Below are 47,857 nucleotides of genomic sequence, written 5' to 3'. Positions count from 1 at the left end.
TTCAATATATGAAATACCATTTTTCTTTAAATCATTATTAGGATTAAGATCAGGATTTTGTGCTGGAGAAAAAGATTGATAATTTGCAGTTATTGTTGCTCTTGTAAAAGCAATTGTACCAGTTACATCATTTTGTAATGTTTCACCTGATCCTACTATTTCAATATCAGAAACAATTGTATTTGGGTCATCAGGATGAGGTTTTCCTCTTAAAAATAAAGGTTGATCAGGATCATCAATAATATTTTCTGCTAATTCAGATGAAATAAATTGTTTTCTTAAATCCCATGGACCTTTAAATATTCTGGTATAAGTTTTTCCTCCTCCAGTAAGATTAATATTTTCTCTACCAGATTCTTTATATTCAACATATTCAAAAGGCAAATCAATAGCCATTATTTAACTGCTCCATATTTACTAACAAATTCTTTTACTAGACTCTGAATATTACCTACAGAATCTTTATTTTCTTTAGCTAAATCAATAGCTTTATCGAATTTGTCTAACACTTCTTTATTTTGGCGTTCCTGGGGAGAAGTAATTTGGTTCTTCCAAAAGTCTTGTAATGAACTAAAAGTATTTCCGCCTTTTTCTTTTTTATGTCCTTGCTCTTTTATAATATCCCAAAAATTATCAAAAAGTTTTTCGCGAGTTTTTTCTGCTTCTTTAGCTGCTTTTTCTTTAGCTTTAGTATCAGCTTTTAAAGCTTCTTCACTAAAGTTAGATTTAGATAAATCCATAGCTCCTTGTGCATTTAAAAATGCAGAAGGAGCACCTCCAAATGCTCCAGCAGTAAATAATAATCCAAATAAACTTCCTGGAGGAACTGATTTAGTTAAAGGTGATTTATTTGCTTCTTCATCTTGAGCTTTCATTAAACGTAAAATATGTTCATTTAATCTTTCACGTTCTTGCTCTAAAGCAGTTAGTCTGCCCATTGAAGTAATTAAACCATAAATACCTAAACCTTCACCTGGAACAGCACTATTCCATAATACTTTTCCAAAACCAGCTAATCCTCCATCTTTTCTTAAATCCATATTTGCTTGCACAAGAGCATCATATTCTTTTTTAACAGCATCACGTCTTGCTTTTACTTCTTCAATATTAGTAGGATCAAAATCTCTTTGACCACTTGTATTATTAATATAATCAATTAATTCTTTCATGCTATTAAGTGAGATTTCAATCTCATCTAAAGCACTTTTTACCATAGAATTATTACCAATAACAAAACCTAATTGATCCCAACTATCACTAATTCCTTCCATTTTCGATGAAATATTATCTAAGCTCATTAAATAATCATTATAAATTTGAATATTTTCATTAGCACCTTTTGCTGCGGCAGCTTGAGCTTCAGTTAATAAGGAAGTGTTTTTTGATAAACCTAAAATAACAGGTAAAACTCTTTTTCCAGATAATTCAATGCCACTTAATACTTCAGCTGCTGATTTAAATTGTTTATTACCTATAATACGTAAAAATTCTTTAAAAGCAGCATTAACATCTGTATACATTAAATCTCTAAGATTTTTTAATTCGTCTTCAGAGGCAGTTAGAGCAGCTAAAACTTCATCAGTTTGTGTAAATAGTTTAAGAAATAATTGTTGAACTGCTGTACTTGCTGATTCAGAGCGTTGACCAATAGCTTTAATTGTACCAGCAATTCCAACTAACTCAGTAACAGAAAAACCAGCTAATTGACCTACAGGTCCAATTCTGGAGAGAACGTCTGTAATTTCTCTTTCTGAAGTAGCCATACTTTCAGCTACTTCAACAATGGAATTAGCTAGATGTTCAATTCCTTGAGCACGATCAGGTAAATCAAATAACTGAGTTATACGTCCAAGAATTAATGCAGCATCTTCTGCTGCAACACCAGATGTTTTAGAAAATAAAGCTAATGTTTCAGTCATACCTATTAAATTATCACGAATACCTAAACGTGATAATTCTTGGGCAGACTTTTGAAGTTCACCAATATTAATTCCTTTAAGGTTTTCATCTAAATTAAATAAATCTGCTCTAAAAGTAGTATTACGTAAATTAGAAGCAATTCTTTCAATTTTAGTAAAACCATCTTCTATATCTTTTGCACGACTAATCATTCGATCTAAAGCAGCTACAGCCGCAGTAACTGCTGTTCGTAATAAATAAAACTTAGCAGCTGTTTGTACAACATTAGCTCTAGCCCCAGACATTTGACGATTAAATGTTGTAGCATTAAGAATAACATTGACAATCAGTGACGCAAGAGTTGCACTTAAAACCATAATTAAATACCTTCGTTACGCCACTGTTCTACTAATTTATTTACTTGATCTAAAGACAATTCTTTTTTAGTTACATCAGGTAAAGTGCAAAATAGAATTAAAAACTGATAAACTGAAAGTTTAGAAAATTCACTAGGAGAAATATTTAAATCACATACAAATACTTGTAAGATTTTTCCCCAGTCTATAGGTTCTCCTATTTTTATCGTGGTAGAGTTAGACTGGGGAACGATTCCCCCGGCAAAGTTTCTTCTGCTTTCTTTAATTGTTCTTGAATTTCATCCATATAACACATAAGTTTGTCTTGAACTTCCTTTAACATATAAGGAGTCATTAAAGAATTAACTTCTTCTAATGTTATATTAGGATGTTTATGACGTAAACTTAAAAACATTTCATAGTTCATGCCATGCATTGTAGCCGAGAAAGCTTGAACTTCTGGATGTTCAAAAACAGGTCGAATAGAATCTACTAATTTCTTTTCTCCAGTTTTTTTATTTACTTCATATACAGGTAAACGCATATTATAACATTCATTATATGCAGTTTCAAGTAATTTAGCTCTGAGTTCTGGAGGGAAGTTTTTAGTTACAGTTTCGGCTTCAAATACTTTGTAATATTGAAAATACAAAACAAATGAGCCCAAGTCATTTAAGGTGAGCGGACTAAAAGTATATCCGCCCACCTCTACTTCAGTATTTACTAAATTAACAAATGCCATTTAGCACCTTATGCAGAATAGTCAGAAGCACTTAAAAAGGCATAAGCACCTTTATTCTTAAAATTAAAAGAAAAAGATACTTTACCCTTTGAAGGAACAGTAATACGAATATCATTCACATTAATTAATGGAAAATGACAACGTACACCTGTAAATGTACCATCAGTTTCAACAAATAAACGTGCATCTGTTAATTCTGCTCCAGCTCTAATAGTAGGGGCACTTGCTACTGGATTTACAGTTGCATCCCAGTCTGCTGAAATAGAACCTTCAACACGTTTATTACCATATTCTTGTTCATTATAACCATCTGAACAGGAATTAGTTGTATCTTCTTCATCTGCCATTTCAGTCGCGTTCCATTCAGTAACGCATAATTCAGTTGAACCAATACGTACTTTACCAGTTTTACCATTAGCACCAGCAACAACTTTTCGTCCCATTGTTTATTTCTCCTATTATTAAAAAACAAAAGTTAAAGTTAAATTTAGTCGTTGATACCAGCAACTAAAATATCAAAATTAAATGATGTTCCAGATGCTGTTGTAAATGCTAAAGAAGAAGGAACAGTTGATAAACCACTTGGACAACAGATCATTCGCCATTCTTGTGGATTCATATTTACACCAGAAGCGAATAATGAAGTACAAATTAAAACCTGACTAGAACCAACAGCTGCTTGATTTTTAATAAAGATTAATTTTTTAGATGGAAGGCTAATACTATCGCCAAATTCATCTGTTAATGAAGTTAAATCTAATGTAACACCTGCTCCACTACTAATTGCATGACGTTTAGAATAAAGTAAATTTACAATATTAATTGCGTCACCAAGACCATCAATTAATGTTTCATTAAATTCTTGATTATTAACAGCAACAGTTGCTCCTGCAATTGTACTATTACCTGTCTTTTTATAAGTACCAGCAATTGACCCTGAAATTTTTAAATTAAGTTCTTTGGCCATTATTTAACTCCTAATTTCCAATTAAAATAATATCTAAAACAGTATTACCACTTGCAGTGAAAACTAAACTAGGAGTTGTAATTAATTGTTTTATTGTTGAACTCCCAGAAACAATAAAATATTCTAAATCACCTAAAGTAATTTCAACTCCATTATAATCAAATGTTATTGTTCTAATATCAGCAGGAGCAGGTTTATGTAAATACAAAAACTTAACCCCAGAACTAAATAACGTATTACCAAATACATCATTTAAAGCTGTCAAATCTAGCGTTGTAGGACTTGTTGTTAAACTTAAACGATTTGTATAAGCTTTGTAAGCTGTATCTTCATCTAAATTTAAATGAGCTAAATGACGTTTTAATAATAATTTTTCAATTGAACCATCTGCTTTTTGAGTATCAGAATATTCAATTGAAATTTCAGAATTAATTTTTGTTATTAATTTAGTCATTGTGTTGGTAATTAAAAATTAAATTAGTTTGCCATAATTGAGGACGTACTTCTGTAAATACAATATTTTGTAGCATAAACTCTTCAACATTATATTCAGAACATTGAATTTTACCAGAATGATATAAATCAATTAATTTATTTATAATTTTATCAGCTTCTGGTAAACTTTCATTAAAAAGGACTAACTCATAATCCCCCTGGTAAATTGCTTCACAAGATCTATCCTCCATATTAACTTCATCTATAGAGGTTAAAACTATATAAGGATAGTTCTCATTCTCCAGCATATAATCACTAAAGACAATTTTATATGGCAAATTACTCTGTTTATATAGATCAAACAAAGCTTCATTGACTGTTAATCCTGTGCCAATTAATGCATCAAATTGAAGGTTTTTTGTAAACAAAGTGAAAACATTTGCTAAGACATCAATTATAAAAAGTTGTGGACGAATTTCTTGAATTCTAACTCTAGGTATGTGAATATTACTTACTTCAGTATCACTATAACCTCTTAATAAGTTAATCAAAATACCCTGGAGATTTTTTCCTTGTTTTCTGTTTTCTGAATAAATTCTGAAATGGAATGAATACTGGAGGAGAAGTTCTGAAGTAGAATATTGAGTGTCAACTGTGGCCGATACAGGATTAACAGCAATATAAGGCATTGCTCTATTTTCGAGCATAAAGCCCATATTTAAAGCTTCAGTACCTATTTCATTTTTAATTAAATTAAATATTGTTTTAAACATGCTGTCTAAATACTTGCTTTAGGTACAATTCAAAATGCTTTAAATTATTGCGTCTATCACCAACTGCTTCTCTAGAACCTAAAAACTCAAATACTCTTATTTCATCTCGTTTATGTATTTCAAAATCTACTTCACCATTTGGTAAAAATGTTATAAGTTTAGTAGGATTGTGATGAGTTAGAATCCTCATATTAGTTTTAAATACTATATCATCATAGTTATGAAAAATAGTATAATAAGACTCTAATTCAATCTTTCCAAAAGCTTTTGTTGTATCGTCTTTACCTTTAGCTGAAGTAGTAACAGTCGCTTGAATATGGCCGAAAATATTTTTATAAATAGTTTTCCAACCTTCATCACGAAGTAAACTACCATCATCATCTCTTACAGCATAGTCATTTATTTGAATTGACCATCTGTTTAATCTAAGTAGTTTACGTAAGGACATTAAACTCGCCTTATTTTATAGTACTGTAAATAACCTTCATATTGTGAAATATTTTTATCAACTTTAGTTTTATCATCTTTAAGTTTATAAAAATATTGACCTAATTTTTCACTAACAACATTTCCACTTTCACCAATACCATCAAATGCTCTAATTACAAAATCAGCTAAAACAAGTAGTATAGGAGCAGGTATTGGGTTAAATGCTCCATTATAAATTACTTTAATATTTTGGCTTCCACGTGGAAAATGTGTAAAAGGACGTAATGAATTAGTTTTATCTAAATTTAAATTAACACGACCAATTCCAGGTTTAATAGTTAATTCATCAGTAGGAAAAACATAATCTACCAAATTTGAATTAATAGTAACAGAAGTAATACTATTAATAGGTGGATTTTTTACATAAATTTCATTATGACCATTTCCATCTAAATATTCAGTAAAATCAGCCGCAGTAAAAACTCGATTGCAATAGGCTTCAATTAATTGACTGCCTACTTCAATTAAAGAATTTACTTTAGCTTGATCCATTGCTGATAAATTATCATAATCTAAATCAGCTAATAGAGGTTCATTACTGGGGGAAGAAATTAATCCCATTTTATTATCCTAAATTAACTACATCAATAACTTTTATCGAACCAATAATTGAATGATCAACATCAGTGCCGGATACAATTCTTATATCAAAAATTATATCATCTGATTTTTTAAACAATTTTGCTTCGGCCGTAGTTAATGTTAAAGGTAAAGTGTACTTTGTTCCAGAAACCACTACTTGTGTGATTGTTTTTTGTAAAATTATTTGTTTAGTTTGTTTATTTGCTGCGGTAAAAGTTACTACTGCTCCAGTTAAATCTACACCATAATCAACAGTCCAAGATTTAGCGGGATTAAAGTTTTCTCCATAAGTATCACCAGTCGTTAAAGTAATAATACTTCCAGTTGGATTTTCATCTAAATCTGATTGAATTACTGGTTTAGAATTAACTGCGGCATAAATTGAAGATAATTGACTTGCTTGTGAAACTGTTAATGAACCTCCAGCTGAAGCAATTACAACTAAACTATGATCATCAGTGTCAAAACCTGTCCCTTTAATTTCAACTAAACTATTTACAATACTAGTAACTTCAGTGTCAATATAGCCTGCAATAGTATTTAATGTAGCAGGAATAGTTGTATCTGTATCAACTAATATAGCATCAACAATAGAATCAATTGTAGTTAAAGCAGCTAAAATAGCTGTTTGATTAGCTAATGTAGCATCACCTCCACCACCTCCGCCAGAAGGAGCTAATTCTAAAGCATTAGTTGTAAATCGATAAACCGCTCCATCTAATTCTAAAGCTGTATCAAGTTTATTTATTATAGTTAAAATTGAATTAATTTCAGTATCTATATAACCTCCTAAAAGATTAATACCTGAAGCTAATTCAGCATTTGTAGGTGGATCATATGCATTTAAAGCATCAGTACATTCACTTTGTACTTCTGCATCCCAAGCACTATTCCATGGAATAGCTGTTAAACCTGCTCCAGCTGTTCCAATAACAGCAGTATCAGCAAGAATAGCAGCTAATTGAGAACTATTAGCATCTATTTCTGTTCTAACATTAGCCGCTGTATGACTTGAACGACTGGAGATAGTTGCATTTAAATAAGTTCCAATTATATAACCAGCTTGCCCTGATGTATAACTTCCTGGTAAAGATGTTACCCAAGGATCACCTGAACCACCTGCTGCATTTAATGATGCACCAGTTGTTCCTGCTGTTAAATGACCTGAAATAAGTTCATCCCAAACAGCATCAGCAACTGCTGAAACAGAAACATCATTTAAATCATCTAAAGTTGTTTTTGTTCCAGAAATACTATAACCAGTTTTACCTATATTCCAATTACCTTTATTATTTAAAGCACTTGCAGCAATACCGGCCGCAGTAATCCAATTAGCAGGAATACTTGGTAAATTTGTTAAATTAGTTACTGTTGTAATTGTTCCACCAGTTATATTTGTTGGACTAGCAATTGTTGTGGGGAATGTTGCAGCTAAGAAACCAGTAGGTTGTGTATATGTCGCCATTCGAGTAGTAATAGCAGCATCTAAACGTCCTAATAATGTGTCTAAATCTAATCCACCCGCATCACTAATAGCTAATCCACCAGCAGCATCAGCAGCAGCATTAGGTAATGAAGTTAAACCTAGTCTTACTGTATCATGAGGATTAAAACTAATTGTATAAACACCTATTCCTGCTGTAATTGCAGATGTATTTACAAAAGTAAATTTAATATAATTAGCATTTGTTTCTGCCTGAGTAGGAGCATAATTCCATTCACCATTACCTTTATTTGTAACAGTCCCTCCTCCAGAAGTTTGTGTTCCATTATCCTTAGTAACATATACTGTTGTAGTTCCAGTTGTTACATCAGAACCATCTGTTTTATTAATTAATTGGGCAGAAATATTTTGTCCAGCTACATTTTTAAGCATAATTTAAAACCTGATTACTATTTTTTGCCCAAGCAGGATTAAAAGAACTAGGTCCAGAATTAGCTGTCCATGTCCAACCGCCATAAAAATTTGATTGATCAGGATCAGAAGCATCAATCATTGAAAACCAATAATCCATAAAATCATCTTTATTAGTTAAATCTGTTTTATATAAAGCATTGGCCACTCTTCCACCCCAATAATTTGTTGAACCACCTGCTGCAATAAAAATTCCTGTTGTTCCTCCATCACCATCAGAAGAACTTACAGCATTATTTGCTCCTAAATAACTTCTTGTAAAAATTTGTCCTGCAGTTGCATCAAAACCTGATCCACCAGCCCCCCAATTATTTAATGGTGTAGATGTACCTGTACTTGTACTTACAGGTGACCCAGCTCCATCACGATAAACAGCTATTTGTTCTGAAGTACTAGAAATTAAAAAGATTCCTGCTCCAATATTTCCTGCTGCACTTGATCTTGCAAATATAACAGATGTACCAGCCCCTTTTGTATCATAAAAATGAGCTAAAAATAAACAATCACCTGATTGTGCTCCAGATGAACGCGAAGCTTTTTGATTTGTTCCATTATAATTTGTTGCTTTAGAACCATTAATTGGTCCATCACTATCACCAGTAGTTGCACCAGTCATAGTTAAATTTAAAGCATTTACTGTTCGATCATTCCCACCCCCATTAGGATAAAAACATTTAATACCTGATTCATAAGTATTATATTGACCATAAGTGTCTCCTGCTGCTGGTAAAGTAGCAGAAGCATCTCCAGCCCAAATATAAAAATCATCAGGACTGGTTGTTTGAGTACCTGTATATTGAATTGCTAATATACCCGTTTGAGAAGCATAATCCCATTCAATTAAATCAAAAGGTAATTGGGTACTTCCATCTGATTTTGTAACACGAATATCTCCACCATCAGATTTTACATTGCTCCACCAACTAGCAGGCATTTCACTTAAACTAATAAGATAAGTAAAATTACTTAAACTAGAACTGGGAGGAAGTAAACTGTTTGGTGAAGCGTATCCGGCCCAATCAGCAGGAAAAGCCATAATTAAAATTCCGTTAATGAGCTTAAAGCAGTAACTGCTTGATCTAAATCAGCTTTTAAAGCTTGGTATTCTGTTATTAATTTAGTTAATTCAGCTTTACTTAAAGCTTCAAAAGCATTTGTTGTTCCAAAAGTTTGAATAGTAGCAACAACATCACTATATTTTGTTGCTAAATTAGCTAAAGCAGCTGAAACATTACCAATGGTTATTTTACAACGTCCTGCTTCAAAACGAATTTGACGAATTTCTGTTGCAATATCATCTAAACCTGCTTTTACTTGACTTGTTGTAGCCATATTTTATCCTTTAATCATCCACAAAAGTGCCACCAGAAGTTTTAACAAACTCTTTTGGAAAACCATTTCCACCATTGCCATAATTTAGATTTCTTACTCTTGCTCCAGGTTTGCCAATTATAGTTCCTCCAAACCAATCACCACTTGCTGTGCCAGGATTAGCAGGAGCTTTTACATCATGTGCCCAAGTAGTTGTTCCAATTGGAGCAAATCTTTGAGTATTAGCATCTGTATCATCTAATAGATTTTGTTCTACTGGAGAAAATTGTAATAAAGCAGTTAATGGGTCACCCATTCTTACAGCAGCCATTAATCTTTGTGAAGGATTTGGTCCAACAATTAAACCAGCTGAACCTGTTTCTCTTAGTTGAGTAAAATTACCAAACTGAACGTGACCAATTTCTCGAATATGTCGGAATAAAGTACCTACTTCAGTAAATTTATAACCAATAGTTACATTATCCAAAATAACTTTTTGATTTTTAGTTGAAGACGATCCATTATTAAAAATACAGTTATTTCCAGATGCTTGAGAACCTGTACCAGTAACATGTAAAAATGAAGTATTTCTAATTATTGTATTTTTGATCATATTTAAATTCCACATAGCATGATCTAATTTGGAATTTTTACCAAAAATACAATTATCAATAATTAAATTTTCACAATAAGTTGCATCATCTGGAGAAGCAGGGTGTGGTGTTGCATCAGCTTGAATATTTTGTAATTTAACATGACCACATAGACCAATATTAAATAATGTTTCATATTGACCATGTGTATAAGGATCAAATCCAGCTTGCAATCTAGGTTGTACGTGTGATTCAGTCAAATCAGAAACTAAAACATTCTCAACTAAATCAAATTTAATTAAGCTATCCCCAGTAGCATTAACATGATTGTTATAACAATTCATTTCAATCTGAGAAATTGAAAGACTACGGCAAGAATTACCCGGTCCAGGATCAAATACACACTGTTTTTCATATGATTGATCACTAAACCATCTTCCACCAGCAATTTTAACTTCATCATAATTTTGACCATCCATATCCCAAAAGCGAGCTTTAGCACCTGACTTATGAGTTGTAACATATGAATTACAAGCATAAGCTTCAAATGAACGACTTCTAATTCGATAATTAGCCCAACCAGGATCATCAGCAGTACAACCAATTAAAATAATATGACCATCTGCTAAATCAAAGTAAAAATTACAAGCAGTATTTCCTACAGGAGCATTATAAGCAAAACAACCAAATGCTTTAAATAAACCAGAACCAGTTACTTGAATACCTTCGCCACGTTCACCATCTAAACTAATATTATCACCATTACCATTTACATTTAAATCATAAACGAAGATTTTATTACTGGAGGAAACTCCTGTATTAAAAGTAAAAACACGGTCAGTAGGTACAGTGTTTCTTATAATTGTTGCCCCATTAGCAACTAATGTAAATCTATTAGCAGCCCAAGAAATCGTTTTACCTACTTCATAATGAAATGGATTTAAAATTACAGTATCACCATTTTGTGAAGCAGCCGCAGCAGCATCTAAAGCTAAACCTCTATCTTTAGCTGTATTACCTGCTGGAGAGAACTTTCTTTTAGTCCCATCTGCTTTAATAAATAAGATTGATCCATCGGAAAATGGATTAAATGTTTCTGGTAAAATAGTTTCTATCCCAGCCGCAGTAGCCGTATTTGATGGATTTAATGAGCCCATATCAACCAATACATCTAAATTATCATCAACTAAAACTAAATGATAACGTTGTTCTAAATCATTAAATCGTACACGTGTTTGAGGCATATAATTAAACCTTTTTAATTTTTAAAGCTTTAGCTGCTTTTTCACGTTGAATATTATTTGCTTCATCCCAAAAAGGTTTGATTTCTTGAAATGAAATCATATTAGCTTGATTTATATGATTTTCATGAAATTTAATAACAAGTTCTTTTAGAATTTCTTTATAAGCTGTATAATACTCATTAATAGTTAAACGTGGAAGATTATGTCTTTGTTCAAAAAGAGCTTGTTTTTCATTTTCACGATCAACAACTAACTTTAATGCAGCTAAGTCTTTTTCACTAAAATCACCTGTTATACTTAAATCAAAAATCATCCCCATCTTAAATCCTTTTAAGGCTAAGCTTTAATTAATTAAATAATTCGCTAAAGCTTAGCCTTCTTCCTAATTAAAAACTAGGAAGAAGGCATCACTGGGGGGCACCTACACTCAGCCATTAAACCTTATTAAGAGGTCCACCTTGATAACGTAAATCTGTTACAATTGCTGTAACAGCATATTCGTCACCAGTTGTTGCAGAACTAGCTTCAACACGCACATGTGTAAATTGATTCTGCGAATCTAAATCAGCAGAATCAATTTCAATTACATAAACATGCGTTGATAAAGCTAATACATGACTATTAGCAACAACTGTTTCACGTGTTTCAACACCAGTTGCTTTAACAATTTTAGCAATGGCAGTGAAATCAAGTGCTTTAACACCAGTTCCAGAAGCATCTTTAGCTTGTTTCAAAGTAATAGTTGCTCCAGCACTAGCAGCATCACCTTGAATAATAAACAACAATCGTTGTGCATTTGTTAAACCAACATATGCAGAATTGTTTGTAGCTCCTCCCAAGCTCAATACTTGAGTTGCGAGAATAACTCGCATATCATTCAACTTTTTAAAATTAGACATTAAAATTTTCTCCTAAACTTTTATTTTTTGAAAAATGAAACTAACTAACTAATTAAGCACGAGTATCCAAAGTAATATAAGGACTTCGTTTAGTAGTTCCATTTAAATCTTCAACTTGCTTAGCATAAACAGGTTGTGCATCAGCTCGGAAACTAAAACGGAATGCAGTTTCTTCATAAAGGAAACGAACATGAATAGAACTTGCTCGTTTCATTCCTCCAGATTGCTTACTTAAAGTAATAATCTGAGTCATATCAGCAAAACAGATATCTGTTTGCGTTCCTAAATCAGCACAAAATTCACACGGAATTACAGGGCGTCCATATAAAGAACCATAAGGAGAACCAGAAACACCTCCAGCAGGCATATATAAAGGACGTTTATTAGTTGTATCATTTGCAAAATACATAAATTCAAGTTGCTCTTGTAAATTAGGATGTACATACCAATTTGCACGGGCACGCATTGAAGGATGCATTCTATGATACATCTTACTAATATTTTGATGCAAAATAGTTGCAGCAGCTTGACCACTTTCTTTTGCAATACTGATTAATGCAGGATTATTTCCACTAAAAATACCAAGAGGTTTGGCAACACCATTACCATTCCAAACACCTTGATTAAGTTTAAACATAATGGAACGACGTGCAGCTACATCAAATACAGAACCTAATGCAGTGCCTGCATCATCCATTTCTTCATCAGTTGCATAATACAACGCAGTTAGCTTATGTAATTCTAAACGACGTTGTGACCAAATAATCTTAGAAGCAGTAAATTGTTCTGCTTCATCAGTCCAATAAGCAACTGCTCCAAAATGACGATATCCATCTTTACGTGAGGATTCTTCTTGAGCATTAAACTTCAACGTATTACCAGAAGTTTTACGTTTATCAGTTGCTCGGCTAAAGAAATCCAATTCCATATCATCAGAAACTTTAGTCCAAATCCGTGTTTCAATTGTTTCAGGAACTAAATAACCACCTTCTTGATCATCTTGTGTATGCTGACCAGTTGGTGCTTTAACTAACCTTTCGTCAACATTTCCACCAGGACGACCTGCTTTAATAACACAACTAACAAATTCTTCTTGGGATTTAAAACCACCCATTTTTTCCAAATCATGATCAACTGCTGTCGCAGGAAGCTTAATTCCTTTTTCAAGCGTATCATTAAATTGGCTAAATGCCTTATTGAGAGAAGAATCAATAATCGTTGAAACAGTCTGAGCAAATTTCTCAGAAGTTTTAGTAACAATATCATCAGAAGAAGGTGCTTCAGTTTCTTTAGCAAACTTTAACATAACAAGTGATTCAGCTAATGAAGCATCAACCTGAATTACCTGACCCTTCTTGAAAGTTGTATTATCATCTTGAGCCCAATCTTTTTCAAACAAAATCCACTTTTTCATCTTAGTAACTCCAAATTATTAACAAATTAAAAAACTAATATATAGATAGGTCACCAAACTAATTAATTCTTTCTTCTAGGAAAGTTGATTAACTAACTTGTCCTAACATTCTCTTAAGAACTTTATCAATCATTTCAGGAACTCGGTCCATAATAGAACCTAATTCAATTTCTAAGCGTGCTGATAAATTTTCTTCATAAGCAGCAACACTTAACCAATCTTTAATTACAGGTAATTCAGAACTTTTACGTGTTTCAATAACTGCATCAGCAACTTCAGGAAATAAGGTTTTTAAAAGATTATCATCAATATTTTTCAAACCTTTAGCTAAAGTTTCAACTACTGCATTTTTATTACATGCAACAGGAACAATTGAATATTCATAAATACGTGCATTTTTACGAATTACTTCTGCTCCAGCAGCTTCAGGATGTTGATCTAAATATTCTTTTGTAATAGCAACTTTTTCAGCTACACCACCAATCGATTTACCTGGTAAATATCCTTTTTGAACCATTTCATAAATAGCGTCAGGAAACCAAAAAGCATCTGGAGCTAAGCCTTCAGGACGTGCTTTATATAACGTCTTAGCTTTTACAATTTTACTAAAACGCTTAAACCATTTGCATTTCCCTACTGGGGGAAGGTCATAGTTATGTCTATAAGCCACGTGGGGATTTTTAGTAAAAATCTCCCAGTTAATGGACGAAATATCCATGACTTCTTTATCATGGTCAACAGAGTTATCAGTAATTACTGATACATCACTGCGTTCTTTAAGAATTGCATGTTCAAAGTTAGTAGATGTTTTACGGAAATAACTAATGTCTTCTTCAGAAGTTTCAAGAAAAATATCTAATTCTCTTGCATCATCTTCAGATAAAGCAAATCCAAAAGGGCTTTTAGCAATACCATACTCTTTTAACATTGTTATTTCCTAAAATTTAAAAATTGTAATTAATCTTGAAACAAAAGGAACGCGGCTACGAATAATTTTGAATATTTCTTTTTCATGCCGATCCCAAACCTTTTTAAATGTAGGTCTTGCACCTGAATATAATTTTAAATAAAGAGGTTTTGCATTACTTATTTTAACTGAATGTACGTCATAAGTATTTAAAGTTCCACCTTTTTCTAATTCCATTGCATAAGGCATTGTTGAAAAAGTATAAGCATAAAATTTATCAAGAGTTTTAAGCTCTTGCATTTTAATTGAATTACTTAAATCACCTGTTTGACGTAAAGGTGTTTGACCTGGTTTACTATGCCTTATAGTACGAACTTTACCATTCGTATATATTGTACCCCATGGAGCACTTTGAAATTCTTGTTGTAATTTTCGACGATAAAATTTATTACCTTGACTAACACCTTTTTGGGCTGATTCTATAACTAATTTAACAAGATTATCGTCGTATTTTAAATCAACAGTAACTGATTTAGCCATTACTTTTCTGCTACGCCTGATTTACGTTGATCTTCTCGTTGAAAACTTCCTGAACCAGCAACATTAATTGATCGTAAAATATCTCCATCTTCTCTTGGAGGTAAATTATAATCTTTACGTGCTTCATTAGGAGTTTTAATTCCATTCATTACTAATTGAACATTTTCTTGTAATTTTTCTTCTCTATTTTCAGGTACAGGGTCTTCATAACCTAAAAATAATCTTCCAGATTGATCATAATATGGAAGTAATGTTACATTTAATAAATCTGTATTAGCTCTTAATCTAGGAGCAACAGCTTGCATTGCATGTTGTTTTAATGCTGCTTCTAATGTTTTTTCACTGATCGCTTCTGAATCAATTAGAGCAATGGGTACACCAAATATATTACAAATATTATTTTTATTATTTTTTTGTAAATCTAATCTGGCATAATCATTAGGTTTAAAATTTAAAATTTCAATATTTGCAGGTTCATCTAAGACGTAATAACCTCCATTACGTCCATATTTAAATTTTAAATTTAAACTTCGTTCCCACCTTTCAGCAATTTCACTACCAATTGCTTCTTTAGGCATTACTACAATATCAGGACGTGCTTGATTATCTAAAAACTTTGTTGTCATTGACATTAGTTTATCTAAAACTAATGAATTTGAATAAGCAGCTAATCCTGGAGAATAACCTGATGCATAAGGATCATATAAATTAGGAGATAAAAATGGAATAATTTCATTAACTGAAAATTTACGATTTCTTAATTTTTCATCAGGTCCATTATATTGATAATAACTAATTGGTTTACTATCACCTGCCTCGCTTACTGGGGAAAGATGATGTGTAGGAAATAACCAGATGCGAGCTGGAATATTAAGTACTGGATGACTAATAATCCACCAATATGCCGCACCTGTTATTTCCTGATAAAGTTGTGTAAAATTGAATAACTTATATTCATTTAATAAAGCTGAATTTCCTAATGGCTTGCTAAACAAATCTAAAACAGGATGATCAATGACTTCTTCTAATTGTACGTTTTGACGAATCTTATATTGCTCACGTACACGTTTTTCTTCTTTATTTTCTAAAGGTGCTTTCTTTAATACAGTTTCTGCTTGTGTTTTATCAGTTGTTACATAAAGCTTTAAAGATTTCAATGCAACAGCATTAGCATTGATATTAGCACAAGCATAAACTATGTCTTTATACTGTTTCACCAAACCTATTGGGCCTGGTGTTAAAGTATTTCCATAATAATCATTATAACTAGGTAAAGAACCATTTTCCTCTACATAATCAATAATGGTATCAAAAATGCCACCTTTAAATAATGAATCAGTCAATTTCGCCATCCCATAATAGTGGGTTATCAAGTTGTAACCATTGTTCTTGTAACTTATCTCTTGCACCTAAAAGAAGCAATTTTTTAGCTTCTTGTTCAAGGCGATTAAAAGCAGTTACATCTTCACGATTAGTTACTTTTTCTTCATCAAAAAATTCATCACCTTCATGCTCTAGATTATTCATCTTTTTGCATTGAAGCTAAAAACGCTTCCTCTTCTTCTTGGCTAAATGGCATACTAGTAATAATATATGGCAATAAACGAATAAGAATTTCAAGAATCTTATCGCTATTATCAATAAGTAACTGCAAAATTTCCAAAAAAGGCCGTCGTGGTTCATCTGATCCAAAAACGACATTTTCACTTTTAAGTGTTTCATAAGCCACTTCAAAATGATCGCCATCAGCTAATAAACCAGAATAAATTTTTCGAATATTTGTTTCTTTTGCTCGTTCAGCTTTATTCATTTGGCGACGAAAATGTGCCCGTAAAGCTAATTTTTCAATTCGTTCAAACATTATGCTGCTCTCTTTCTATCAATACCCATAATCATATAACGTAAAGCATCCATAGCATGATTAAAATCATCTATTGGAACGTCACCACCCATTTTATCTTCTTCATCAGGATATTTATACATTTCGCTTTCAGCAACAACTGCTTTACAACGATTTGATACAATTTTTAATCTATCAGTATAAATACGATGATTTACAGCATTTATTCCAGCCAAAATATTTTTTTCAGCTTTAGCAACTAAATGCCCACCTCTTTTCAATTTCTGAATTAATTCAGGATTATGATCACAATACCATTTAATAGAACGATCAACAAATTTAGGTAACTTATCGGCATGTACTTCTATAGGTGTTTTAGATTTATATCTTTCAAACCATACCCATAAAATATCACGTTCTTTTTCTAAAAACCCACTTAAAGCACAAAATGGATCATTCCATCCAAAGTCAATTCCACCATGAAAAGTTCCAGGTTTACTTAATAATGTACTTAATTCACTAGGAGACAACGTAGTAAAACAGTTCCCAATATCACGATAAACAAGCCCTGCAATTCCTGAAAATTCACCATCATAACGCATAGTTCCTAATTCACCACTCATTACTGATTTAGCACGTTCATACTCTTCAGTTGAATAAGCTGGATTAGCATTAGAAGGCCATTGCACTACATAATAATCAGGATTTCCTTCTTTATAAGCTTTATAAAAATGATGATAAAGCCAATTTTTACCATAAGGAGTTGTTGTTAGTAATATTGGGGAGCGTTTTAAACCAGTTCTACCTTGAATAGCAATCCAAACATTATATTTAAATTGTCCAGCTTCATCACCCCAAATAAAATCAAATTGACCGCCTTCTAATCCTCCAGGATTATCAGCACCTTGACACCAAATTATTCCACCATCAACACCATTAATTTTAGGTAATTCATAATAACTTCTTGATTCTTTATAAATACCTTCTAATGGTGTATCTTTAAAAGTATTAATTAATGTTGGAACTGTTGCTCTTGATAAAACTTTATAGGTTGGGGCAATGACCATTCCTAAAATAGGTCTATGTGGATTTACTTTTTTAAATCTTTCAATTTGTCTAGCAATCCATAAAGGACCAGTAACTGTTTTTCCACCACCAGTACCAGCTATTGCTGCTGTAAATCTATGATCAGATAAATAAACCTTAGATTGTAAATTATGTAATGGAAAATTTTTACCTTTAGACCTATCATGGGGATCAACAAATTCACCCCAACCTATTTTTGCTTGATCTAATACTTCAGACATATTAACGCCAAAATAGAAGACTACGAACTACATTTCTTAATGGTTGACCTTCAACTAATTGCCCTCTCATACGTACTGGCGTAGAATAATTTGAAGAATAAGTCATTCCATAAGGTTTATTATAAGCTGAAGAATAACTTCCAGTCGATCCATAATTAGATTGATAACTATAAGTTACCGTTCCAGGATATGAATAACCTGAATAACTACCATTACTTCCATAACTTTGGTAACTATTGCTATAAGCATTACAATCACAATTAGGTCCACATGGACAATTAGGATTTGTACAATTAGGATTTGTACATTGAGTTCCACTACTGGAGGGAACTACCACAGAACCATCTTTAATTGGTTCTTCAGAAGATTGTTCTTCTAAAGGTGCTTCAATTGTTTCTGCTACAGGAGGATTAACTACTGGAGGATAAACAATTATTTCTGGATAAGCTGGACGAATAACTCGTCCAAGATTAGCTCTAAAAGCATTTGCACGTGCATTAGGATAACAGATTCCTCCAGGACAATTGCTAAAATATTGACATAAATAAGTATCTTCAAACTTAACTTGATCAACCTGATCTTCATTAAGTTTTAGGGCTAAAGCATGAGCAATTTTAGCTTTTGTATTTTCAAATTTATCTAAATCAACCTGTTTTACATTAATTGCTTCGCAACCAACAAATAACGCTGTGGCCATTAAGGCAAAAATAATCTTTTTCATTTTAAATTCTTCCTGTTGTACCAAGATTTGGTAGTTTTAATGGTGGAAAACCTTCTATAGTTGACGCGGTTAATGTACCTTTCTCTTTTACGGCACGCCACGTATCGCTTTCTGATAAAAGATAACAACATGGTGGTAATTTAATTCCAAATTCTTCTCCATGAATAGGGGTATTGCCTCTGTAAAAATTAGGGGGCCAACTATTATCCCACAAATATAAATTCTCTCGATGATATTTCTTTCTAGTATCTACACCACAAATAAGCATTGCATGAGCTATGGGACTTCTTTGTAATGTACAGATACCATATTCATTACGAGTTGTTGAAGGATTAATAGAGCTACCACAAGAAAAAGCACGCCCAGCAAATAAGCCTGCTCTGATTTCTTCCATAGAAGAAACCGTAACCACATTTTTAATCGGAAACTTTGCAGCTTCTTGTAATATTTCTCTAGGAACATTATTTACCCAATTTTGTGCTCCTAGACGCCAATAGTTATCATATTCTCTTAAATCAAATGTTTTACCATTCAATTCATAGAGTTTTTCAAGAATAATTCCACCTTTTAAGGCATTTATTACCTCATAAAGGGTCATTCCTTCACCACGGCGGCCACGTAAAGCATAAATTAAACAGGTAGCTGATTCTTCAATAAAGGCTGATTCGTAACCATTTAATCGTTCATTCTTACGATTAATGTCCAGCATAGACTTAGTTGCATGAGAATAACAATCTCCAGTTTTTTGAACATGTGAAAAAGAATCTTTATCTACGTCCAATACTGGGGAAAAAGGTAATGCTACTCCTTCTTTATTGGCAAATTCACTAATATAATCAACACGATCGCCGAAATAAGGTGATTGTTCAGCATTAGCAAAAAACTCATCCCGCGAGTATTTTACTAGTTTTCTAACATCAGCTGAGAAATCAGGCGTATCAAGAAATACACCATCAATTTTTCGGCTTAGATAATCTTTAAATAGCTGTTCAAAAGGCATTGTATGCTGTCCAACCTATTGCGTAAAGTAATGCACCTAAAGTTTTATGATCAACTTTATCTTCAGGATTTAATCCCATTCTAGAAGCTAAAATTTCGTCAATTTTTTCTCCCAGTCCTGGGATAGAGCCTTTTAGGTTACTGTTTTCATACATCATATCTAGTGCTGTTTCATTATAAACCTTAAAATCAGCATTATTCTGGAGGAAATTCCTCGGATTTCTAGTAACTACATCGGCAAATGACATATAAAAATATGCACATTCCATTGCCATTACTTTATCTTTAACAAATAATTCAGTTAAAGGGGCCGTTAAGGTAATATCTGCTTCCAATGGCTTAGGTAATTCATCAGGTGTTTTTACTTCATCAGGAGTTTTTACTAAATCTTTTAAATCGTCAAGATTTACTCCAGATTGATTAAAACCAAAGAGCAAAACAGCTAAAATTAAAGCTATTTTTCTGTTTTTATCCAAATTATTAAACATCTTTTTTCTCAACTAAAAGGGCTGGAAGCTCTAATAATGCTTTTTTAAGCTTAGGATCAACAACTTTTTCACTTGTCTGATAAAGTTCCAACCAAGTTAATAGTCTTATAGCATCCGGGCTTAAATTATCAGTTTCTTCTAGTCTTGAAATTAATTCAGATTGATTAGGATTATTAGACTTTAAGTTTAAATCTCCAAGCCATTCCTTAATTTTCGGCCATAACTGGGGAAAAAACACATAGGCAATCAGGCCGATGATTAATTTTGTGCTTAAATCTAGATTAGAAAGCCATTCAAGCATTTTTATTTCCATCCAATCTTTTGTCTAATTTATCAATGGCCTCAGTTAATTTATGAGTACATTGAGTATTATTTTCGCACAATTCGGTCAACATTTGCTTAAAATAAGCTCTTTCTGTTGTACCAGTAATATCACTTCTAGATCTTTCATGTTCAATTTGTTTTAGAAACAAATCACGCTCTTTATCTCTCTGTTCAGCGTCATGCTTTCTTTGATCATCCATGGTTTCTTTAAATGTACTAATGAAATTTGGTATCCACTTTCCCATAACATACCCAAATCCACACAATAAAATTAATGTGAATAGGAGAATTAGTACGGCTATATAAGTGCCCTCACTTTTACCTTCCGTTGATTTAATAGCGTTACTAATTCCACCAGTTACATCACCTTGCATTAACAAAACACGCATATCAAAACTGCCCTTCTAGTTAATTACTACTTACATTCGTTTGAATGAGTAGTGGTCCTGATGTAGCTTCAAAGTTATTTATCGTTTTGACATCAACAGAAGGTGCTTTAGGCGTTAATGATTTAATTACTTGAATCAATTGCTTAGGATCTTTAACCATTTCTCTAATAGAATCAACTAATTCCTCATAGTTTTCTCCATTAGCTCCAATTAATGCATCCAAAGTCGCCAACTGCACCAATTGTTGTTTTACAGATATTTCATGATCGAAATCTCTTATATCTTCACGATCAAAAGTTTTTAAAATGTTTTCTATATTACGAGTTTTATCATAACGTCTCTTCTTCAGAGTTGTCGCCATATTAGTTATATGGTTCACACCACTGGAGGAAAGCGTACTCTCGTTTAAGTTAATTATTAACTCATCAAACTGACTTTCAGGGTATTTCAGCTTATCTCCAGGTGCCAATACAAGTATTTCGCCGAATAGCTGATTTAATAGTTTTTGTTTCTGTTCGTCTAGATAAATTAAGTAAGGACTAGCACCTTGTAATATAACAAGTATCTGCTTCATCTGACTTAATTGTTTATCCATAATGGCTTGTGAAGCACGTAGAAAATAACCTTTTCTTAGAACTATTAAGTCATTTAATAAACCTTGGTATTTCCTTATATAATGCTGAGTTTGTTCTGAATCACTGGAGAGAACTTCATCAGGCTTTATTTTACTTAGAATTTCTAAGGTGCCATTTAGACTTTTTTCTTCTTCTATGCCGTTCCTAATTTCGTCAGGTGTTAAATATCCTTTAGGTGGCATGTTTATCTTATTTTCTGAGGTTTTCTTATTTTTTCTAGAGCTTTCGTAACGTCCTTATTAGTATATACATAGGTGAGGAATTGTTTGTTCACTTAAAAAAGATATTGTATAAGGTTTTTGAACAAATGTACACTATTAAAATTATTTATTTTCAAGTATGAATAGGTGGGGGCACTGCAAAATGACATTCTTTTGTCAATGACATACGTAGGGCAGTGACATTTTTATGACAGTGACATATTTATGTCAATGACATTATTGTGTCACACACATAATTATGTCATGACATAACCTTGTCATAGTGCATTATTATGTCACTGACATATTGATGTCATGACATATAGAAGTCATGACATAGCAGTGTCATACCATTATTGTGTCATGACATTATCATGATATAGAGCATTAGTATGTCACAGTGCTTATATATGTCACACTAGTTGCGATTGCAGGATACATTGTTAAGAAACTGTTAAGAATAGGTTAAGAGGAAATTAATATTAATTATTGCACTAAATGACCTGCACCCCTAGTTGACAAACAGCCGATAAGTAGTTAAACTGACCTTCGGTTGGTTAGTTAGTTGCTCACACGGGTGAGTAGGATGGTTGTTGGTAAGGTCTTATGGCCCGAAACAATAACGGCCCCTTAGAAGTGAAAAGCTTTAGACTAACAGTTAGTTCTTTGACAATTCGGTTAAACAGAGGGATTTAAAATCTCTCATTCCGGCCTGTTATCCTACTTCTAATAAAGGCTAACTATCATGGCACGCACAATATCTGTTGAACCTAAAACTGCTACTTACTTTCGTATCGGTGGAGAGCTAGTTGGCTTCAAAACACAACTAGCTCAAATGCAATACGCTGCTTTGTCTGCTTTTGATCCAAACACGTCTTATATCAAATACGATGGATATAAAATCGAAGAGGAATCAATTATAGACTTCTCAGAGGCCGCATCGCAGACGACAAGTTTTGTTTCTGACCTAATGATTAAGATTGCCGATAAGGGCTTTAAATGCCAATTACGGCTGAATAATGAGTTAGTGATTGAGTTTAAAACACGACTCAAGCAACTGAATTATCTAGGTCACGTTTTGGCCGATGCCTCCAAATACAAGTACTGGAAGCGATTCGATGCCGAAAGAATCGGAGAACCGAATATCGTCAATTGGGACAATATGACACAAGAACAACGTCTCAACTTTATCTCGCAGTTAAAGTGATTCGAGATACATTTTTCTAACAGGCCGGAATGAGGGGTTTTAATTTCACGTGAAACATAAAGGATAATTAAATGGAAAATCTAACAGAACGCGAAGTACAATTATTGCTTGAGAGTCTTTACGCTGAAAAGCTAAGTTTGCTCAACAGAATGAAAGAAATTGATAATCTTCACGACAAGCTTAACGGAATGTTATTCGATGTTAGTGATTTAGTTTTGTGTCCAGGACAACATGGGGGTGAAGAGCTTGCAGTTAAATTAAACAACTAGATTTTAAATCACTCGCAATGGTCGATATATCGTTAGAATACGATATATCGACCAGCAAATACCATGCCAAAAATCGTGTCAAGAAAAAAGTTATAATTCCTATAAAAAAATCAGTTATAGAACCTATAAAAAAATCAGTTATAGAAAGAAGGTAATGGGAGTATCTCGCCTGCCTATATAAAAATCAGTATGCCCGAGCAGGCAATAGGAGTGTGGGCCTAGCAATTTTTTTTGCTAATTTTTTTTGCCGCAAAATTCCTGCCTATATATAAATATATAATATATACTATATATTTATATATAAGCAGTCGTCCGGCGGTTTTTCATGGCATTTTTAAATGAGGGTTTAATCATGGGTGAGGGAAAGAATTTTAAAAAATGTGATCATTGTAATAGGATTGCTCGTTTCTTAACGACAAGTAATTTCTATAATAGTGATGGAGAAACTTATCGTGTGCATCATAGTGCTGTATGTAAAATTCATTTATATACAGAACAACATACTTATCATCTTAATAAGATAGATAACTATGATCATCAAATTTGGCGTGAAAAACAAAAACCCAAAACCCAAAACCCAAACCCAAAACCCAAAACCCAAATGCAATTACTGGAGGAGAAATGAACTGGCCCACAGCTTTTTTAATTAGTGTATTAGTTATTTGCTCATCGGCAATATTAATCACTACTGATTATTTCAAAACCCAAATTGAAATAAGAACTATGGAATTAAATTATCCCTTCGGCGAATAACTGGAGGGAAATTCATAGGCCGGATAGGTTATTTAATTAATCTATCTGGTCTTTTTATTAATGTACAAAATAACATTAGTGTACAATAAGAATAATGTACAAAATAACATGATACACTAGAAAAATGTACAAAATAACATTAGTGTACAATAAGAATAATGTACAAATAGACCTATTATTTTTAAGCTTACTAATTTTTTTACTGTACAACAGGATACTATTTTAGTAAGCTAGGTGTACAGAAGAACATTACAAAAATCATTAAAAAACCTATTAAAAAGCTTGTACACTAGTATACAACCTTATTATTTAATACCTAAATAAGGTTGTATACTAGTGTACAAGCTAATTTAGTGTACAAACATTCAATTTGATTGTTTTTTTGTACACTACTTGTATACTATTTTAAGCAATTAATTAGCATACTGAAAAATTGTTCAGTTGTGTACATAAGGTAACTAACCCCTTGCATGTGTTGTGGTGCAAACGTACACTATTTCCTGTTTAATTAGTTTGGTATTCGATAATGAGAACAAATATTCAGTATTCTAATTAAATGTACATTTGATTACTATTTTATTTAATTATTTGTACACTATCCGTCCAATGGGGGTCCAGGTGCTTTTCGTACACTATAAAAACCCCTTGTTTTTTACTACCCGCCCCCTCTAAGGTGGCCTAAATTTTTGCCTCCGCCGACCCCCTAGGGTGTATTTAATTATTAACTTATATACATATGTTCAGTTAACTTTATATATGTTTATAGGTCAAAAACCCCTTGAAAATCGTAGTGAACTACCCTATACCATTGTGAAGATATAGTGTACAACACCCTACCTAAGAGGTATTCCAAACTGTACACTTAACACTTGTACATTTTTCTATTCATCAAACTCCTCAAAAAAGAAACCCCATAAAATGCAATCTACTCCTAAAAAAGTCTACAAACTTTTCATAAACAGTCCAAATCCAAACGAATTATTTTCTCTCGGCTTTGTCGCAACCCAAATAAAATACAATATAAACGCATATAACTTCCCTCCAGTTGGTAAATTTTTCGCATTTGAAAGATCTTGGAATTCTGAAAAATTTTTAAGAGAACTTCAAAAAGAATATAAGCTTGATACGCCACATATTTATTCTGTTTGGGAATGCGAAACAACTGGAGAAATATATCCTTATGCCGATAAGAGAGTACCTGCTTTTGAAAGCACTATAGAAAGCTTTTGGGAAAATTGGCAGCACGGCGATTTAGAAAATAAAATATATTGTATAACTCCTCCACGAACAGTTTTAATCGACAATTTCAAACCAATACAAAAACTTTGGTAACTTTATAACTCCCCTCCAGTACAAAAAAGGAAACATAGGGTGCTTTATGCCAACTTGCTACAAAAGATTTCGCGTTTATTCATCAAATGAACAATTTATATCAGACGTAGCCTACAAAAACTCTTATACACATTTCGCTACTAACAAAATTTTATCAGAAATTCTGGACAAAACTCAAGTAACAACGATAACAGATATTAAATTTTCTTTAGGGCCTGTCGTTAGAAACCCATATTGTTATTATTTAGAAGGAATATGGAATAAACCCTTTTTCCCCTCCAGTAAGATTTTTGCATTAAGCGACATCCATCGAGTAGTTTGTGATTCTATTCATGAAGAATTATGGGAATGCGAATATCGTGGAGAAGAAATAAAATTTGGACGAAGGTATATTCCTTCTATGGACTACCCAATTAAAAATTTCTGGGAAAACTTCAAGCCAAACGATAAATCGTATTTCGCTTTTAGCCAAGAAGATGATTTTTATCAATATTATGTAACTGGCAGCAAAACAATTTTAGTAGATGAAATTCGGCTCGTCCAAAGGATAAAGTAATTATGGCTACCAAACCACACCCAATTCTTATTGATAAAAGAATCAAAGAAGTCAATTTTGAAAAAGTTGAATTTAAACAGTATTTTGTTCATGGCTCACAAATTTATATAAGAGTAGCTGAATTTAGTGAGCATACTGAACGAAAAAATGCTATTAACATTTTAACTGGTTCTTTTGCTTATTTTTCACCTGAACATAAAATTGAATTAATTGAACGGCTCGAACTTTGGATGTATTAATTTCTCACAACAGAAACTCTCCTTCAGTCTAGGAAAATAATCGTGAAACTACAAATAACTGACAAACGTGATGAAGAATTAACTTTTTCTAAGCTTGACGAAAAGGAATTTTTTCAAATTCCCCGTACGCTTACTAAAAATGAAATTGCAATTAAAATAACTCCAATTGAAAGCATGGATGAACTTGCACCATATAATTCTTTTAATATTTCACGGGGCGAACTTGAATATATAACAAATGATACTCCAGTTATTGTTATAAATAAAATTGAAATAATTTTAAAATAACTCTCCTCCCAGTCTAGGAAAATAAGTATGGCAATTTTTGACAAAAAATGTCTTTATGATGCAAAAGATTTAAAAACAATTACGCAAGAAAATATCAAATATTATGAAGAACATGGTTTTGATATTTTCTTAGAGCATATAATTGAGCGAATTAATAATGATGCTTCAAATAGAGAATTTGAAACACATATTTCAGTAAGTTCTATTCCCCAAAAAGTAATTGATAAAATAATCAAACATTTGGGATCAAAAAATTATTCAGTTATTATTGATGGAACGTGGATGAAAATAACTTGGAAATACATATGAAATACTGTTACAAAGTTTTTCGTGTAAGATCAAAAACTAAATTAAATCCTATTTCAGCTCATTTAGCTTTAAGAGCTGACATTATTTATCAAAAAGAAAAATGGAATACTCCTTATTTACCCAATAGCCGAATATTTGCATTTTTTAATAAATCTGATGTATTAGATTATACAAAAGATCTAGATAGTTTTACTAGATTTAGTATTTATAAATGCCAATATATAGGTAAAGCTATTTCTTTTGGAGAGAGATCTTTACCTTCTTTGTCAGAAGATTATCCAACATTTTGGAAAAATTTTAGTTACTTAACAGAAATGGTTAATGAATCTTTTAATGAATATTTAAATGTTTGTTTTCAAACTCCACCCGGCACAATTTTAGTTAAATTTCTCAAGCCTATAGAAGAAATACAATGAAAGAACATAATTGTTTTAAAGTAATTTGGCAAAAAGATATTGGAACGGCCTTTACCTCCAGTGGTTCAGTTGGAGAATGGGAATTAATTTATCCACTTAATGAAGAAGTTTTTCCTCCAGTACATTGCCCACAAAGTAAACTGTTTGTTTTCAAAACTTTGGTAGCTGTAAATGATTTTTATAGGTTTAATATTCTTACTGAATATGATACATTAAGAATATTTAAAGCCTATGCCACAGGTCTAATTAACAATCGAAATACAAAATTCCCAGCTGTTTTAAATATTTGCGAATCTGATTTCAAAATGTTTTGGGAAGGTCATCAATTTGAAGATGCTGCTTACAACGAAAAAAGAGCTAAATTAATTTATTATGCTGATTCGGTAACATTACTGGAGGAAATAGATTATGACACTGCGGCCGAATTGCTTTAAATTAGTGTATGCTTATGGAAATGATATTTATACTTCTGTTGGAGTATCTTCTTATTCTGAGTGGTTAGTTAAATATGAACTTGGCAAGGAAGTTTTTCCCCCAGAAATTTGCCCTGAAAGTAAATTGTTTGTTTTTAAAGAAAAAGATAAACTTTTAGATTATTATGGGGGTCTAATTAAACGAGAACCTGATTTACGTTTATTTGAAGCTTATGGAAAGAATTTACTTGCAGCAAAAGATTTTGAAATTCCTTTTTTTAATGATAATGATTGGAAAGGTTTTTGGTTAAAAGATCCATCTCTAAAAAAGCTTTTTGATAAAGAACATTTTTTAACAAGGTCAAGTCAAACATTTTATTATGCCGATACAGTTACCTTATTAAAAGAAATCCCCCTGCTTCGCTGACCCCCCAAAAAGTGGGGGTAAAAACTTTCTGTATTTTTTCTGCGATCCCGTGAACCACTCAGCGATTCTTGCGTAGTATATAGTGTGAGGCCGGGTGGGATGCCTGAGACGATTAAATTATTTAATCAGAGGCGGTTAGATTATTTATTATTTACCACAATTCGGGAATAATAAAGACCGTTTAACAAATTAGTTGCTTTTTGTTTTTTCAAGTTTTGGAGATTTATTAATGTCTACTGATACCGCTGTTGAAGTAATTGAAGTTGTGGAAGAAAAAGAAGAAAAGAAGACTCGTGGACGTAAAGCTGCACCAAAAAAGAATTACAAGCGAATCTTTTCTAATGCAGATAATTGTGATGCAAATCCTCCACTTGATGATAAAGATATGCCTGTCGATGGATTTCGGGCATATAAGGTAGTTGTTACTTCAGAAGTTAATTTTGCAAAGGGAACTGAATTCTTTGTTCATGCTCGTTCGGGCGATCAAGCTTCCAGTTTTATTATTGGAAATTATGTTGATTCGCAACCATTGCATGAACAACAACGCGGTCCTTCTAAGAAGATTGATGAGAATTATTTGAAGTATTGCCATCTTATGCATAATGCTGGCATGACTGATGGTTTGAATGAGTTCTTTAAGGAATTTCCTCATTACGAAAAGATTGATTTTTCCAAGCCAGTTGATGAATTGATTCAAGAATATTGCTCCAAGAAATAAACCTTCGTGCCATGACGGTTTTGCCCTTCCCTGAAAATTAATTATAAATACAAATTCCAAACTAACCACGTTGCGATTTGTTATAATTAATTAGTAAGGGAAGGGTTTTCTTTTGAAGCGTACGGGGCCTCCCCAGAAATAATTATTTAAAGCCAAACTAAAATCCGTGCGGCATAATTAAAGTATGGGGAGGCAACGTTTTTTATTATGCCAACAATACAAGAAACATATGATTCATTAGTAAAACATTTACGAACACAAAAGAAAAGATCAATAACTTCTTTTAAAGGAGCAGTTATTGGGGCCTATCGAGGACATAATGATTTAAAATCTCCTGTAGGCTTTTTATTAGGACCGTTTTATCTTCCAGAATTTGAAGGTCAAGGTCTTAAAGATTCTTTAATACATTGGATCATTGAAAGACAATTAAAACATAATTTTAATTTGTGTTGTGCATTTGAAAGAATGCATGATACTATTCCCCCAGAATACTGGGAGAATGAATTTCAATGTATCTCCAAAATCTATAAAACCATTTATACACCTGTTTCTTATCGGGTAATTAAAGCCGACGAAGACGAATTAGTCGGTTATCTTGTAAATGGTAAATTCATTTGTTTAGAAAAAGCAAATCATATTCCTCAGTTTCCTCGTCCAGTTGCAATTTACAAATCTCACATAGGGAATTTTTCTCAAATTTGTTCTTTGAATAAACAATTAATTATTGATGGCTTAAAATCACAATTAACTAATAAACCCATCTGCATGTTTCCCTACTAAAAATGAAGATTCTAAAAACGCCTGAAAATGTTTGTATTTTTGAAAAAATTCCTATAAATGATGTTTTTGAATATGAAGGATTCTTGTATTTAAAAACTAATGCTATATTTAATTCACAAGGGGATCAATATAATGCTGTTGGTATAACAACTAATGTTTCTCCATGTTATATTTATCCTACTATGTATGTTATTCATTATCCAAATGCTGTTTTGCATTTAAATAAGGCTTCAAATAATGAAAATGGGTAAGTATGATTATGATTACCTAAAAGTTAGAATCATGATTAGAGCAAGTTGTTTTGCTTTACACGAACATGGTTTAGAAGTTACATTTGATGAATTTGCAGAACAATTACAAAATCATCCTCAATACGAAAAAATTCCATTAAGTAGATTAGTCAAATATTGTTATCGTTATTTTAAACGCAGGGTTTTATATGGGCCAGAAGAATAAAGAATTTGAAGTAGGAAACAAAGTCAAATATGTAGGCCCAAATAGACTGGAGGGAAGTCATTTATTAGCTTCAACAATAGGAACTATAATAGAGAAGATTCCCTCCAGTATTTTCAAAAATTCTTACGTTGTTGTATTTGATGCTATTAATGATGAAAAATTAAGTTTTACAATCCCACAAATGTACTTAGAAGCTCTATGATTAAAAAAACGCTTATTATCGTTTGTTATGATGATGTTAGATATCCTCCAGATTTATTTTTACTGGAGGGAGACTATCGTAAATTTAATAAAACGATTATTAATCAAGCACGCCAAAATTCTGCTGAAAGAGAAAAAGAAAACGCATTAGCAAAATTACTTTATGATTCTGATGGAGAACATATTCATCCTACTGTTCTTCTAGAAGAAATTATTAATAATGAAAATACCATTGATATGGCGATCATTTGGGTATGGGAAATGTTAAATGGTTAGGTTAGGTAATTTTAATGAGGATTATTTTGTAAAAGCTAATCTTGTACATACAGAAATGTGCTTGATTTATAATCAAGCTTTAATAGCTATTATGCATAACAAAGATATTGTTTGGCCAATAGATTTACTTGAATCTACTGTTGCCAAAATAGAAAAAATAAAACAATTGCAAGAAAGTTTAGACAATGAAAAAACCTGATGATGCTCATGTTTCTGATATGGCAATAGCTCGTTTACTAGAAGCACTTGATTTAGGTTTATCTTATGAAGAAGCTTTACATGGCTTACAATCTTGTGTTAAACTTGAACAATCAAATAGAATCAATTTTGATTACAAAAAAGATCATCGTGTAGGAATTGATTCTGCTCATGTTTCTGATATGGCAATAGCTCGTTTACTAATTGAAAAAGGAGTTATTACACAAGAAGAATATATTGAAGAACTTCGTTTATGTATGAACTTTGAAGTTGCTTTAAGAGAAAAAAAATGGTCAGAAAAACTTGGTAGAGAAGTCACTTTTAGATAATCTATAATTTATTCCGGGCTCTCCCCAGTGGTGGAAATGGTAGACACAAAGATCTTAAGAGTCTTTGCTTTTTAAGCGTATGAGTTCGAGTCTCATCTGGGGAATTTATGGATTTAATAGGTAAAAGAGTTGAATATATAACCTGTTGTGCAAATATAAAAGGTATTATTGTTGGTTATTATTCAGCAACAGAAGTATTAGTTCAACAACTTGAAGGTGATCCTGTTTCAGTATTTATAGACCAATTAACTTTTGTTGATGATAAAATGGAAACGAACTTATTTTCTTGTAATAGCCAAGAACAAATTGACGACTATTTGTTTATTTATTATCAATGCCTACTTAAAGTAGATATTGGTCACTGGAAAAAAGGTACTTTAATTGATAAATTGAGTATTGATATTTACAAGGGTACTCTCCACATTTTAGATTCTGATCAAAATGTTGTGGAATCTTTTAAAGTTAAACTTCAACTAATATGAAAAAATATATAACTTGTCCAGCTTGTAAAGCTGAAGTAAAAGTCATTGCTAATTTATATTCATTAGGAGGACATATAGGGGATTGTCATTTAGCAGGTGAAGAATTAGTTGATCCTGATAAATATATCGCCCCCAGTATTGGTAGAACTCCTTTTCCTTATCAACAAAAAGGAATTGAATGGGGATTACCTCCAGAAAGAGATAATTTTGCATTATTTTGGGAAATGCGTTTGGGTAAAACCCTTACTGCAATTAAAATATTGCAAGGAAAAGGAGTTAAAAAACCTTTAATTGTCTGTCCAAAAGCTGTTATTCATACTTGGTTAGATGAATTAAAGTTAGAGGGTATTGAAAACCCTTTAGTTATTAATACTGATCTAGCTAGAGTAATGAAACCTGCTATTCAAAAGCTAGAAACATGGTATGTTACGAATTATGAAACATTAATTCGTGAAGATATATCTGATTGTGGCTTTGATGCAATTGTTTGTGATGAAAGTCATAAATTAAAAGACCCTAAAACCAAAATTTCTTCGCATTTAACTTCCGAATCCTGGAGGAAAGTACCTATTAAAGGGTTATTAACAGGTACTCCAGCCCCAGAAAATTTATTAGAATACTATCAGCAGATGAAATTCCTTTTTGGTGATTTTGCTGGTTGTCCAACATTCTGGCAATTTAAGCATAGGTTTTTCAAACATGAAGGAAATAATCGTTATGTACCTAAATATGGTATCGCCGATTATCTTTCAGGTGTTTTAGCTACTTATTGCAATGTTCTTAAAAGAGAACATGCCGGTATTGGTGGAAAAACATTATATGAACAACGTTTTGTTTCTCTTGAAGGCGATTATAAACAACTTTATGAGAAATATGAGCGTGATTGGATTAGTAAATCAGAAGAATATGATGCTCAATATGCAATTGCAGCATATCAACATTTACACCAATTATCAGGAGGTTTCCATAAAAAAGAAGAATTAAAATCTGATCATAAGCTTAAAGAACTTAAAAGTCTATTAAGAAATGATTTAGCTGGTGAACAAGTAGTTATTTGGTGTAAATATTTAGAAGAACTTGAGACAATTTGTAAAGAAATTTCTAAATATGGAAGAACTACTTTTATTCGAGGAGATGTTCCTTTAGATGTTCGTCACCAACGCCGATTAGATTTTAATGAAGGTCATTATAAATATCTCGTTTGCCAAATTAAAACTGCTTCTCAAGGTTTAGATATGTCTGGAGCAGATACGGCAATTGTTTATTCTAATGAATTTGGAGCAATGTATAGAAGTCAATTAGTTGATCGTTTAGTTCATCCTCATAAAAAAACGCCAAATCTAATTATTGATATAGTTTGTGAAAATACTTTATGTCACGAAGTGTACAATTCTTTAATGGCAAAAATAGATGACCAAAACGCTATGCTTCAAAAAGTCTACAACAAACTGCGTGAAAAATATGCAGGCCAAAGTTTGGTATCAAGGTAATGAATACCTTGGAGATTATGTTAAAACTATCTTTAATCAAGTAGAATATTTAGCTAATAACAACTTCAGAGAAGTTGTTAAAGGTTCATACACAACATTATTTGTATTTTATGTTCCTGTATTAGATAAAGAAATTACTTGTCAAATTCATGAGTTTAAATTTATTGTTCATGAAGATCCAATTGACTTTAAAAAAAGATCAAGAATACTCGATAAATTAAAACTCTCTAAATTCTTTAACTTTGAAGCAGAAGATGAAACAACTTCCTGATCTATTTGTAACTTGTGATCCTGGTTCTGTTGGAACTGGTTTAGCTTTATTTAATAAAAATAGCACTATTCCAATTCAAACTTGGATTTTTAAAGGAGTTTCTGCAACCAATTGGGATTTAAATCGTAAATACATTTTGCATAGTTGTAATAATTTATTTGGTGCTCTAAAAAATCAAACACCAAAACCTATTCTTTATGTGGAAGAACCCCAATTTATGGAAACTTCTATAAAAGGAATTACATCAGCACGTCAAGGTAGTTTGATGAAATTAATTGCTACTTATGGTGGAATACTGGCGATAGCAGAATTAAATTCTATTGAAACAAGAGCCCTTCCAATTCCAATTTGGAAAGGTCAATTAGATAAAAAGAAAGTTCATCTACGTTTAGAAAGACATTATGGTCATTCTTTTGAGGAACACGTAGCAGATGCCGTAGGAATGGGTTTATACTTAATTACAGGTAAACTTTAAATCATGACCGAACCTGAAATCGAAGAAATTGCACCTATTGAATTAAAAAAACATCTTTTCGATCTAACTGAATTTTGTTGGTATGTTGTTACATTTCAAATTGATCGGCATACTTATTACTATGCAATTAAAGTTTCTCATTTAAAGAAATTTAGAACCTTTCCTCCCAGTAATCTTCCAGATGATTATTCTATTACTGGTCCATACATTTCATTAGGTGGTGTACTTACATATTTATTTTTTGATATTCAATCAAGAGAAGATTTTGTGAGATTTACCTATGAAATTTATAATTAGTTTTATTGTAGCTTTAATAATAGTAATGATTTGTAGTCTTTTTTCTACATCATATCATTATCCTGAAGAAGATGAATTAGATTGGAAAGAAAATAATGATCATCAACAAAAATGAAGTTAGTTTTATTATTTTTCAAAATGCAGAAGATAAGAAGCTTAATAAAATAAATATTTGGGTACAACATGCTTCAGATTTTCAAGATACTTATGATCATTTAGTATCTATTGGAGTTTCAATTGCAGCATCTAATCCTTATATTAAAACATTTGCAGAATTAATGCCTCTAATTTCTGTAGCATTATTATGTAGTATGTCTCCTTTATCAACAGAGTACATTATTACATTATCTGGAGCTTCTATTAATCAAGTAAAAAATGAAAATCAACTCAGTTCAAATAACGATAATGCTTAGTGTTCTTTTAGTATTAACATTTAGTGTAAAAAATCTTCAAGATCAAATTGTTGAATTAACTAATGTTTGTCAATTACTTTTAGAACGTATTGAAAATCTTGAGGCAATTTTAAAATGAAGCCGTTATGGACCTTTAAAAAAGGAATTACACAATCATTTACGAGAGAATTTCGTAAATGTAAAATGCATTGCCGATTAAGATACGTTGAAGGTTGGACTCCAAAAGTAGAACCTTTATATTTTCGCTTTGGCCATTTATTTCATCATATTTTACAACATGCTTATTTAGAGAATAAAGCATATTCTCCTCCAGTAATAGCCGAAATGGCAGAAAAGTATTTGCAAAACTGGGAGGAGACGCAAAAGAAATTGTTTTTTGGAGTACAAGCAAAACAAAAGGCCGAGAATGAATTTTTAATTCATATGGCTAAACGTATTTTGACTATGTATTTCCAATATCGCTTTGAAGATTTTATCAATAAGAAATGGTTACATACAGAAGCAGAATTTAAAGTACCTTATAATGGAACTTTTCTCCGCGGCTGTATTGATGGAATGTATTTAGAAAATGATCATTTGGAAATAATGGATCATAAATGTCTTGCTGTATTTAATACAGAAGATTTAGTTCAGTTATTGCCACATGATACACAAATTAATTTATATGCTTTTGCTGCTTATAAATTAACAGGTAAATTTCCTAGGGCTGTTACTTATAATATTATCAGAAAATCACGTTTAAAGCAAGGTAAAGATGAATCTGATATTGCTTATTCAACTCGAATTTGCCAAGATGTTGCAGAACGTCCAGCACATTATTTTATAAGAATAAGAGTACCTTTAAGTATTCATGAAGTTCATGAATGGATAACAAAACAATTATCAGCTTTATTAGCTGAGATATATAATTGGGAACAAACAGGTTATTCTCCTTATCCTTATAATGAAGATGCTTTAATTACAAAGTATGGACGTTCAGATTTTTACGAATTGATTGTTAATGGAAATACAAATAACTATTTTCAACGAGATAAAGTTTTTCCTGAATTAGAAGGCGAATAAAGTGGACCTATTATCAAAAATTGTTGCTATAGGTTCAAGTATAAAACATACAATTTCTCGCAGTTATAATTATCTTAATTTTGTTACAAAAATAACAGATGATTATGTTCAATACACATTTACAATTTTAATTAATGGTAAAAAATTAAAATGGGAAGTTTGTCTTCCAATAAATGAAATAAATTCAGTAATTAATTTTGACATTTATAAAAATGCTGTAATTGAAAGACTTTTAGAAAGTTTAAAATCACTATGACCTTAAAACTCCCAACTTCAATTATTCCAGCATCATCGAATATTACTAATTCATCAATATTAATATTTGGTCCAGATAAATGTGGAAAGAGTTCATTTGCTGCTCAATTTCCAAACCATTTCATGTTAGAATTTAATCCTGGAAATGCAAATCACATTAATAGAAAAAGTGTAGATGTTCATAACTGGGAGGAGGCAATAGGTTATTTAAGATTAATAGTCGAAAATCCATCTTATTGTGAAGTGATTATTATTGATGAACTTCAGCGAATGTATGGTTATTGTTATCGTTATGTTCGTCAAAAGCTAAAGTTAGCTGAAACTGAAAAAGACGATTTTGATGTTTGGCGTACTGTAAGGAATTTATTTAGTGAGACTTTAGATCATATAAAGCAACTAAATAAAATGATTATTATTACAGCAAACGAAGATGTTGTTACAGCTTCTATTGGTGGACGTGATGTTAATATGCTCGATATTAATCTAAATAATCAAGGCCGTGATGTTATGCATGGTTATTGTTTAATGCGAGCAAGAATGGAATGTAATCCAAATGGAGGACGAATTTTACATGTAGATGGTTTATCAAATGTTAATATTGGGCACGGGTTTTCAGATCATTTTTTATGGGAAGGTAATAGGCTTAAAGAAATTGATTTAGGCTTCTCTCCAGAAGAAGCTTATTCAAATTTTATTAAAGCATACGACAATCAATTACCAGGTAAAACTATTGTTAGAACACCAGTTGTTGCTAAAAAACCAACTTTGAAGATTTAGGAGTTTTAAAATGGGTTTGTTTGATAAAGAAATGTTTCAACGTGCAAATGCGAACCGTCAAGATTTTGATGTCGAAGATGGTACTTATTTGTGCGAATTAATTGATGCTGAAATTGCTCCTTCTAAAGGACAAGGAAAGCTTCAAATGAAACTACAATGGAAAATTAGTCCTGATGATCCTTTATATGGAAACAGGAATATTTTCCAATGTGTTGGATTAGAAAAAGATGATGATGTTAAGCAAGAAAAAGCTTATGAAGTGGTAGCTATGCTTGCTAGTATCCTTGGAATTAAGGATATGGAATCATTTTCTGAAGATCCAAATATGCATTTATTAAAGTGTATCGGCTCCGAAGCACGTATTACACTTAAAGAAAAAGATGGTTTTCAAAATATTCGGATTAATAAGATTATTCATAATACTTATGATCCAAGTATTTTTCCCTCCAGTTCTCCAACAACAACAGAAAGAACTGAAGAACAAACTTTAACTGTTGGAACAAAAGTTTTAGTAGCAACTAAAGATGGTCAAAAGAAAGGTAAAGTTGCTGGAATAACTTCAGAAGAAGATATTCAGATTTTGTTATCGACTAATCAAATGATTCATGTAACTATTAACCAATTGGAATTGTTTGAATGGGAGGAGGAAAAAACACCTGAAGATTTTAAACCTGAGCCAGTAGATTCTGAAGTAGTTAAGGAAACTACTGAACCAGCTTCTATTGAAGAAGCAAAAGAAATTGAACTTCTTGATTTAGGTAATGATATTCCTAAACCTGAAGTATCTTTCTATACCTTGAAAGAAGGTGAAAATGTTTCAGGGGTATATAAAGATGAAACTTATACCGGCACAATTCATAAGTTAGATGAAGCTGCTGGTTTAGTGTTTATTCGCGTAGGGAATAAAGCTATTCCCTGTAACATCAAAACTATCCAATATGTTTAAGTGAGTTTTTATGTACATCGTAATTGATGCAAAATCTACAGTACGTGTTTATACTTCTGAAACTTTTGAAGAAGTAAAGGTTACACCTGATGATATTGTTCTATTTGTTGAATATGATGAAGAAGGTGAAATTGCTGTTTCAGAAGTTGACGCTGAAGGCGATATGAGTTTGATTGATCCTGAATAAATAGAACTACCTATTTAATTCAGTTTAGGTTCCCTCTCCTATTTCTAGGAGAGGGAACTTTTTTTATAACTTTGGAGTGACTATGTTTATTAAAAAAGTTGTCAAAGAATACGTTTATGATCAATTAAATACAAAGTATAATTCTGAAGATAAGAATTTAATGCAACATAGACGTGAAATTCATAACTGCCATGGACGATTACAAGCTGCAATGCAACAAGGCGATTTAATGAATATTGGAAATTCTCTTGCAGTTTTAATGTTTGTTTGTTTAAAAATGTACGCTTATTTTTATCTTGACCCTATTCCTTTTTTTAAACAAGTAATGGGCGAAGATATTACTAACCAACAAGTTATTCATCAAGCTTTAAAAGTACGTAAAAATGAAAATGAGAACTAAAAGTTATAAATTAATTCATGAAACCAGAAAAATTGATCGAATACTGGAGGATGGCCAAAAGGTTTTTAATAATAAAGGACGAAACGAAAAATGTCCTTGTGGTTCAGGAAAGAAATTTAAACGTTGTTGTCATAATAAGTTAAGGAATCCTATCAAGGATTAAAAATGAAAGTTGCTGTTGATACTGAAACAACTGGTTTAAAATGGGCTAAAGATGAAAAACCATATGCAGTAGGATTTTATTATGAAGATGGGACAAAAAAGTATTTTGATGCTTTAGTTGATCCTATGACACGTCAACCTTTATGGACTGATGAAACTTTAAATAAAATTCAAGATCGTTTAAGTACGGCAGATGAATATATTTTTGCCAATGCTAAATACGATTTACATATGTTGGAAAGTATTAATTTAAAAGTAGAAGGTCAAATTCATGACGTTATTTTAATGGCCAAAATTTGTAATACTTTAGAACTTAACTGTGGTTTAAAACCTTTAAGTAAAAAGTATTTAAATATACCTGATGATGATGAAAAGAACTTAAAAGCAACAACAGTTTCTGCTAGAAAAATAGGAAAAGAAAAAGGTTGGAAATGTGGTTCTCCTCATTATGAAGTAACTCAAGATTATTGGTTATGCAAATTAATTAATTCTTCAAATAATCTATGCGAAATTTATTGCTTAAAAGATGTTGAACGTACTTTTAAACTATTCCAATTTTATTCTGAAGGATTACGTGTTTTAGGTCGTTGGCATACTTATTTATTTGAAATGAATGTTGCTGAACGCATTTTTCAAATAGAAAAAATTGGGCTTAAAGTTAATGAATCTTTGTTGAATCAGCTTTTATTAAAAACAAATACAACTTGTTTTCAAATAGAAGCTCAATTTAAAAAAGCAGGTATTGATAATATTAATTCAACACAACAAGTAGTTAAATATTTATTAAGTTTAGGAGTTCCATTAACAGATAGAACAGAACCTTCACAAACTTATCCCGAAGGGCAATTAAAGCTTAATAATACAATTCTTAAAAGGCATTTAAACTTTCCTCAAGTTGAACAATATTTGATCTATCAAGCAAATGCCACTGGCCGCGGCTACTTTATGAATTATGTAGCCCATATGACTGATGATAAAGTTATTCATCCTAATTTACATCAAGATAGAACTAAATCCTTTAGGCTTTCCTCCAGTGATCCAAATCTTCAAAATGTAACATCTGCTGAAACTAATGATAATCCTTATTCAGTAGATGGAAGACAAACATTTTGTCCAAGAGAAGATTATGTTTGGGTTTCTATTGATTATGAACAATTAGAATTAAGAATATTTGCTTCCAGAGGTAATGTAACAAAACTTTTAAATGCTTTCAGAACTGGGGGAGATCCTCATAACGAAACAAGATTAGCAATTCCATATTTAGCTGCAAAAGATCCTAAGCCGGGTAGAAAATTAGCTAAAAACACTAATTTTACAGTGATTAACTGTGGTGGAAAAAATGTTTTGTTTGAAAAATATGGAGTTCCTTTAGATGAAGGTGAAGAAGTTATTTCAGGTTTTTATTTGGCCAATCCTGAAGCACGTGAAAGACAAAAAAGTGCTGAAAGATTTGCTAAACAACACGGTTATATTATTAATGCTTATAATCGGCAGTTGGATATTGACTTGGATTTTGCATATCGTGCTACATCATATGATATTCAAGGTTCTGCTGCTGATTTAGTTAAACGTGGCTTGATTAGATGTTATAATTTCATTAAACAGAATTTTTCTCCTGAAGAAGTAAGAATACTTTTACAAATTCATGATGAATTAGTATTTGAAATACATAAAGATATTTATGATATTTGTCTTGTACGTAAATTAGCTAATTTAATGGCAAATAATGATGGAGCGTTTTCTATTCCAACGCCTACTTCAGCTTCTCTAATTAAAGAAAGTTGGTCGAAAAAAGAAGAAATAATTCTATGATTCCTAAAATTAAAATATTTAAGGAATTAAAACGTGGTGATATATTTAAAGCATTAGATACTAAAACCTATCTAAAAACTGGATGGAATACTTATTGTCCAGTTAATGCCGAGTATGAAATTATTGGTTTTCCATTAGAAGAATTAGTAGTCCATATTGATCAAATAGAATTGATCGGGGCAGAAAGGATTTCTTATGACGGGATTAAAATCCCTTTTAAATTTCTTCCAGAACAAGTTTATTTTTTACGTCCAGAATGTTCTAATTGGGAAGTTTTCATTAAAATCTCGTCAACGCATTTTGTTTATGCTTTTATAAAATATGTTGACGAAAATCTTAATTTAATCAGCTATAAAAAATGGAACGAAATGGCTGATACTATTTATATTCATCGGCACGAAGATATACAACAAATAAAGTTACGGACATGGCTAAAAAATCCTCTGATTTAATTTCCTTGATGGAATTTTATGGTGTAGAGTTTTTTGGAGAAACAAAAAAAGACGAACATATTGCTGATTGTCCTTTTTGTGACAAAGAAAAACATCTTTATGTGAATCCAGATAAAGGCTGTTATTTTTGTCAAAGATGCTCTAAAACAGGAACCTTTAAAGATTTCTTAGGTTTTCTTTGGACGCATTTTGAATCTCAAATAACTTATGAAAATTTAGCTTTAGTAGCTAATGCACGTAAAATTCCAATTGAATCATTAAAAAATGAAAAAATAGGTTATCATAAAGGTAAATACATTTTTCCAGTATTTTTGAATACTGGGGAGATAACCGATTTACGTTATTATGCCGTTGGGGAAAAAATGCATTCCTCACCAGGCATTATAACAGGTATTTATAAAGGTGAATTATTATTTGATTCAAAACTAAATAGTCATACAGTTTGGATTTGTGAAGGCGAATTTGATTGTATTGTTTTGAATCATCTATTTAATACCTTAAGTATTCAACATTTTGCTATATCTTTACCCGGTGCAAATAATTTTAAAGCTAATTGGGCTCCGTTCTTTATTGATCGTAGAGTTATTTGTGCTTTAGATAATGATTCAGCCGGTAAACAAGGTACTGATAAAATAACTAATTTAATTGGTGCCGTAACTAAAAGTTTTGAAATAATCAATTGGCCTGATGATTTTCCTTCAGGCTATGATATTTCAGATTTTTTAGTAGCAACAGCATTTAAAGATGAACAATATGCTGAAGCATTTCTTAATTTAAAAAAGCTGTTGTCCCCTCCCAGTAATAAAAACAAAACATCTAAAATCAAATACGATATTACTGGGAGGGTAACGTTTCCAGATTTGATTAAAAACTTTAAGAAATTTTTAGATGTTAATGAAGATTTTGAGACAATGATTAAAATTTGTCTCGGCACTGTATTAAGTGGTAAAATATTAGGTAATGATCCTGTTTGGATGTTTATTGTAGGGCCACCAGGTTATGGTAAAACTGCTGTATTATCTGCATTTAAACAAGCCGATGATTGTTATTTTCAATCTACCATTTCAAGACATAATCTTGTATCTGGTTTTAAAACTCCAGATGGAAGTGATCCGTCTATTTTAGGTTTAATTGGACATAGATGTTTAATTCTTAAAGATTATACAGAAATTCTAGTTAAATCTAAACCTGATAGAGAAGAAATTTCAGGTATTTTACGTGGTGCTTTTGATGGATTTGTTGAAAGAGATTTTGGTAATGGAGTTAAAAGACGTTATGAGACTAATTTTCCAATGTTAGCAGGTGTTACAGATTTAATTAAACATCATTCAGATGCTGAATTAGGCGAACGTATGATTCGTTTTAATTTAAATGTAGATGAAGTTGATTTTATGCAACAAGGTGAAAAAGCACTTGTTTCAGCAATTACTGGGGATGAAGACAAAAACGAATTACAACAATATGTTGCTTATTATTTAAATCAAGAATGGCCAATAACTAAAGAGGCTTTATTAGAAAGATCCACACCAGAATTTAGAAGAAGAGTTCTTCCATTAGCTAAAATTACAGCTATATTAAGAACTAAAGTGACTCGGCACGAAAAAGGTATTCATAGAGAAGCTGTTTCTTATAGACCAAAACCAGAAAGTGTTAATCGTTTAGCTATTCAATTTCAACGTTTAGCTTTGGCTTTAAGTTTTGTAGAGGAAACACCTTTTATTACTTCTAAAGTTTATAATCTTATTAAAAGAATAGCATTTGATACTGTTGATGGTTTTTCAACGGAAATATGTCAATTCTTATCTAAAATGACACAACCTGTTACTAGAGATGTTATTGCCGATACAGTCAAAGTTCCAAAAGCATCTATTCATTTTTATCTTGAAGATTTAGAATTAGTAGGAGCACTTCAAAAATCGTATTCAACAGCAGGTATTAAAAAAGTTGTTAAGTATTCGCTTTCCCCAGTATTGAAAGAATTGTGGAGTTTAATATGAACATTGATGAATATGTAGAATTGGCTCAAAGAACTTCTGCTACTAAAGATGCTCATCCATTAGTTAAAATGGATCATGCTCAAATTGGTTTAACAACTGAAGTTGGAGAATTTGCTGATCCAATTAAAAAAGCCAAATTCTATAATAAACCATATGATCCTATTAATGCAGCAGAAGAAATTGGTGATATTTTTTGGTATCTTGCAGAAGCTTGTGCAGCATTAAAAATTAAACCTTCTGAAATATTAAAAAGGAACATTGAAAAATTAAAAGTTCGTTATCCTAATAAATATTCAGATTATAATGCTGAAAATAGAAATTTAGAAAAAGAACGGGAAATACTGGAGGGAAAAGATAATAAGCCAGCAATAATGCCTTGTAAAGCTTGTAATACAATTAATTATTTGGGTTGTGATAAAAATGTACCAAGTGATACATGGTCTATTGTTTGTACATTATGTAATGCAATAGGTCCACCAGCTCGATTACTTTCTACTGCAATATTGTTATGGGATGATTGTAACAAATGAACCAAGAATTAAATCCTTGCCCATTTTGTAATGCAAAAAAAGATGTTGTTTTAGTAGATTTAAACAAATTACTTTATTGGGTTAAATGTAATGATTGTATGGCATCAGGTCCAAAATGTAAAAAACCAGAAAATGCTGTGAAATTATGGAATGATGCTTGGGAAGCTCAAATACCTTTTTAGGAATAAAGATGAAAAACGATAAATTTGAAACAGAAGATTTAATTCACGAAGCCACAATTCTTTTAAACTTAGTAACTCATTTATTAGTTAAATTTGAGCCTTTAATTACTGTATTAGCTCCGTTAGGATATGGTTTACTTGAAGAATTACTAAGCAATCAAGGAATTGATATAAATGAGTACAGAAGTATGGTCAATAGAGATGTTTCAGAAGAAGGAACCGATAAAGACGCTACAGGAAATTAGGCCAATAATAATTGATAAATATTTAAAACCTTATCATTTAATGGTACTTAAAAGTTTCTTTTCAGCAATTGAAAGAAAGTTTAATGTTTCTGTTTATATTAAATTACTTGAGGTTAGCAGTGAATTAGTAACAGTTCAAATTTGTATAAATTTTCCTACAATTGCGTATCCTCATTCAAAAGATTTATTTGAGTATATCAATCTAGTTGATGTATTGTGTCATGCTTTATTAGATTTAAAAAATATGCCAGATGAATTATTACCTGATTTTGCAAGTTACTTAAAAAGGTTACGTGAAATATATTTTAATTTAACACCCCTTGACCCCTCCCATAGGGGGCAGGGTAAATAAGGGGCCTAGCAGCCCGTCTCACATGCTTGGCGTGCTAGGAGGTATGGTTTGACCTACCTCCTAGCAGCGGCGAACTCTGCCCTACTCTTGAGCCCCACAATTGAGATTAGACCTATAGCTAGGGGCCAATGTGGGCTAAGAGGCCGCTGGTCAGCAGGTCAATTTATTTAAATAGAAAGTTATTTATGAAACTCTTAAAAATTCTTGGATCAAGACAGGAGGAACACAAATATCTTGTAACTGTTTCATTTAAAATAAATGAGATTTTGCGTAAGAAAATTCGCCGTCATTTTATAGATCAAGGTATTTCAGTTGAATCAAGAGTAACTGTTTATTATAGAAATTTACTCTTTAACTATTTTACACCTTGGGAAGAACAATTTAGAATTAAATTGATCGACGAATTACAGCAATTAGAAATACGTTTTCAAAGCTATGAAGATTGTATAATCTTAGTTACATTTATTTATTATCCTTAAGACCATTTATTTATTGGGCATCTTTCGCTGGCCCATTTTAATTTATTACGAAATACTTTTGTACGTTTAATTGCACAACCACATTTAGTACATTCATCATTTTTTAAAAATGGACAAGGTAAACAATGTTTATCATAAATTTCTTTAATTTCCTCCAGTGTTCTAATTTTTCCTTTATTTAAAACATGCCTTAAAGTAGCTTTAGAAAAATTTCGTACTTTTTGGAATACTGGGGGAGACGAATTAGGAATTAATTCAAAAGAGCATTTTCCACCTTTTGAACAACTAGCTTTAACATTAATATCGTCTAATTGCCAAGTTGAATTACATTTTATACAAATAATCATGATATTGGAATTGCTGTTAAAGTCGAAGGCATTTTTGTACCATAATTACTACCTAAAACACTGCTAATATTAAATGTGTTTTTATTTAGGGTTATATTTGTTGCTTCACAATCAAGTGATAAGAAATCATAAGTTTCAGTTTTTGAATAACAATGGTTTGTAGCACCAAATTTTAAATTATAATTTACTGTTAATTGTGTTGCAGTAAAATTAGTAATTGCTATTTTTAATTCAAAATGAGCCCCATAAATTTGACCATCCAATTCTTTATAAAATTCAAATTCTTGATTAAAAAATACACAAGATAAGTTATCATAACTTAAAAAATCAAATGTAGGATAATTGAAGCCTCTATTTAAAATATAAGTGCCATTAGAAATGGCTTCATTACCTGTTAATCCACTTATAGTTATAGAATAACCTTTTGGAGGTAATCTGCTAGTACAAAAATCCCACCAATCATTAATCATACAACTAAAATCTTGTCGTCTAAAATTAGCTCCTAAAAGTTTACAAAAAGTACTTTCATGAGTAGGAATAGTAACGGCTCTCAGACCATATTTTCCTCCAGTAATATCACTTGGAAGTTTAATAGGTAAATTTGTTGAAGCATTATTTGCTGTTAATTGGTAAGTCCATAAAGTTATTGGAGCATGTGGTTGATAAAAAATATCATTTAAAAAAGTTAAACGTGGAGCAAAATTAGAATTTATTCCAAGATAAAAATCTGTTTGACCATCAGCTCCTTTATAAGTTGCATCTATATAAACAGATGAATAATCACTAACTGTTATAAAACAAATACCTTCAATTAATTCATCTCTTACAAATTTTAAATTTACTGAAATTTGATTGATAAAATTTAATGGATAAAAAGTTTCTAAATTTCCATAAATTAAAGAATCTACACCAGCATTTTTACGATAAATATTAAGTGTAAATGTATTAGTAGCTACTACATATTTAAATTTAATATAATAAAAGTTATTAATATCAAAATAACCAAAAACTAAATCAAATTCAAAATCAAAACGTTGATTATTTCCTATAGGAGGGTTATAAATAAATTTAGTAAATAATTTAATTAAAAATTCATGAAGTTCAAAATATTGTGGGTCATTTTCTTCAAAAATAATAAAATCACCACTAGAAAATTGAATATATTCTGCTGTAAAAGTAGGAGAACCTGTTACAACAGAAATCGCACATAATCTAATTTGTGCATTATAAGTTGATATATAACTAATCGGTGAAGTATCTGGATCTGAAGTATATTGTGACCAATCACCTAAATCTCTTACTGAAATATGTCCACAAAAACTACAATGATCAAACACACAAACTGAATTAATATCAAGAAAATTTAAGTAATCATACCCTGTAAAAAATAATTCAGTTACAGTGACAGTTCCTGTATGATTAGTTGAAGTTCCTACACCTTGTGTTTTTCCAAAAACATAAGCACCATCTGGATGCAAATAAGTTGGAACAAAAATTTCTTTTTCATCTACTAAATCATAAATATGAAGACTAATATTTACACCAGGAGGAATGGTTCCTTCAGTGAGAACAGATGGATTATGTATAACTCTAAATTCAAAAATATATTCATGAGCATCTAAATTTAAATTTGAATAAGTATCTGTAAATTGATTAAAATGATAATTATAGTCTGGTGATGTAGTGTGTGCTTTTTTTAAAGGACTTAAAGCAATTTGTGAATCTACAGTTGCTTCAATAATTCTAAATTCAATTTCTTTTTCATCAACTTTAAATAAACAGTAAATGTAGTTATCTTCATCAGTATAATCTAAGATAAAAATAATCTCATTACCAGATGTTACGGCAAATTGATATTTTAATTTTATTTTAGAAATTCCTGAACCATCAGGTGAAACATAAAGATCTTCTGGTTCATTTACTAAAATAATTGTACCTGCATCATCCATATTCAATTCATTAGAAGATATGAATGGAGTACCAGATTCAACAATTAAATTACATTCAGAATTGACTGTAATATCAGAATTATTTGCCCTATTAAATGTTTCTAGGCAAATTAAACATCCATCTGGATCAGGTGTTTGACAATGGCAACAAGTCATAATTATTCTGGTGGATTAGGGTCAGGATCAGTTTCTTCATCTACTCCAGGGCATTGTGGATTAATTAAATAAAATCCCCAATATCTTGGACAATAAGCAACCCAAGCTCTTTCATTTTGAGCAACAGAAAAATATAATGGATTACGAACCCACATATCATAATCTGTATGCTCTTTATAATCATAACAAGGAATTTGGATATTATTCCCATACTGGGGAGAAGTAAATGGAGTAGGAAATGTTTCAGCAGATGAGCCATTTGTATCTAATATTAATGGATGAGCTAAATACCATTTTAAATCATTAGAATAAACTCGTTCAGCGAATTTAACTAAAATTAGTCCTTCGTTAAAAATAGAAGCTTGTCCTAAATCATGTTGCCGTTCTAATGCTCTTAAACGTGCATCAAAACCATTTAAATCTTCTTTTTTAACAAAATATTCTCCACCTTTGTATCTTTCAAAAGGCTTTGTTTGTTTTGGAATATCAGGCATTAGGAACCATATGTTGAAAAGAAATATGGGAACAAAGTTACAAAACTATTTTTTAAATAAGGATCAGGTTCAAGTTCAGCCCAAACAAATTGACCTTGATTTGGAATTAAAAAACCATTACCATCATAAATGTCTAATTCTAGTTTTTTATTCCAACCTTGAGGATTAATTTTAAAATTTAAATCTAAAGACCAAACGCTATATCCAGCATAATCACTTCTATGTGTAACCCCACTTGGTCCAATAAAATGAACTGTATTAGGCAAAAAATGTAATTTAGATTTTCTTGTTTCAATATTATCAGTATTTAAAATACCTGTATTAAGAATAATATTTTCCCACGGAGGATTAATCCAAATAGGAATATGAATAATATAATTAATATATTGAAGAGTAATTGATTTTCTACGTGTACCAATTGCAGGTACTTTTAATAAACTTTCTCCAGGTTTAAGATATTTAATATATTGATAAAGTGATTCTAATTCTAAAATTTCTGATTCAGAATT

At 31.4% G+C, this 47,857-nt stretch carries 71 protein-coding genes; 39 read left to right on the top strand and 32 right to left on the bottom strand.

Going from position 1 to position 47,857, the window contains the following annotated elements:
- The 28 genes from IPM51_11935 to IPM51_11800 form a co-directional block, all read right to left on the bottom strand.
- Window positions 1-396, bottom strand: a 396-nt coding sequence (locus IPM51_11935) for a hypothetical protein (GenBank protein MBK9285008.1), incomplete at its 3' end; no start/stop codon positions are given.
- Window positions 396-2,276 (bottom strand): phage tail tape measure protein, encoded by a 1,881-nt coding sequence (locus IPM51_11930; GenBank protein MBK9285007.1) that lies wholly within the window; start codon window positions 2,274-2,276, stop codon window positions 396-398. The genes IPM51_11935 and IPM51_11930, both read right to left, overlap by 1 nt.
- A gap of 202 nt (window positions 2,277-2,478) precedes the next feature.
- Complete coding sequence (locus tag IPM51_11925) at window positions 2,479-2,997, bottom strand: hypothetical protein (GenBank protein ID MBK9285006.1); 519 nt, start codon at window positions 2,995-2,997, stop codon at window positions 2,479-2,481.
- A gap of 8 nt (window positions 2,998-3,005) precedes the next feature.
- Window positions 3,006-3,440, bottom strand: coding sequence for a hypothetical protein (locus tag IPM51_11920; GenBank protein MBK9285005.1), 435 nt, complete (start codon window positions 3,438-3,440; stop codon window positions 3,006-3,008).
- Between the two features lie 44 nt (window positions 3,441-3,484).
- A complete protein-coding gene (locus IPM51_11915) occupies window positions 3,485-3,964 on the bottom strand; it encodes a hypothetical protein (protein ID MBK9285004.1) in 480 nt (159 codons plus the stop codon).
- A gap of 10 nt (window positions 3,965-3,974) precedes the next feature.
- Window positions 3,975-4,418, bottom strand: a complete 444-nt coding sequence (locus IPM51_11910; protein MBK9285003.1) for a hypothetical protein — start codon at window positions 4,416-4,418, stop codon at window positions 3,975-3,977.
- Entirely contained in the window at window positions 4,411-5,172 is a 762-nt protein-coding gene (locus IPM51_11905) for a hypothetical protein (protein MBK9285002.1), read from the bottom strand. The genes IPM51_11910 and IPM51_11905 overlap by 8 nt, the downstream gene beginning before the upstream one ends.
- Entirely contained in the window at window positions 5,165-5,620 is a 456-nt protein-coding gene (locus tag IPM51_11900) for a hypothetical protein (GenBank protein ID MBK9285001.1), read from the bottom strand. The genes IPM51_11905 and IPM51_11900 overlap by 8 nt, the downstream gene beginning before the upstream one ends.
- Complete coding sequence (locus IPM51_11895) at window positions 5,620-6,222, bottom strand: hypothetical protein (protein ID MBK9285000.1); 603 nt, start codon at window positions 6,220-6,222, stop codon at window positions 5,620-5,622. Before IPM51_11895 ends, IPM51_11900 begins: the two co-directional genes overlap by 1 nt.
- Before the next feature lie 4 nt (window positions 6,223-6,226).
- Window positions 6,227-8,119, bottom strand: a complete 1,893-nt coding sequence (locus IPM51_11890) for a hypothetical protein (protein ID MBK9284999.1) — start codon at window positions 8,117-8,119, stop codon at window positions 6,227-6,229.
- Complete coding sequence (locus IPM51_11885; protein MBK9284998.1) at window positions 8,112-9,194, bottom strand: hypothetical protein; 1,083 nt, start codon at window positions 9,192-9,194, stop codon at window positions 8,112-8,114. The genes IPM51_11890 and IPM51_11885 overlap by 8 nt, the downstream gene beginning before the upstream one ends.
- Window positions 9,195-9,196: 2 nt before the next feature.
- Window positions 9,197-9,490: a hypothetical protein gene (locus tag IPM51_11880; GenBank protein ID MBK9284997.1), complete on the bottom strand. Its 294-nt coding sequence runs from the start codon at window positions 9,488-9,490 to the stop codon at window positions 9,197-9,199.
- 10 nt (window positions 9,491-9,500) lie between these two features.
- Entirely contained in the window at window positions 9,501-11,306 is a 1,806-nt protein-coding gene (locus tag IPM51_11875) for a hypothetical protein (GenBank protein ID MBK9284996.1), read from the bottom strand.
- 4 nt (window positions 11,307-11,310) lie between these two features.
- Complete coding sequence (locus tag IPM51_11870; GenBank protein ID MBK9284995.1) at window positions 11,311-11,619, bottom strand: hypothetical protein; 309 nt, start codon at window positions 11,617-11,619, stop codon at window positions 11,311-11,313.
- Between the two features lie 121 nt (window positions 11,620-11,740).
- Window positions 11,741-12,205: a hypothetical protein gene (locus IPM51_11865; protein MBK9284994.1), complete on the bottom strand. Its 465-nt coding sequence runs from the start codon at window positions 12,203-12,205 to the stop codon at window positions 11,741-11,743.
- A 52-nt stretch (window positions 12,206-12,257) separates the two neighbouring features.
- On the bottom strand, window positions 12,258-13,619 hold the full coding sequence (locus tag IPM51_11860; GenBank protein MBK9284993.1) for a phage major capsid protein: 1,362 nt from the start codon (window positions 13,617-13,619) through the stop codon (window positions 12,258-12,260).
- Between the two features lie 88 nt (window positions 13,620-13,707).
- Entirely contained in the window at window positions 13,708-14,547 is an 840-nt protein-coding gene (locus IPM51_11855; protein ID MBK9284992.1) for a hypothetical protein, read from the bottom strand.
- 9 nt (window positions 14,548-14,556) lie between these two features.
- Window positions 14,557-15,066, bottom strand: coding sequence for a hypothetical protein (locus IPM51_11850; protein MBK9284991.1), 510 nt, complete (start codon window positions 15,064-15,066; stop codon window positions 14,557-14,559).
- Window positions 15,066-16,409: a phage portal protein gene (locus IPM51_11845; protein ID MBK9284990.1), complete on the bottom strand. Its 1,344-nt coding sequence runs from the start codon at window positions 16,407-16,409 to the stop codon at window positions 15,066-15,068. The genes IPM51_11850 and IPM51_11845 overlap by 1 nt, the downstream gene beginning before the upstream one ends.
- Entirely contained in the window at window positions 16,402-16,593 is a 192-nt protein-coding gene (locus IPM51_11840) for a hypothetical protein (GenBank protein ID MBK9284989.1), read from the bottom strand. The genes IPM51_11845 and IPM51_11840 overlap by 8 nt, the downstream gene beginning before the upstream one ends.
- Window positions 16,586-16,927 carry a hypothetical protein gene (locus IPM51_11835; protein ID MBK9284988.1) on the bottom strand — a complete coding sequence of 114 codons (342 nt, stop codon included), beginning with the start codon at window positions 16,925-16,927 and terminating at the stop codon, window positions 16,586-16,588. The genes IPM51_11840 and IPM51_11835 overlap by 8 nt, the downstream gene beginning before the upstream one ends.
- Window positions 16,927-18,213, bottom strand: coding sequence for a hypothetical protein (locus IPM51_11830; protein MBK9284987.1), 1,287 nt, complete (start codon window positions 18,211-18,213; stop codon window positions 16,927-16,929). The genes IPM51_11835 and IPM51_11830 overlap by 1 nt, the downstream gene beginning before the upstream one ends.
- A 1-nt stretch (window position 18,214) precedes the next feature.
- Window positions 18,215-18,934, bottom strand: a complete 720-nt coding sequence (locus IPM51_11825; protein ID MBK9284986.1) for a hypothetical protein — start codon at window positions 18,932-18,934, stop codon at window positions 18,215-18,217.
- Window position 18,935: 1 nt separating this feature from the next.
- The gene (locus IPM51_11820) at window positions 18,936-19,934 is read right to left on the bottom strand and encodes a hypothetical protein (GenBank protein ID MBK9284985.1); all 999 of its coding nucleotides are present in this window, start codon (window positions 19,932-19,934) and stop codon (window positions 18,936-18,938) included.
- A complete protein-coding gene (locus tag IPM51_11815) occupies window positions 19,924-20,421 on the bottom strand; it encodes a hypothetical protein (GenBank protein ID MBK9284984.1) in 498 nt (165 codons plus the stop codon). Before IPM51_11815 ends, IPM51_11820 begins: the two co-directional genes overlap by 11 nt.
- Window positions 20,414-20,734, bottom strand: coding sequence for a hypothetical protein (locus tag IPM51_11810; protein MBK9284983.1), 321 nt, complete (start codon window positions 20,732-20,734; stop codon window positions 20,414-20,416). Before IPM51_11810 ends, IPM51_11815 begins: the two co-directional genes overlap by 8 nt.
- Window positions 20,715-21,134 carry a hypothetical protein gene (locus tag IPM51_11805; GenBank protein MBK9284982.1) on the bottom strand — a complete coding sequence of 140 codons (420 nt, stop codon included), beginning with the start codon at window positions 21,132-21,134 and terminating at the stop codon, window positions 20,715-20,717. The genes IPM51_11810 and IPM51_11805 overlap by 20 nt, the downstream gene beginning before the upstream one ends.
- Window positions 21,135-21,153: 19 nt before the next feature.
- Window positions 21,154-21,951, bottom strand: a complete 798-nt coding sequence (locus tag IPM51_11800) for a hypothetical protein (GenBank protein MBK9284981.1) — start codon at window positions 21,949-21,951, stop codon at window positions 21,154-21,156.
- Between the two features lie 763 nt (window positions 21,952-22,714).
- On the opposite strand from IPM51_11800, the gene IPM51_11795 reads away from it, so the two are divergent.
- The 39 genes from IPM51_11795 (at window position 22,715) to IPM51_11605 (ending at window position 44,402) form a co-directional block, all read left to right on the top strand.
- Window positions 22,715-23,176, top strand: coding sequence for a hypothetical protein (locus tag IPM51_11795; protein MBK9284980.1), 462 nt, complete (start codon window positions 22,715-22,717; stop codon window positions 23,174-23,176).
- A gap of 71 nt (window positions 23,177-23,247) precedes the next feature.
- Window positions 23,248-23,445: a hypothetical protein gene (locus tag IPM51_11790; GenBank protein ID MBK9284979.1), complete on the top strand. Its 198-nt coding sequence runs from the start codon at window positions 23,248-23,250 to the stop codon at window positions 23,443-23,445.
- Between the two features lie 352 nt (window positions 23,446-23,797).
- Window positions 23,798-24,070, top strand: coding sequence for a hypothetical protein (locus IPM51_11785; protein ID MBK9284978.1), 273 nt, complete (start codon window positions 23,798-23,800; stop codon window positions 24,068-24,070).
- Window positions 24,071-25,116: 1,046 nt separating this feature from the next.
- Window positions 25,117-25,530, top strand: a complete 414-nt coding sequence (locus tag IPM51_11780; GenBank protein ID MBK9284977.1) for a hypothetical protein — start codon at window positions 25,117-25,119, stop codon at window positions 25,528-25,530.
- 46 nt (window positions 25,531-25,576) lie between these two features.
- Window positions 25,577-26,086 (top strand): hypothetical protein, encoded by a 510-nt coding sequence (locus IPM51_11775; protein MBK9284976.1) that lies wholly within the window; start codon window positions 25,577-25,579, stop codon window positions 26,084-26,086.
- 2 nt (window positions 26,087-26,088) lie between these two features.
- Window positions 26,089-26,325 carry a hypothetical protein gene (locus IPM51_11770; protein MBK9284975.1) on the top strand — a complete coding sequence of 79 codons (237 nt, stop codon included), beginning with the start codon at window positions 26,089-26,091 and terminating at the stop codon, window positions 26,323-26,325.
- A gap of 42 nt (window positions 26,326-26,367) precedes the next feature.
- Window positions 26,368-26,613 carry a hypothetical protein gene (locus IPM51_11765; GenBank protein ID MBK9284974.1) on the top strand — a complete coding sequence of 82 codons (246 nt, stop codon included), beginning with the start codon at window positions 26,368-26,370 and terminating at the stop codon, window positions 26,611-26,613.
- 27 nt (window positions 26,614-26,640) lie between these two features.
- Window positions 26,641-26,922 carry a hypothetical protein gene (locus IPM51_11760; protein ID MBK9284973.1) on the top strand — a complete coding sequence of 94 codons (282 nt, stop codon included), beginning with the start codon at window positions 26,641-26,643 and terminating at the stop codon, window positions 26,920-26,922.
- Window positions 26,919-27,338, top strand: a complete 420-nt coding sequence (locus tag IPM51_11755) for a hypothetical protein (protein ID MBK9284972.1) — start codon at window positions 26,919-26,921, stop codon at window positions 27,336-27,338. The genes IPM51_11760 and IPM51_11755 overlap by 4 nt, the downstream gene beginning before the upstream one ends.
- Window positions 27,335-27,772 (top strand): hypothetical protein, encoded by a 438-nt coding sequence (locus IPM51_11750; protein MBK9284971.1) that lies wholly within the window; start codon window positions 27,335-27,337, stop codon window positions 27,770-27,772. The genes IPM51_11755 and IPM51_11750 overlap by 4 nt, the downstream gene beginning before the upstream one ends.
- A gap of 4 nt (window positions 27,773-27,776) precedes the next feature.
- Complete coding sequence (locus tag IPM51_11745; GenBank protein ID MBK9284970.1) at window positions 27,777-28,178, top strand: hypothetical protein; 402 nt, start codon at window positions 27,777-27,779, stop codon at window positions 28,176-28,178.
- Between the two features lie 229 nt (window positions 28,179-28,407).
- On the top strand, window positions 28,408-28,896 hold the full coding sequence (locus IPM51_11740) for a hypothetical protein (protein MBK9284969.1): 489 nt from the start codon (window positions 28,408-28,410) through the stop codon (window positions 28,894-28,896).
- Window positions 28,897-29,103: 207 nt separating this feature from the next.
- Complete coding sequence (locus tag IPM51_11735; protein MBK9284968.1) at window positions 29,104-29,676, top strand: hypothetical protein; 573 nt, start codon at window positions 29,104-29,106, stop codon at window positions 29,674-29,676.
- Between the two features lie 2 nt (window positions 29,677-29,678).
- A complete protein-coding gene (locus IPM51_11730) occupies window positions 29,679-29,927 on the top strand; it encodes a hypothetical protein (GenBank protein MBK9284967.1) in 249 nt (82 codons plus the stop codon).
- A gap of 31 nt (window positions 29,928-29,958) precedes the next feature.
- Window positions 29,959-30,132 (top strand): hypothetical protein, encoded by a 174-nt coding sequence (locus tag IPM51_11725; GenBank protein ID MBK9284966.1) that lies wholly within the window; start codon window positions 29,959-29,961, stop codon window positions 30,130-30,132.
- 198 nt (window positions 30,133-30,330) lie between these two features.
- On the top strand, window positions 30,331-30,609 hold the full coding sequence (locus IPM51_11720; protein MBK9284965.1) for a hypothetical protein: 279 nt from the start codon (window positions 30,331-30,333) through the stop codon (window positions 30,607-30,609).
- Entirely contained in the window at window positions 30,602-30,808 is a 207-nt protein-coding gene (locus IPM51_11715) for a hypothetical protein (GenBank protein ID MBK9284964.1), read from the top strand. The genes IPM51_11720 and IPM51_11715 overlap by 8 nt, the downstream gene beginning before the upstream one ends.
- The gene (locus IPM51_11710) at window positions 30,795-31,136 is read left to right on the top strand and encodes a hypothetical protein (protein ID MBK9284963.1); all 342 of its coding nucleotides are present in this window, start codon (window positions 30,795-30,797) and stop codon (window positions 31,134-31,136) included. The genes IPM51_11715 and IPM51_11710 overlap by 14 nt, the downstream gene beginning before the upstream one ends.
- 107 nt (window positions 31,137-31,243) lie before the next feature.
- Window positions 31,244-31,618 carry a hypothetical protein gene (locus IPM51_11705; GenBank protein MBK9284962.1) on the top strand — a complete coding sequence of 125 codons (375 nt, stop codon included), beginning with the start codon at window positions 31,244-31,246 and terminating at the stop codon, window positions 31,616-31,618.
- Window positions 31,615-33,108: a DEAD/DEAH box helicase gene (locus IPM51_11700; protein MBK9284961.1), complete on the top strand. Its 1,494-nt coding sequence runs from the start codon at window positions 31,615-31,617 to the stop codon at window positions 33,106-33,108. Before IPM51_11705 ends, IPM51_11700 begins: the two co-directional genes overlap by 4 nt.
- On the top strand, window positions 33,080-33,379 hold the full coding sequence (locus tag IPM51_11695) for a hypothetical protein (protein MBK9284960.1): 300 nt from the start codon (window positions 33,080-33,082) through the stop codon (window positions 33,377-33,379). Before IPM51_11700 ends, IPM51_11695 begins: the two co-directional genes overlap by 29 nt.
- A complete protein-coding gene (locus IPM51_11690; protein ID MBK9284959.1) occupies window positions 33,363-33,854 on the top strand; it encodes a hypothetical protein in 492 nt (163 codons plus the stop codon). Before IPM51_11695 ends, IPM51_11690 begins: the two co-directional genes overlap by 17 nt.
- 3 nt (window positions 33,855-33,857) lie before the next feature.
- Entirely contained in the window at window positions 33,858-34,151 is a 294-nt protein-coding gene (locus tag IPM51_11685) for a hypothetical protein (GenBank protein ID MBK9284958.1), read from the top strand.
- 95 nt (window positions 34,152-34,246) lie between these two features.
- On the top strand, window positions 34,247-34,564 hold the full coding sequence (locus tag IPM51_11680) for a hypothetical protein (GenBank protein ID MBK9284957.1): 318 nt from the start codon (window positions 34,247-34,249) through the stop codon (window positions 34,562-34,564).
- A 114-nt stretch (window positions 34,565-34,678) separates the two neighbouring features.
- On the top strand, window positions 34,679-35,626 hold the full coding sequence (locus IPM51_11675) for a PD-(D/E)XK nuclease family protein (protein ID MBK9284956.1): 948 nt from the start codon (window positions 34,679-34,681) through the stop codon (window positions 35,624-35,626).
- A gap of 1 nt (window position 35,627) precedes the next feature.
- Window positions 35,628-35,882 carry a hypothetical protein gene (locus IPM51_11670; GenBank protein MBK9284955.1) on the top strand — a complete coding sequence of 85 codons (255 nt, stop codon included), beginning with the start codon at window positions 35,628-35,630 and terminating at the stop codon, window positions 35,880-35,882.
- Window positions 35,879-36,658, top strand: coding sequence for an AAA family ATPase (locus IPM51_11665; GenBank protein MBK9284954.1), 780 nt, complete (start codon window positions 35,879-35,881; stop codon window positions 36,656-36,658). The genes IPM51_11670 and IPM51_11665 overlap by 4 nt, the downstream gene beginning before the upstream one ends.
- 10 nt (window positions 36,659-36,668) lie before the next feature.
- Window positions 36,669-37,604: a hypothetical protein gene (locus IPM51_11660; protein MBK9284953.1), complete on the top strand. Its 936-nt coding sequence runs from the start codon at window positions 36,669-36,671 to the stop codon at window positions 37,602-37,604.
- A gap of 10 nt (window positions 37,605-37,614) precedes the next feature.
- Window positions 37,615-37,791: a hypothetical protein gene (locus IPM51_11655; GenBank protein MBK9284952.1), complete on the top strand. Its 177-nt coding sequence runs from the start codon at window positions 37,615-37,617 to the stop codon at window positions 37,789-37,791.
- Between the two features lie 82 nt (window positions 37,792-37,873).
- On the top strand, window positions 37,874-38,191 hold the full coding sequence (locus tag IPM51_11650) for a hypothetical protein (protein ID MBK9284951.1): 318 nt from the start codon (window positions 37,874-37,876) through the stop codon (window positions 38,189-38,191).
- A complete protein-coding gene (locus tag IPM51_11645) occupies window positions 38,175-38,354 on the top strand; it encodes an SEC-C domain-containing protein (protein ID MBK9284950.1) in 180 nt (59 codons plus the stop codon). The genes IPM51_11650 and IPM51_11645 overlap by 17 nt, the downstream gene beginning before the upstream one ends.
- A 2-nt stretch (window positions 38,355-38,356) precedes the next feature.
- Window positions 38,357-40,165 (top strand): hypothetical protein, encoded by a 1,809-nt coding sequence (locus tag IPM51_11640; GenBank protein MBK9284949.1) that lies wholly within the window; start codon window positions 38,357-38,359, stop codon window positions 40,163-40,165.
- Window positions 40,162-40,617, top strand: coding sequence for a hypothetical protein (locus tag IPM51_11635; GenBank protein MBK9284948.1), 456 nt, complete (start codon window positions 40,162-40,164; stop codon window positions 40,615-40,617). The genes IPM51_11640 and IPM51_11635 overlap by 4 nt, the downstream gene beginning before the upstream one ends.
- On the top strand, window positions 40,593-42,614 hold the full coding sequence (locus IPM51_11630; protein ID MBK9284947.1) for a toprim domain-containing protein: 2,022 nt from the start codon (window positions 40,593-40,595) through the stop codon (window positions 42,612-42,614). The genes IPM51_11635 and IPM51_11630 overlap by 25 nt, the downstream gene beginning before the upstream one ends.
- The gene (locus tag IPM51_11625) at window positions 42,611-43,144 is read left to right on the top strand and encodes a nucleoside triphosphate pyrophosphohydrolase family protein (protein ID MBK9284946.1); all 534 of its coding nucleotides are present in this window, start codon (window positions 42,611-42,613) and stop codon (window positions 43,142-43,144) included. Before IPM51_11630 ends, IPM51_11625 begins: the two co-directional genes overlap by 4 nt.
- Entirely contained in the window at window positions 43,141-43,326 is a 186-nt protein-coding gene (locus tag IPM51_11620) for a Lar family restriction alleviation protein (GenBank protein ID MBK9284945.1), read from the top strand. The genes IPM51_11625 and IPM51_11620 overlap by 4 nt, the downstream gene beginning before the upstream one ends.
- Window positions 43,302-43,571 carry a hypothetical protein gene (locus IPM51_11615; protein MBK9284944.1) on the top strand — a complete coding sequence of 90 codons (270 nt, stop codon included), beginning with the start codon at window positions 43,302-43,304 and terminating at the stop codon, window positions 43,569-43,571. The genes IPM51_11620 and IPM51_11615 overlap by 25 nt, the downstream gene beginning before the upstream one ends.
- Before the next feature lie 40 nt (window positions 43,572-43,611).
- Window positions 43,612-43,923, top strand: coding sequence for a hypothetical protein (locus tag IPM51_11610; protein MBK9284943.1), 312 nt, complete (start codon window positions 43,612-43,614; stop codon window positions 43,921-43,923).
- 185 nt (window positions 43,924-44,108) lie between these two features.
- A complete protein-coding gene (locus tag IPM51_11605; GenBank protein MBK9284942.1) occupies window positions 44,109-44,402 on the top strand; it encodes a hypothetical protein in 294 nt (97 codons plus the stop codon).
- On the opposite strand, the gene IPM51_11600 is transcribed toward IPM51_11605, so the two are convergent.
- From IPM51_11600 to IPM51_11585, 4 genes are all read right to left on the bottom strand, one after another.
- Complete coding sequence (locus IPM51_11600; GenBank protein MBK9284941.1) at window positions 44,399-44,749, bottom strand: hypothetical protein; 351 nt, start codon at window positions 44,747-44,749, stop codon at window positions 44,399-44,401. The genes IPM51_11605 and IPM51_11600 overlap by 4 nt on opposite strands.
- Window positions 44,746-46,698: a hypothetical protein gene (locus tag IPM51_11595; protein MBK9284940.1), complete on the bottom strand. Its 1,953-nt coding sequence runs from the start codon at window positions 46,696-46,698 to the stop codon at window positions 44,746-44,748. Before IPM51_11595 ends, IPM51_11600 begins: the two co-directional genes overlap by 4 nt.
- A gap of 158 nt (window positions 46,699-46,856) precedes the next feature.
- On the bottom strand, window positions 46,857-47,348 hold the full coding sequence (locus IPM51_11590) for a hypothetical protein (GenBank protein ID MBK9284939.1): 492 nt from the start codon (window positions 47,346-47,348) through the stop codon (window positions 46,857-46,859).
- The coding region (locus IPM51_11585; GenBank protein ID MBK9284938.1) for a hypothetical protein at window positions 47,348-47,857 on the bottom strand (510 nt) is incomplete at its 5' end. The genes IPM51_11585 and IPM51_11590, both read right to left, overlap by 1 nt.

Source organism: Sphingobacteriaceae bacterium (assembly GCA_016715905.1).
GTDB lineage: Bacteria > Bacteroidota > Bacteroidia > B-17B0 > Aurantibacillaceae > Aurantibacillus.
The sequence above is the reverse complement of the archived record's forward strand: the minus strand, read 5'-3'. Positions and strand labels throughout refer to the sequence as shown.

Excerpts from the sequence above, each read along its gene's own strand:
- IPM51_11930 (MBK9285007.1), bottom strand. The coding sequence starts at position 2,276 with ATGGTTTTAAGTGCAACTCTTGCGTCACTGATTGTCAATGTTATTCTT.
- IPM51_11925 (MBK9285006.1), bottom strand. The coding sequence starts at position 2,997 with ATGGCATTTGTTAATTTAGTAAATACTGAAGTAGAGGTGGGCGGATAT.
- IPM51_11920 (MBK9285005.1), bottom strand. The coding sequence starts at position 3,440 with ATGGGACGAAAAGTTGTTGCTGGTGCTAATGGTAAAACTGGTAAAGTA.
- IPM51_11915 (MBK9285004.1), bottom strand. The coding sequence starts at position 3,964 with ATGGCCAAAGAACTTAATTTAAAAATTTCAGGGTCAATTGCTGGTACT.
- IPM51_11910 (MBK9285003.1), bottom strand. The coding sequence starts at position 4,418 with ATGACTAAATTAATAACAAAAATTAATTCTGAAATTTCAATTGAATAT.
- IPM51_11905 (MBK9285002.1), bottom strand. The coding sequence starts at position 5,172 with ATGTTTAAAACAATATTTAATTTAATTAAAAATGAAATAGGTACTGAA.
- IPM51_11900 (MBK9285001.1), bottom strand. The coding sequence starts at position 5,620 with ATGTCCTTACGTAAACTACTTAGATTAAACAGATGGTCAATTCAAATA.
- IPM51_11895 (MBK9285000.1), bottom strand. The coding sequence starts at position 6,222 with ATGGGATTAATTTCTTCCCCCAGTAATGAACCTCTATTAGCTGATTTA.
- IPM51_11890 (MBK9284999.1), bottom strand. The coding sequence starts at position 8,119 with ATGCTTAAAAATGTAGCTGGACAAAATATTTCTGCCCAATTAATTAAT.
- IPM51_11885 (MBK9284998.1), bottom strand. The coding sequence starts at position 9,194 with ATGGCTTTTCCTGCTGATTGGGCCGGATACGCTTCACCAAACAGTTTA.
- IPM51_11880 (MBK9284997.1), bottom strand. The coding sequence starts at position 9,490 with ATGGCTACAACAAGTCAAGTAAAAGCAGGTTTAGATGATATTGCAACA.
- IPM51_11875 (MBK9284996.1), bottom strand. The coding sequence starts at position 11,306 with ATGCCTCAAACACGTGTACGATTTAATGATTTAGAACAACGTTATCAT.
- IPM51_11870 (MBK9284995.1), bottom strand. The coding sequence starts at position 11,619 with ATGATTTTTGATTTAAGTATAACAGGTGATTTTAGTGAAAAAGACTTA.
- IPM51_11865 (MBK9284994.1), bottom strand. The coding sequence starts at position 12,205 with ATGTCTAATTTTAAAAAGTTGAATGATATGCGAGTTATTCTCGCAACT.
- IPM51_11860 (MBK9284993.1), bottom strand. The coding sequence starts at position 13,619 with ATGAAAAAGTGGATTTTGTTTGAAAAAGATTGGGCTCAAGATGATAAT.
- IPM51_11855 (MBK9284992.1), bottom strand. The coding sequence starts at position 14,547 with ATGTTAAAAGAGTATGGTATTGCTAAAAGCCCTTTTGGATTTGCTTTA.
- IPM51_11850 (MBK9284991.1), bottom strand. The coding sequence starts at position 15,066 with ATGGCTAAATCAGTTACTGTTGATTTAAAATACGACGATAATCTTGTT.
- IPM51_11840 (MBK9284989.1), bottom strand. The coding sequence starts at position 16,593 with ATGAATAATCTAGAGCATGAAGGTGATGAATTTTTTGATGAAGAAAAA.
- IPM51_11835 (MBK9284988.1), bottom strand. The coding sequence starts at position 16,927 with ATGTTTGAACGAATTGAAAAATTAGCTTTACGGGCACATTTTCGTCGC.
- IPM51_11830 (MBK9284987.1), bottom strand. The coding sequence starts at position 18,213 with ATGTCTGAAGTATTAGATCAAGCAAAAATAGGTTGGGGTGAATTTGTT.
- IPM51_11825 (MBK9284986.1), bottom strand. The coding sequence starts at position 18,934 with ATGAAAAAGATTATTTTTGCCTTAATGGCCACAGCGTTATTTGTTGGT.
- IPM51_11820 (MBK9284985.1), bottom strand. The coding sequence starts at position 19,934 with ATGCCTTTTGAACAGCTATTTAAAGATTATCTAAGCCGAAAAATTGAT.
- IPM51_11815 (MBK9284984.1), bottom strand. The coding sequence starts at position 20,421 with ATGTTTAATAATTTGGATAAAAACAGAAAAATAGCTTTAATTTTAGCT.
- IPM51_11810 (MBK9284983.1), bottom strand. The coding sequence starts at position 20,734 with ATGGAAATAAAAATGCTTGAATGGCTTTCTAATCTAGATTTAAGCACA.
- IPM51_11805 (MBK9284982.1), bottom strand. The coding sequence starts at position 21,134 with ATGCGTGTTTTGTTAATGCAAGGTGATGTAACTGGTGGAATTAGTAAC.
- IPM51_11800 (MBK9284981.1), bottom strand. The coding sequence starts at position 21,951 with ATGCCACCTAAAGGATATTTAACACCTGACGAAATTAGGAACGGCATA.
- IPM51_11795 (MBK9284980.1), top strand. The coding sequence starts at position 22,715 with ATGGCACGCACAATATCTGTTGAACCTAAAACTGCTACTTACTTTCGT.
- IPM51_11790 (MBK9284979.1), top strand. The coding sequence starts at position 23,248 with ATGGAAAATCTAACAGAACGCGAAGTACAATTATTGCTTGAGAGTCTT.
- IPM51_11785 (MBK9284978.1), top strand. The coding sequence starts at position 23,798 with ATGGGTGAGGGAAAGAATTTTAAAAAATGTGATCATTGTAATAGGATT.
- IPM51_11780 (MBK9284977.1), top strand. The coding sequence starts at position 25,117 with ATGCAATCTACTCCTAAAAAAGTCTACAAACTTTTCATAAACAGTCCA.
- IPM51_11775 (MBK9284976.1), top strand. The coding sequence starts at position 25,577 with ATGCCAACTTGCTACAAAAGATTTCGCGTTTATTCATCAAATGAACAA.
- IPM51_11770 (MBK9284975.1), top strand. The coding sequence starts at position 26,089 with ATGGCTACCAAACCACACCCAATTCTTATTGATAAAAGAATCAAAGAA.
- IPM51_11760 (MBK9284973.1), top strand. The coding sequence starts at position 26,641 with ATGGCAATTTTTGACAAAAAATGTCTTTATGATGCAAAAGATTTAAAA.
- IPM51_11755 (MBK9284972.1), top strand. The coding sequence starts at position 26,919 with ATGAAATACTGTTACAAAGTTTTTCGTGTAAGATCAAAAACTAAATTA.
- IPM51_11750 (MBK9284971.1), top strand. The coding sequence starts at position 27,335 with ATGAAAGAACATAATTGTTTTAAAGTAATTTGGCAAAAAGATATTGGA.
- IPM51_11740 (MBK9284969.1), top strand. The coding sequence starts at position 28,408 with ATGTCTACTGATACCGCTGTTGAAGTAATTGAAGTTGTGGAAGAAAAA.
- IPM51_11735 (MBK9284968.1), top strand. The coding sequence starts at position 29,104 with ATGCCAACAATACAAGAAACATATGATTCATTAGTAAAACATTTACGA.
- IPM51_11730 (MBK9284967.1), top strand. The coding sequence starts at position 29,679 with ATGAAGATTCTAAAAACGCCTGAAAATGTTTGTATTTTTGAAAAAATT.
- IPM51_11725 (MBK9284966.1), top strand. The coding sequence starts at position 29,959 with ATGATTAGAGCAAGTTGTTTTGCTTTACACGAACATGGTTTAGAAGTT.
- IPM51_11720 (MBK9284965.1), top strand. The coding sequence starts at position 30,331 with ATGATTAAAAAAACGCTTATTATCGTTTGTTATGATGATGTTAGATAT.
- IPM51_11715 (MBK9284964.1), top strand. The coding sequence starts at position 30,602 with ATGGTTAGGTTAGGTAATTTTAATGAGGATTATTTTGTAAAAGCTAAT.
- IPM51_11710 (MBK9284963.1), top strand. The coding sequence starts at position 30,795 with ATGAAAAAACCTGATGATGCTCATGTTTCTGATATGGCAATAGCTCGT.
- IPM51_11705 (MBK9284962.1), top strand. The coding sequence starts at position 31,244 with ATGGATTTAATAGGTAAAAGAGTTGAATATATAACCTGTTGTGCAAAT.
- IPM51_11700 (MBK9284961.1), top strand. The coding sequence starts at position 31,615 with ATGAAAAAATATATAACTTGTCCAGCTTGTAAAGCTGAAGTAAAAGTC.
- IPM51_11695 (MBK9284960.1), top strand. The coding sequence starts at position 33,080 with ATGCAGGCCAAAGTTTGGTATCAAGGTAATGAATACCTTGGAGATTAT.
- IPM51_11690 (MBK9284959.1), top strand. The coding sequence starts at position 33,363 with ATGAAACAACTTCCTGATCTATTTGTAACTTGTGATCCTGGTTCTGTT.
- IPM51_11685 (MBK9284958.1), top strand. The coding sequence starts at position 33,858 with ATGACCGAACCTGAAATCGAAGAAATTGCACCTATTGAATTAAAAAAA.
- IPM51_11680 (MBK9284957.1), top strand. The coding sequence starts at position 34,247 with ATGATCATCAACAAAAATGAAGTTAGTTTTATTATTTTTCAAAATGCA.
- IPM51_11675 (MBK9284956.1), top strand. The coding sequence starts at position 34,679 with ATGAAGCCGTTATGGACCTTTAAAAAAGGAATTACACAATCATTTACG.
- IPM51_11665 (MBK9284954.1), top strand. The coding sequence starts at position 35,879 with ATGACCTTAAAACTCCCAACTTCAATTATTCCAGCATCATCGAATATT.
- IPM51_11660 (MBK9284953.1), top strand. The coding sequence starts at position 36,669 with ATGGGTTTGTTTGATAAAGAAATGTTTCAACGTGCAAATGCGAACCGT.
- IPM51_11655 (MBK9284952.1), top strand. The coding sequence starts at position 37,615 with ATGTACATCGTAATTGATGCAAAATCTACAGTACGTGTTTATACTTCT.
- IPM51_11650 (MBK9284951.1), top strand. The coding sequence starts at position 37,874 with ATGTTTATTAAAAAAGTTGTCAAAGAATACGTTTATGATCAATTAAAT.
- IPM51_11645 (MBK9284950.1), top strand. The coding sequence starts at position 38,175 with ATGAAAATGAGAACTAAAAGTTATAAATTAATTCATGAAACCAGAAAA.
- IPM51_11640 (MBK9284949.1), top strand. The coding sequence starts at position 38,357 with ATGAAAGTTGCTGTTGATACTGAAACAACTGGTTTAAAATGGGCTAAA.
- IPM51_11635 (MBK9284948.1), top strand. The coding sequence starts at position 40,162 with ATGATTCCTAAAATTAAAATATTTAAGGAATTAAAACGTGGTGATATA.
- IPM51_11630 (MBK9284947.1), top strand. The coding sequence starts at position 40,593 with ATGGCTAAAAAATCCTCTGATTTAATTTCCTTGATGGAATTTTATGGT.
- IPM51_11625 (MBK9284946.1), top strand. The coding sequence starts at position 42,611 with ATGAACATTGATGAATATGTAGAATTGGCTCAAAGAACTTCTGCTACT.
- IPM51_11620 (MBK9284945.1), top strand. The coding sequence starts at position 43,141 with ATGAACCAAGAATTAAATCCTTGCCCATTTTGTAATGCAAAAAAAGAT.
- IPM51_11610 (MBK9284943.1), top strand. The coding sequence starts at position 43,612 with ATGGTACTTAAAAGTTTCTTTTCAGCAATTGAAAGAAAGTTTAATGTT.
- IPM51_11605 (MBK9284942.1), top strand. The coding sequence starts at position 44,109 with ATGAAACTCTTAAAAATTCTTGGATCAAGACAGGAGGAACACAAATAT.
- IPM51_11600 (MBK9284941.1), bottom strand. The coding sequence starts at position 44,749 with ATGATTATTTGTATAAAATGTAATTCAACTTGGCAATTAGACGATATT.
- IPM51_11595 (MBK9284940.1), bottom strand. The coding sequence starts at position 46,698 with ATGGATGATGCAGGTACAATTATTTTAGTAAATGAACCAGAAGATCTT.
- IPM51_11590 (MBK9284939.1), bottom strand. The coding sequence starts at position 47,348 with ATGCCTGATATTCCAAAACAAACAAAGCCTTTTGAAAGATACAAAGGT.